The sequence below is a fragment of the Actinomadura harenae genome (genome assembly GCF_003696215.1).
GTDB lineage: Bacteria > Actinomycetota > Actinomycetes > Streptosporangiales > Streptosporangiaceae > Spirillospora > Spirillospora harenae.
In genome coordinates, this window is the sequence record NZ_RFFG01000023.1 from 55,800 (window position 1) to 103,653 (window position 47,854).

The window sequence follows — 47,854 nt, forward strand, 5'->3', positions numbered from 1 at the left end:
ACGTCCACGAGTCTGGTCCCTGGGGGGAACCAGCGCCCGAGGTTCTGCAACATGAGCAGGTTCGGCGTTCCGCCCCCGCCCTGCGACGAGCCGAACCACAGGCAGCCGGGGCAGCTCGCGGACGTGTTGGTCTGCGGACTCCAGTAGAACGAGCTGGCCGCCCCGCCCTTGACGAACTCCATCATCGCGGCCGTCAGCACCGCGCCCCTGTGCTCGTCCGACCAGCCCGAACCGTCCGGCTCGACGTACCATTCGGCCCACCACACGGGCAGTTTCGGATCCAGTCCGCGCAGCCATTTCGTGGTGTCGGAGAACTTGGCGAGCATCTGGAACTCGTCCACCTTGAGGCTCTTCTCCTGAGGCAGGGAAGAACCGTCCACCGCGAGGAAGTCCGCACCCGCCTTGTGCTTGGACCAGTACTCGACCGCGTCCAGGCCGCGCTGGTCCATGCTTCCCCACACGCCGTGCAGCTGCGAGGGCGGACCCGTGGATCTACCAGGGGCATCACTGTTGAGCACGATGTACGGGCCGCCGACCTTCAGATCGGGATTCACCTTCTTCAGTGCCGTGTACACCTTGTTGTAGAGCTTCGTGTACCCCTCGTAGTCCCACCGGTTCGCACCGTTGTTCCAGAAGCCTTTGAACTCGTTCCAGACGGCGTAGTACTTCACGTCCGGATAGCGCTGGGCGACCTTCGCGGCGAGATTCGCGAAATCATCGAAATGCTGCGGCTCGACGGCGTCCTCGAGGTGCGTCCAGTCGGTCTGGCCCTGCGCCCCGCCCTTCATCCAGTCCGGCGAGCAGCACAGCGTGATCACCGGGGTGCCCCTGGTCTTGCGGATCACGCTCATCCGGTGGTCGAGCGACGACCAGTTGTACTCGCCGGGACTCGGCTCCGGGTTGTCGAGACCCCACCCCATGATGGGCGTGACCTGCGGCATCGCCTGCCGCGAGAGATCACGGAGCGCCTGCGCCGGCCCCTGCTGCGCGTCGACCGTGATCTGCGTGTGGGTGAAGCCCCACGCGGGCCAGCCCTTCGGCGCGCCCGGCGCCACCCTGGCCGCCGCCCCCACCGCCCCCGCCGGGCCGGTCGGCCCGGGCCCGGCCCCTCCGGCCTGCCAGCCCATGGCCCAGAGCACCAGCGCCGCCGTCAGCATCCCCGCGATCGCCGCGAGGAGCGCGACCGGGATCAGGCTCCGGCGACGCCTCCGCCCATGCCTCCCATGCCGCCCCTGAAACGGCCCTCGTCCTCCCCGGAGTGGTGCGGCGTGATCGGGCTCTTCCGCCTCCTGGGCCCGCGACCGAACTTCCACGTGCGCCTCCCGTGATCGGCGTCATGCGCGCACGTCTGTTAGAACGCCGCGGACGGCGGCCGGGTTCGTCCCCGTCCTCCCCCGGGCCGTCATATCTGCCTAACCCCTGCGGGCCCTGCCCGGGAACCCGCACCCGTACGACCCGGCTGCGTCCCCTGCACGACCGGATCCCGTCAGCGCACGATCGGAGCGGCCCGTCTCACCCGCGCCGGACGGCGCCTCGGGCAAAGTCTCGGGCAAACCGCTGCGGGACGACCGGGAGGTGTGCGTCAGGAGAATGCGCCGGAGTGGACCCGATCCGGCGGAAGAACCACTCTGCGCGACCGCACGGACGACACGACTTCTCGTTGGGGTCGCGCCGATGTGTCATCCGTGCGGTCACGTCCTCCTGGCCCGGGAGGTGATGCCCACCCCACCGACCAGAGCTCCATTCCTGTGTCACCTGAGCGCCACAGGTCACTGTCGTCGCGGCCCGGGAAAGCCCGGCCCGCCCCCGAATCCGGGCCGGGCGCCGGTCCCCCGAGAGCCCGCCTCACCGCTCGCCGCCGCTCCGCCGGGCCTGCTCCGCCAGAAGCCCGCAGAGGCCGTCGGCGTCGTCGGAGGCCACGGTCATCGCATATCCGGCCTGGAGTTGGGCGTCGGTGAGATCCCCGTTGCGGGTCGCGTACCACCGCCCCGCGTCGCTGCGCCAGACGAGCCAGCCGGGGTACTCGCGCTCGATGGTCGTCTTCAGATCCTCGAAGTCGCCCATCAAGGTCGTCCTTTCCCCGGGGCGGCGGTTCTGTATACAAAAGTCTTACTCGGTCGAAGAGGTGTCAAGCTGTCCGTAAGTGGACCGTCCCCTCACGGACAGTGCCTAGGGAGGTGAGCCCGTGGCCGAACGCCCGGCCTACCTGCGCATCGCCGACACCATCCGCGACCAGATCCGCTCGGGCACGTATCCACCCGGATCCCGCCTGCCGACCATGCGGGATCTCGGCGACGAGTTCGGTGTCTCGGAGATCGTCGTCCGCCAGGCGTTCGCGCTCCTGCGCGGCGAGGGTCTGATCGAGTCGCGGCGCGGTGCCGGAACCATCGTCCGGCACACGCCCCCGGTCCGCCGCATCGCGATGGACCGCTACCTCCGGTTCGGCGCACCGAACCCCGGTGTGCCGCATCCTGGCGCGCCGCATCCTGGCGCGCCGCATCCCGGCGCACCGGATCCCGGCGCGACGGACCCCGGCCGCGACGCCCCGGCGCCGGCCACCACCTTCACCCACGACCAGCGGATCGGCTGGCAGGAGTACCGGCTCGACCGGGAGTTCACCCGCACCGAGGCCACCCCCGACCTCGCCGCCCTCTTCGAACTCCCCGTCGGCACCGAGCTGCTGCGCCGTCGATTCGTGTTCTACGCGCGCGGCGACCCCCAGCAGATCTCGGTCAACTACCTGCCCTGGGACCTGGTCGCCGAGACCCCCGTCTCCGACCCGGCGCGCGAGCCGTGGCCCGGAGGCACCCTCGCCCAGCTCGCCTACCTGGGCCACCCGCCCACCCGCGTGGAGGAGGCCGTCGGCGCGCGCATGCCCACCCCCGAGGAGGTCGAGACCCTCGGCATGGCCGCGGGCGTCCCCGTCTTCACCATCACCCGCCGCATGATCTCCGGCGCCCGCGTCCTGGAGGTCTGCCGCGACATCGTCATCCCGGCCGATCGCGCCGTCCTCGACTACGCCATCGACCTCACCCCCGACGTTCCCGACCCGGTTCCGGACGACCCGGACGTCCCCGACCTCCACCCGAACGGCCGCCGCGACACGCGCCGCAACCACCGCCGCCGCGGCCGCTAGCCCCTTCGCGGGAGCCGCGCGTCATTCCTTGAAGAGCCAGTCCTCGTCGTCGTCCTCACGGCGGCGAGGGCGGGGGAGGTCATGGACGGACGCGGCGGACGTCATGGGCGCCTGGTGACCGCCCGGCGGCGCGGACGCCTCTCTCGGGGCGTCGGGCGGCCGGGATGGTCGGTGGACGCGGCTCAGGGCCGCCAGGACGGCGCTGAGGAGGACGACGGCCAGGACGCCGCGGAACGGGCTCCAGGCGTCCGCCATGACCATGACCTGGGCGGTTCCGGCGATGACGGCGAACCCTCCGGCCGAGGCGACGACCGCGCGCCCCAGCGGGTCGAGGCCGGACAGCAGGAGCCACCACGCGGCGGCGGGCGCGGCGAACAGCAGGAGCGCGAGCGGCAGGCTCACGAGATCACCAGGAACCTCTCGACGATCACCGCGACGACACTGAGGAACAGCGGGACGGCGAGGACGGTCAGGGGGCGCAGCCGCCATGTCTCGCCCGGCGGCAGCCGCAGCCGCCGCAGCTCACGGGCGAACAGGACGCCGAGCAGCACCGGCAGGTAGATCAGGCCCGCGGGCGTCCACGGCGACGAGCGCAGGCCGAGCCCGGACGGCTTCGGCACCGGCGGGTTCGGCTCGGCAGGAGGGTTGCGCAGCCGGTACACGGCGGCGTCGCGGTCGGCGTAGACGGTCTCGATGCGCGGGTCGGCGGCGAGCGCGGCGCGCATCCGGGGCGCGAAGTCCGGGGCCAGGCCCGCGGTGAGGACCTGGAAGTCCTCGTGGCTGCGGGTCGTGACGAAGAACCCGCCGGGCCCCTGCTCGCGCAGCCGCTGGATGATCTCCGACAGGTCGGCCGGGTCGCTCCGGCTCGCGATCACCGGCGTGTAGTTGAACCGCTCGAAGTCCCGGTACGACCAGGGCATGACGGGCGTGCCGCCGACGAGGTCGGGATTGTCGGCGCTCATCCACACGACGCCGATCACGCCCTTGGTCTTCTGCGTCATGACGTCGAACGCGCGGACGTCGCTCGGCCGCACCTGCTCGTACTTCTCGTTGCCGTACCGGACGGTCAGGAACCCGCCGACCAGCAGCAACGCGAACACCGACGCCGCCGCCACGGCCGGCCAGTGGCGTCGCGGCCCCGTGCGCAGCCGTCCCAGCCTCACGCGCACGCGCGGGTCACGCACCCGCGGCGCGTCGAACGGCGCGGGGAAGAACAGGTACGCGACGAGCAGGCACGCCGCGGGCAGCATGAAGAAGTAGATGCGCAGCGCGATCTCGCCGCCGTAGTTCTGCAGCCCGAACGACGAGAACGGCACCAGCAGCAGGACGAGCGCCACCCGGTCGTCGATCCCGCGCGCGCGCCGGCGCAGCAGCCCGAGGACGGCCAGGCCGACGACGACGACCGCGATGATGATGCGCAGTTGCTGCACGTCGGCCGTCTGCGGGCTGGTCTGGCTGATCCGTCCGCCCGTGCTCTGCTGGACGTTCTGGAACACGTTGCCGAGCCCGCCGAACAGCTCGCCCTTACGGCTCGACCAGTATCCGACCGTCATGAAGCTGACCCAGGCCGCGTACACGACACCCGCTATGAACGGCAGCCCGCGCAGGCTGCACCGGCGCACCAGCACCAGGCCCGCGCACGAGGCGGTCATCAGGAACGGGGTCAGCTGATGAGCGGCCGTACCGATGAGGATCAGCAGGAACAGCAGACAGAGCAGAATCGTCCGGTCGCGAACGGACGCCTGTGGCGCGGGTAGTTCACCCGGATCCTTGGGACCGAACAGCCAGTTGTAGACCCGCCACAGGCCACCGGTGCGCTGCGCGGTCTCCGGCGAACGGCGGCGTCCGGGCCGTTGCGTCCTCTCGTCATGGTGACGGAACCAGTTCACGAGGATCGCGACGAAGTACAGGTAGAGCAGGTAGGCGAACGCCTGGGGGGAGAGGTAGTCCTGCCCGACCCAGTTGGCGGCGATGAACAACCAGGCCGCGAACCACTTCGCCCGCCACGTCGCCCTCAGAACGCGCAGGATCAGCATGTACGGGACGAGGTACATGAGGTCGGTGAGGGGCGGCGCCCACTTCAGGACGGGTGAGATGTCGTGCTGTCCGACGGCCTTCATGACGAACGCGACGAAGGCGAAGAACCCGGGCGTGCTGAACCGGGCGTCCAGATCCCAGCTGACGGTGTGGGTGCGTTCGATGTACTCGATGAACCCGGCCGTCTGCCACGCCGTCGGGAACCGCGCCTCGGGCTCCAGCGCCTGCGCCACGCCGTGCAGCGTCGCGACGAGCACCAGGATCTGCGCGACCAGCAGCACCCGGTGCGGCCGCGGCAGCGCCAGCGTCAGCATGAACGACAGGACGATCACCGCCGCGCCCGCGAGCGTCGCCCCCGGCAGCACGCTGATCAGCCCGAACCCGTTGGCCGCGCCCAGATCCACGTGCCGCAGCGGGGACCAGAACAGCGCGGTGCCGAACACCAGCAGCGCCGCCGCGGCGAGCGTCGCCCTCCGGTCGGCGACGTCGGAGGGACGCGGCAGCGGCCGGGCACGCTCTTCCGGTTCCTGGCGAACCGTCATGCTCAACTGATATCCCGCCCTCCGCCGGCGGGAAAGACACCCGCCGGCCCGACCGTCCCGCCCGTTTCGGGCCGGGAGGTGACCGTCCCCCGGATCGCGCGCATGAGGCCCGGCAGCACCAGGAACGCGACGACGGTGTTCACCGCCAGGATCGCCATCCCGATGACGCCCAGATGCCGCGGGTCGATCAGCGGGAACAGCAGCCCCAGCACCGCGAGGAACCGGACGGCCTGCAACGACGCGATCAGCCGGGTGCGGTTCTGGACCCGCAGGACGCCGATGTAGAGCTCGATCAGCGCCTTGGGGAGCACCGCCACCGCGAGGATCTGGAGCAGCGGCGCGCCGCGCGCCGCGTAGTCGTGCCCGAAGAACGCCAGCCCGAAGGGCGCGCCCACGACGACGATGACGACGATCGGCGGCAGCAGCGTCAGCGTCCGCCGCAGCGCCGCGCGCGCGGACGAGGCGAGCCGCTCGGTGTCGAACGCCCCCTCCACCGTCAGCGACATCGACAGCGTCAGCGCGAGCAGGTCGAGCATCATGCCGAGCGCCCACGCCATCTGGAAGTAGGCGTTGGCGTCCTCGGCCAGGTGCGCGGCCACGATGACCGGGATCAGGCTGATCGAGGCGTACTGGAACGCGCCGCCCAGGTACGCGCCGCCGAGGTAGCGCCAGATCTCCCGGTGGGTCGGGCGCGGGCCGCGGCCGAAGTTCTCCGCGCGATGCCGCGGGATCAGCCGTCCGAAGATCAGGTAGCCGACGGGCGCGAGCGCCACCAGCACCGGGAGGAACCAGGACAGCGTCACCCCGTCGGACGGGAACGCGCCCGCGACCGCGACCAGCAGCACCAGCTTGGCCAGCCCGAACGCCACGTTCACGACCGGCACCCAGCCCGCGTGCCGCAGGCCGGTGAACACGCCCTCCTGCTGGTTCCACAGGTTCCACGCGACCGCCATCACCAGGAACCACAGTGCCGAGCGTCCGTCGTGCAGATGCCGGAAGGACGGCCCCCACCACGACAGCGTCGCCAGGAATCCGAGCGCCAGCAGCGCCGCCGCGGCCGCGCCCGTCCCGTAACAGGCCAGCACGAGCGCGCGCGTGTGCCGGGCCGTCTGCGGGATGAACCTGATCAGCAGGAAGTTCAGCATCGTGACGCTGCCGACGAACATGATCGCCTGGATCACGGCCCAGTCGCGTCCCATGTCGTCCGGCGCGTACAGCTTGGCGCCGAGCGCCCAGTAGCCGAGCCCGAGCAACCCGGTCAGGCCGCCGTTCATCATCAGCGCGTAGGCGTTGCGGAACAGCGGATTCGACAGCTCCCGCCGAAGCCACCCGGAGGCGCCGCCGCCCGCCTCCAAGGACTGCTCGTCCTCGTCCGGCGGCGCGCCACCGGACGCGGCCCGGGCCCCACCCGCTCCTGTCACCACCGCTCCTCCACGCGGTTCTCGACGTTTCGGCCGGTCGGGGTGGTGAGCCGCGGGGAGGGCGCGGCGCGGCGGAGCGTGGAGCGGGTGCGGCGGAGGACGGCGTAGCCGCGGGTGAGTGCGTGGTCCTTGAGGAAGATCAGGGGGATGCCCCTCCCCTCGACGACGCGGGCGAACGTGCCGGGCCCGGTCGTCGCGCGGACGGTCAGCCGGGGGACGGCGAGCGGGTCGGCGGCCCCGGCCGCCATCCGGTTGGCGACCGCGCACGCCGTGTCGTACCCCGCGGAGCGCACCATCCGACGCACGCGCGCGCTGGAGTAGCCGAACGGATAGGCCATCGTCCGGATTCGCGTGCCGAGCCGTTCCTCCAGCAGGCCGCGGCTGCGCACGAGCTCCTCGCGCAGCGCGTGGTCGCCGAGCTGGTCGAGCTGCGGATGGCTGTGGCTGTGCCCGCCGATCTCGATGCCGTGGGCGGCGGCCTCGGCGACCTGCGCCCACGAGAGCATGCGGTCGAGCGGGCGTCCGGCGGCGTCGGCCCCCGCGTCCGCGAGCCATCCGGTGGTCACGAACACCGTCGCCGCGAACCCGTGCCGCTCCAGGATCGGGAGCGCGTTCTCATGGAAGTCGGCGTACCCGTCGTCGAACGTGATGACCACCGGTCGCTCCAGGTGTGCACGAGCGGACCCCTGCGCAGGGTCCGGCGCGTCTGTTCGAGCGGACTTCCGTGCGGCAGACCGCCCGGGCGCGGGGGAGGCGACGGCGGAGAAGGGGACGGGGGTGAAGCCGTGGGCGGCGAGGTGGGCCATCTGCTCGGCGAACGCGGCGACGGGCACCGAGAGACCGCGGGTCTCGGGCGTCGGGCGGTCGGTGACCGAGTGGTACATGAGGATCGGGACGGCGGGCTGGTCGGCGGTCACTGGGCGGGTTCCTCCCCGTTGGGACGGGCTGCCGCGCCGGGGGCGGCGCGCGTCGTGCGTCGTGCGGCGTACCTGCCGACGGCGTAGCCCCAGGCCGTCCACACGAGCCCGACCGTGATGGCGGACGCGCGGCCGAGCCCGGCGAGGTCACCGCGGCAGGTGTCGCCGAGGCCGCGCACGACGCCTCGGGGGAGGGTGCGGAGAGCGTGGGCGCGCTCGCTGGCGAGGCCGTCCTGCGTGCCCACGCTGCGGGTGACCAGGGCCTTCGACAGCCCTTCGGCGTAACAGCGTTCGCGGAAGTAGGGGAACCGGGCGCGTTCGGGCGGGACGCGGTGCCAGATGATCGCTTCGTCGTCGAGCAGCAGTTCGGATTCGGAGCTTCGTTGTCTCAGCCTGATGCAGAATTCGGTCTCCTCACAACCGAACGGCCTTCTGTGGACGCCGCGTCCGATCCCTGTTGCGAAGCCCCCGGCGATTGGGAACATCTCCCGTCTGAAAGAGGCGTTGCCGCCCATCAGGTTGCGCACAGGGCCCGGGTCCAGGCCGCGATAGGTGCAGCCCACCGTCCAGTCGAATTCCTCGGGAAACCAGCGCGGACGCGTTCCCGTGGACGTGGGGACAGGCTCGGCCACCAGTTCGGACGACGGCGTGGAGCCCGGCCACATGGGCAGCGTCATCCCGCCCACGCCCGCGACATAGGGATCCGCGTAGTGCCGTGAGAACGCGCGCAGCCATCCGGGTGCCGCCACGGCGTCGTCATCCAGGAAGGCGACGACATCTCCGTTCGCGACCGCGACCCCGGTGTTCTTGCCACCTGACAGGCCGCGTTCCTCACGGTTCTCCACCACGAGCACGTCCGGCAGGGATGCCTTGAGTCGCTCGTACAACGCGGGGTTGTGGTCGATGACGAGGACGATCTCCTCGGGGGCGAGCTCCTGCGCGCGCACGGACGCGACCGCCGCGTGCACGTCGTCCCAGCGCTTCTCCGTGAACGCGCAGATCACGACGGAGATGCGCGGCTTGCCCTTGAGCGGTTCCATCGGCGGACCGCCCTGAAGGGGGTTGGTCATCGGCTGCGCCCCCTCAACTTGGCGTACGTCTTGAGAACACGGTCGGCCCGCTTGTACAGGGCCGGATTGTCGAGGACGGCTCCACGCGCCTTGTTCAGCGGTGTGGCACGTATCCAGTGCACGCCCGCGCCCGCGGTGTTGCGCGCGACGCGTCCTTCGGCGATCGGTATCTCGCGGCCCTTGAAACCTTCCTTGAACTCCTTGCCGCCGCGTCCCATCGCGATTTCGGAGATGCCGTTCAGAGTGCAGCCCTCGGCCAGGTGCAGATGGCCGATCATGCCGGGCGAGTACTTGCCGAACCGGGTGTCGTAGGCGGGGAACCATCCCGCCATGACGCCTTCGCTGCGCAACCCGAAGTGCGCCGAGACGGGCTCGTCGCCCGCCCACAGGACGCTCAGCACGCCGAACCCGGTGCGGTGGAAGTGCTCCACCAGGGCGACGATCCACGCGCGCGCGAAGCGGTCGGTGCGTCCGGTCCGGTTGTACTGGTCGGATTTCCAGTCCATGAGGCGTTGCAGGTCTTCGGAATCGTCCGAGGCGAACACATAGCGGATTTCGCCGACGTCCCTGCCGAGCTTGCGTTCCTTGTAGCGGATCGTCTTGTGCGTCTTGGGCGCGGACCGCCGCATCTCCTCATCGAAAGCGGCGAACCCGGCTCCGAGGTCCATGACGGGTTCGACACGGCGGACGGTGTGGTGCGGAGCGAAGGTGCCCTGTGCGGCGAGCAGATGGTCGAAGTCCCACACCGCGAGACCGCACGCGCGCAGCAACGCGCGCGCGTCGAGGGTGAGACCCGGCGGCGCGATCAGACCCTGAAGGTCGGTGAGGCCGAAGCCGACCGGGTGACCGATCCCCAGGGGACCGCGCTCGAACGGGAAGAACGCCACGATCTCCCCGGCGTCCTCGACGACGCCCACGAGGACGTCCACCCGGCCTGGGCCCCCGCGGCGGAACCGGCCGACGCCGAGGGTGAACTCGGGCGCGAGGAAGGGGTTGGCCAGGTCGGGGTCGGACGACTGGAGCGCCCGCCACCGCCCGATCTCGGCGGCGCCGAGATCGGACGGGCGGACGACGGAGACCTTCACTCGGTCCCCGTCCGGCTCAGCGCGGCGGCCCGCCAGGACAGGCGCAGGCGGTCCGGCGCGTCCTCGGCGGCGGCGCCGGGCGCGGCCTGGGGAACCGATGCCGTGAGCGCTCCGGGGGACAGGTGCTCGGCCACCGGCAGCGGCGCCCCCGCGCCCGCGCCCGAGGTCGAGGCGTCGAGCGGGCCGGCGAACCGGAGCCGCACCATCGTGCGCAGGACGCGCCACCCGTCGCGCCAGGTGTTGAGGTTGGACACCCCGAACCGGCGCTCGGTCTCGTGGCTGGCGATCTCCGCGATGCGCAGGCCCGCGCGGACGGCGTTGACGCACATCTCGGTCTCGATCTCGAAACCGGTGGAGCGCAGCCCCAGCAGGTCGACCGCGTCCCGGTGCACGGCGACGTAGCCGTAGCACAGGTCGGTCCAGTGCTGGCGGTAGAGCCTGTTGGCGAGCCAGGTGAGCGCGCGGTTGCCGAGGCGGCGGAGCCCGGTCAGGTCGTCCGATCCGCCCCCGCAGCCATAGCGCGTGCCCTTGACGAACTGGTATCCGCGGCGGAGCAGGGCCAGGAAGGCGCCGAACTCCTCGGGGTCCATGCTGCCGTCGGCGTCCAGCATGATGATCATGTCGCAGGTCGCGGCGGCGAGCCCCTCGCGCATGGCGGCGCCCTTCCCCCGGGGCGGCTGCGAGATGAGGCGGACGACGGGGTGCGGGCCCGGGACCAGCGAGTCCTGCGCGTAGGCGGCGGCGAGCTCGCGCGTGCCGTCGGAGGACTCGCCGTCGACGATGACGATCTCGTCCAGCTCCTCGTTCGCGTACAGCCGGGGGAGGAGCCACTCGAGGTTCTCGCGCTCGTTGAGCGTGGGGACGACGGCCGTGACGGTGCGCCATCGGCGGCCGTGTTCGGTGAGGTTCACGAGGTTGTCGCTATGGGCTCCGGCGGCCGTTCTCGGCACGCCGCCGGCGTGGGCCGTGCGATTGGAGGATGACATGGAGACCCCGTAAGTAGTTGACGTCCTGACCCGTTTAGATGCCAGGTTCGCCCATCATGTTTGGAGGATCCGCCCGAGCACTCGTTTAAGTTGCGCAGGATCGCCTACGCACCTGGTACGGCTCCGGCAGGTAAGGGCATCATCACGGATTGCTGCGCCGGACAAATGGCGGTAAAGCCGCCGTACCAGCACATGTGACCTGGCCGGATGTGGCCATTGCGATCAGTGTCACAGGTCAATAAAGATCGCTGCGGGCGTTCTTCCGCGCTCATTCGGCCTCGGAATGTCTTCCCTTCCAGGATGTCCGCATCGATTCCAGGAATAGCCTGGGAGAAGCCTGTGAACAGTCTGGGAGATCATTCCGTGAGATGTGCGAGTGATCTCAGGGGAACGGGAAGCCACGAGGGGCGATTGGCGGCCTCGTAACGCACTTCGTAGACGGCCTTGTCGAACTCCAGCGCCCGCAGCAGCGTCGTGTGGGCGGCCGGATCCGGGCCTCCCGCCGACGCGTACCCGCGACAGAACGCCGCCCTGGTCCGCTCCGCCCACGCACGCGCGCGCCGCTCCAGCCCCTGTTCCGCCGCGGCGGGGGTGGACGGCTCGGACGTGTGCGGGAACCTCGCCGCGTACTCGAACGAGCGCAGCATGCCCGCGACGTCCCGCAGGGGATGCGACGGCTCCCGGCGCTCGTGCGCGCTGCGCGCCGGCTCACCCTCGAAGTCCAGGAGCACCCAGCCCGCGCCGGTGCGCATCACCTGGCCCAGGTGATAGTCCCCATGGACGCGCTGCACGGGCAGTGGGCGACTCCACTCGGCCAGGGGCGCGAACGCCGCGCTGATCACTTTCACGTAGGGCTCGATCTCCGGGACGGTCGCGCGCACCCGGTCGAGTTGACCGTGCATCCGTGCGGCCATCGCGCGCACGCGTTCCGGCGGCAACTCGGCTCGGCCGAACGCCCTGGCGAGGTCCCGGTGGACGGTCGCCGTCGCCTCTCCCAACCGCTCGGCCTCTGCCGCGAAGTCACCACCGGCGGCCGCCGCGAACTCACCCACTGCCGCCGCGGCGTCCGCCTGCCGCGGTTGTGCGAACCAGTCACGGACGCTGGCGACGGCGAGTTCCCAGCCGTCCACCCCCGCGCGCAGGTACTCCGACAAGAGAGCCAGCGTCGTGACGCCCTTGCCGCCCGTTCTCAGCTCCACCCACCCGTACACGCCTGGGACGTGGGCGCAGCCGCACTTGGCCAGTGCCAGGTTCATCTCGAGATCGAGGTTCACGCCAGGGGAGAGCTTCCGGAACAGCTTGCAGATGTAGGCGTCCCCGAAGATGAGCGAGGTGTTGCTCTGTTCGGCCGTGCTCACCGCGGGCAGGAGGCCGGTGTCCAGCTCCGCTCCCGGGACGTGCCGGAACCGGAGCGGCCCTATGACCGCCTCGTCCGCCATGTGGGTGAGCAGGCAGCGCGCCAGTTCCGGATCGTGGACGGCGTCGAAGGCGTGTGCCGCGTCCTTGTAGGTTCCGGTCCCGCCTCGTGTGCCCGCGTCCAGGGCGAGCCATCCGAGCTCGCCCGGCCGCATCCTTTCCGGAAGGCTCCGCCGCAGGCCCAACAGGAGCTGGTACTGGTCGGGCCTTCCGTCCTGCCGGACGTCCAGGACCAGGTGATGCAGGCCGGGATCGCCGGAGAGCAGCGTGGTGACCGCTCCGATGCCGATCTCGCGGATCGGACGGTCCTTCCCCGCGAACCACCGTTGCGTGGGGAGCCAGTCGGCGAGGAGGTCGACCAGTGAGGGGACGGAGGGGCGCACGTCACATCACCTCTGGCGTGTGCGGGGGAGGGAGCAGGAACCAGTAGAAGCCGTGCCCGGGAAGCGTCAGCAGGTAGGGAAGCTCACCGATCGCGGGGAAGCGCACACCGCCCATGCACTCGATGGGGGTGGACCCCTGGAACCGCCGCAGGTCGAGCTCCACCGGCTGGGGGAACCGCGACAGGTTGTTCACGCAGAGGACGGTGTCCATGCCGCCCCAGTGGTTCGCCTCCCCGTTGGGGATCTCACGCACGAACGCCAGAACGCTCGGATTGGACCCGGACAGCTCCACGAACGTGCCCACGCCGAACACCGGGTGCCGCCGCCGGATCTCGATCATCTTGCGGGTCCAGTTGAGCAGCGAACCGGGGTTGTCGCGCTGCGCCTCGGTGTTGACGGCCTGGTAGCCGTAGATGGGGTCCATGATGAGCGGCAGGTACATGCGCGCGGGGTCGCAGCGGGAGAAACCGGCGTTCCGGTCCGGCGTCCACTGCATGGGCGTGCGCACGGCGTCCCTGTCGCCGAGCCAGATGTTGTCGCCCATGCCGATCTCGTCGCCGTAGTACAGGACGGGTGAGCCGGGCAGGGAAAGCAGGAGCGCGGTGAACAGTTCCAGCTGGTCGCGGTCGTTCTCGAGGAGCGGGGCCAGGCGCCTGCGGATCCCGATGTTCGCCTTCATGCGCGGGTCCTTGGCGTACTCCGCGTACATGTAGTCGCGCTCCTCGTCGGTGACCATCTCCAGGGTCAGCTCGTCGTGGTTGCGCAGGAAGATGCCCCACTGGCAGTTCTCGGGGATCTTCGGGGTCTGCGCCATGATCTCGGAGATGGGATAGCGCTGCTCGCGGCGCACGGCCATGAAGATGCGCGGCATCACCGGGAAGTGGAACGCCATGTGGCACTCGTCCCCGCCCACACCCGGGTCGCCGAAGTACTCCACGACGTCTCCCGGCCACTGGTTGGCCTCCGCCAGCAGCACCCGGTCGGGGTAGAGGCGGTCGACCTCCGCGCGCACGCGCTTGAGGTAGGAGTGGGTCTCCGGCAGGTTCTCGCAGTTCGTCCCCTCACGCGCGTACAGGTAGGGGACGGCGTCGAGCCGGAAGCCGTCGATGCCGAGGTCCAGCCAGAAACGCAGGACCTCGAGCATGGCCTCCTGGACGGCCGGGTTGTCGTAGTTCAGATCCGGCTGGTGCGAGAAGAAGCGGTGCCAGTAGTACTGCCCGCGCACGGGGTCGTACGCCCAGTTGGACGTCTCGGTGTCCACGAAGATGACGCGGGCGTCCTGGTACCGGTCGTCCCGGTCGGACCACATGTAGAAGTCGCCGAACGGGCCGTCCGGGTCGGACCGCGACGCCTGGAACCACGGGTGCTGGTCGCTGGTGTGGTTCATGACGAGGTCCGCGACGACGCGGATGCCTCGCGCGTGCGCGGCCTCCACCAGCTCGACGAAGTCGCCCAGCTCCCCGAACTCGGGGAGGATCCGGGTGTAGTCGGCGATGTCGTAGCCGCCGTCCCGCAGCGGGGACTGGTAGATCGGCAGCAGCCAGACGCAGTCGACGCCGAGCCACTGCAGGTGGTCGAGTTTGTCCACCAGGCCGCGCAGGTCGCCGTACCCGTCGTGGTTGGAGTCGGCGAAGCCGCGCACCGACACCTCGTAGAAGACGGCGGTCTTGAACCAGTGCGGGTCGCGCGGCGTGTCGGGATCGAACGCGTCCGGGACGGGTTCGCCCGGCGCCGCTGAGAGGCCCTCTGACAGGCTCTCGGCGATCGGGCGGGACTCGGGGAGGGGGTCGGGCGGCGGTGCGTCCGGCGAGCCGTACGGGGCGTCACGGAAGGTGCCGTCGGCGTCGCGTGGGGTGGTGTCGACGCCGAGGGAGGTGTCGTGGGGGATTCGGCGGGGAATGTCGTGCGGGGCGTGCGCCGCCTCGCGGGGTGCTTCGCTCAACTCTGGCCTCTCCGGAGGGTCAGAACGTGGGCCGGTCGGACGTGAGGGTCGAGTCGCACGTAGTTGGCCTGCCGCCAGGTGTGGGACTCGCCGGACAGCTCGTCGGTCACGACGAACTCCTCGTCCGTGGCGAGGCCCAGCGCGGGCAGGTCCAGGTGGACGGTCGCCTCGCGGACCATGTGCGGGTTGAGGTTCACCACGGCCAGCACGACGTCGTCGCGAAGTCTCTTGGAGAACGCGACGAACTCGGGCCGGTCCACGTGGTGGAAGCGGAGGTTTCGGATCCGGTGCAGGGCGGGGTGGGCGCGCCGGAAGGCGTTGAGCGCCGAGATGAGGGGCGCGATGCTCCGCCCCTCCCTCTCGGCCGTCTCCCAGTCGCGAGGCCGGTACTGGTACTTCTCCGAGTCGCGGTACTCCTCACTGCCGGGACGGACGGGAACGTTCTCGATGAGCTCGTAGCCGGAGTAGACCCCCCACGCGGGCGCGAGCAGGGCGGCCAGGACCGCCCGGATCTCGAACGCCGGACGCCCGCCGTGGACGAGGTACTCGTTGAGGATGTCCGGGGTGTTCACAAAGGCGTTGGGCCGCATGTGGCCCGCCGCGTCACCCGCGAGCTCCTGGAAGTACTCCTGCAACTCCTGCTGGGAGTTCTTCCAGGTGAAGTATGTGTACGACTGGTGGAACCCCACCTTCGCCAGCGTGTGCATCATCGCCGGACGGGTGAACGCCTCCGCCAGGAACAGCACGTCCGGATCGGTCGCGGCGACGTCCGCCAGGAGCCGCTCCCAGAAGGGGACGGGCTTGGTGTGCGGGTTGTCCACGCGGAAGATGCGCACACCCTGATCCATCCAGTGCCGGACGATGCGGAGCACCTCGGCGTGGATGCCCTCGGGGTCGTTGTCGAAGTTGAGCGGGTAGATGTCCTGGTACTTCTTGGGCGGGTTCTCGGCGTAGGCGATCGTCCCGTCCGCGCGCGTGGTGAACCACTCCGGATGGCCGGTCACCCACGGATGGTCCGGAGAGCACTGCAACGCCAGGTCGAGGGCGACCTCCATGCCGAGGTCGCGCGTGTGGTCCACGAAGGCGCGGAAGTCCTCCAACGTGCCCAGCTCCGGATGGACGGCGTCGTGCCCGCCCTCGTCGGAGCCGATCGCCCAAGGCGAGCCCGGATCGTAGGGGCCGGCTTCAAGCGTGTTGTTGGGCCCTTTGCGGAAGGTCCGGCCGATGGGGTGGATCGGCGGCAGGTACACCACGTCGAAGCCCATCTCGGCGATGGCGGGCAGCCGTTTCATGGCCGTGCGGAACGTTCCCGACATCGGGCCACGGCGTCCCATGGGGTCGAACGACGCGCCTTCTGAGCGGGGGAAGAGCTCGTACCAGGCCCCGTACAGCGCGCGCTCACGATGCACGGCCAAGGGGAACCACTCGGTCGTGGTCAGCAGGTCGCGCAGCGGGTGGTTCTCCTCGATCTCGATGATCTCCGGTGCCGCAGCCGCCATCAGGCGATCGCCGACGGGAACCGTGCGGTCTTCGAGGGTCGCCGCCAGACGCGTGAGGGCGGACCGCTTGCCCGCGGGCACCTGCTTGGCGGCACGGGAGAACAGGCGCGCGCCCTCGCGGAACATGAGCTCCACGTCCTGCCCACGGGGGATCTTGATGTCGGCGTCGTGGCGCCAGTGCGCGATCGGATCGCCCCATGCTTCGACGCGGTAGTGCCAGCGGCCCTCGGATGTGGGCGTGACATCGGCCGCATATCGGTCCAGCCCTTGGCCGACCTCGTGCATGCGCGCGGTCTGCGCCGCCTCCCCGTCGGGTGCGCGGAGGACGACGGCGCAGCCGAGCATCTCGTGGCCCTCGCGGAACACCGTGGCCTTGACTTCGACCGTCTCGCCTACGACGGCCTTGGCGGGCCACCGTCCACCGTCCACGAGGGGGGCGACGTCGAGAATTGGAATCCGCCCGATCGTCATCAAACAGTGCATCGAGGACGTTCCGGACTCGACTCGCATGCGGCATCCCCTACCCGGTCGCAGTAGCCAAAACCGTCCATGCCCGTCATCGGCCGGATGTCGCCGCCGGGGCCGCAGACCTTTCCGCCACATTCGGCTACCCCCGCTGGCCGGGGTCGGACGCGGGCGAACTCCCGCACCGCACGGCTCGTCCTCCCAGGTGTGCCGCACCTGCCGCATCACGTCCCGATCGAGGTCGTCCGCGCGCTGACGCTCTGGACGGTCCTGGCCCTCGGTGCGGCCTGCGCGTGGCGTCCGCTCGTCCGCAGGAACGGCTGGGCCCCGCTGCCCACGCTCGCCCTCCTGATGTGGACGTCCCTGATCCTCGCCATGACCGTCCCCATGACGTTCGAGCCCGGTGTGGGGGATCGGCTCTCGCTGTGCATGTCGCACCCGGTCGCCCATGCCGCCTGGTCCGTGCGGACGTTCGGGGACCGTGGCCTGGAGGACGTCATGAACGTGGCCCTCTGGGCACCGTCCGGAGCACTCTCCGTTGTCGCGACAAGGCGTTCCGTCCTCGCACCGACGTCCCTGTCGTTGACGTTCGTCCTTGTCGAGTTCCTGCAGACACTCGACCCCGGACGTGAATGCGACCCGGGCGACATGGTCTACAACTCGACAGGGCTCGCCATCGGCGCGATCGGGGCCGTTGTGGCGCTGCGTGTTGTCAGGGCCGTTCGCGTCCCGCGATGACGGCGCGTGCTGACGGGTGAGGGTCTTGTTCTGCGGCTCGCGCGCGCATGTGGCAGCGCCTAGCGTGGCCGTGCGTGAAGGCAATCCGTCGATTCACCGTACGTACCGTCCTTCCAGAACCCCTCCGCCCGCTCGAAGAACTGGTCCTCAACCTCCGCTGGTCATGGCACCACGAGACCCTGGACCTGTTCCACGATGTCGACCCCACGCTGTGGGACGAGGTCCGGCAGGACCCCGTCAGGCTGCTGGGCGAGGTCGACCCCGAGCGCCTGGAGCTGCTGGCGCGCGACCGCCGCTTCCTGCGCCGCCTGCACGACACCGCCGACGACCTGCGCGACTACCTGAACGAACCGCGCTGGTACCAGTCACTCGCCGACGGGCCACGCGCCGTCGCCTACTTCTCGCCCGAGTACGGAATCACCGCCGCCCTCCCGCAGTACTCCGGTGGCCTCGGCATCCTGGCCGGGGACCACCTCAAAACCGCCAGTGACATGGGCGTGCCCATCATCGGCGTCGGGCTGCTCTACAGACATGGCTACTTCTCCCAGTCGCTCTCACCCGACGGATGGCAACTGGAGCGATACCCGCCGATCGACCCGAACGGTCTACCGCTGACCCTCCTCCGGGACGAGAACGCCGATCCAGTAGGGATCTCCATAGGGCTGCCCCAGGGGCGTGACCTGCACGCGCAGGTCTGGCTCGCCCGTGTAGGACGCGTCCCGCAACTGCTCCTCGATTCGGACGTCGAAGTCAACGACCAACCCGCACGCGACATCACCGACCGCCTCTATGGCGGAGGCGGCGACCACCGTCTGCTGCAAGAGATGCTGCTGGGCATCGGCGGCGTCCGAGCGATTCGCGCCTACTGCCGCATCAGCGGCCATGCGGAACCCGAGGTCTTCCATACGAACGAGGGCCATGCGGGTTTCCTCGGCCTGGAACGCATCCGCGAGCTGATCTCCGACGAAGGGCTCGGTTTCGACGAAGCCCTGGAGGCGACACGTGCGGGGACGGTGTTCACCACGCACACGCCCGTCCCGGCGGGAATCGACCGCTTCCCCAGAGAACTCGTCCGAAGGTACTTCGGCGGGGCCAACGAGGACCACGACGTTCCCGTGGAACGCATCCTGGAACTCGGAGCCGAGGACTATCCCGACGGCGATCCCACGGTCTTCAACATGGCCGTCATGGGGATGCGCCTCGCACAGCGCGTCAACGGTGTCTCCACTCTGCACGGCGAGGTCAGCCGGGAGATGTTCGGTGGGCTGTGGGGCGGATTCGACAGGGCCGAAGTGCCCATCGGGTCCATCACGAACGGCGTCCACGCAGGCACATGGGTCGGACGCGAAATCCTCGAACTCGCCTCCCGCGAAGTGCCCTCCGTGGTGGAGGCAGGCCAGGGCTGGGAGAAAGTGCGTGACGTCTCAGAACGTGAGATGTGGCGGGTTCGGCGCGTCTTGCGCGAACGGCTTGTGCAGAGCGCGCGGACCAGGCTGGGTGAGTCGTGGCGCACGCGTGGTGCCGGCGAGGCCGAAACCGCCTGGATCGACGAGGCGCTCGACCCCGACGTCCTGACCATCGGGTTCGCGCGGCGCGTCCCGTCCTACAAGCGGCTCACGCTCATGATGCGCGACCCGGAACGGTTGCGCGCGATCCTGCTCGACCCGGACCGTCCCGTGCAGATCGTCATCGCGGGCAAGGCCCACCCGGCGGACGAGGGCGGCAAACGCCTCATCCAGGCCATCGTCCGGTTCGCGGACGCCGAGGACGTCCGGCACCGCGTCGTCTTCCTCCCGGACTACGACATCGCCCTCGGCCGGCTGCTCGTCCAGGGCTGCGACGTGTGGCTGAACACCCCGCTGAGGCCCCTGGAGGCGTGCGGGACGTCCGGGATGAAGGCCGCCCTCAACGGGGCGCTCAACCTGTCCGTGCGGGACGGCTGGTGGGACGAGTGGCACGACGGCCAGAACGGCTGGGCGATCCCGTCCGCCGACGGACTGGCCGGTCCGGACCGCCGCGACGCCCTGGAGGCCGCCGCCCTCTACGAACTTCTCGAGGACCACGTCTCGGCGATGTTCTACGACCGCGACGCGTCCGGTCTGCCCAGGCGATGGCTGGAAATGGTCAAGCACACCATCGCGACCCTCGGCCCCAAGGTCCTCGCCACACGGATGCTCCGCGACTACGTCACCGAGTGCTACACGCCTGCCGCCTCGTCCGCGCGCGCGATGGGCGCCGACGGATACGCGGGCGCACGATCGCTCGCCGCGTGGAAACAGCGAATCCGCAAAGCGTGGCCGGGCGTCGCCGTCGAACACGTCGAAACCCAGGGAGAGGAGAGCCCGCACGTAGGGACGCGCCTACCCGTCCGTGTGGTCGTGGACCTGGGCGGACTGGAACCGTCCGACGTCACCGTGGAGGTCGCCCACGGACGGGTGGACGAGACCGACGCCATCGCCGAACCGTCCTACCTGGAGCTGACCCGCCCTGAACCCGCCGGTGACGGACGGCTTCGCTATGCCGGGGAGGTGCCACTCGTGCGCAGCGGCGCGTTCGGGTACAGCGTCCGCGTCGTCCCACGTCATGAGATGCTCGCCGACCGAGCGGAAATGGGCCTGGTGGCGGTGCCACCGCCACCCCACGGCATGACCAACGGCGACCTTCGCTGAGAACCTCGACGGCCATCCCCTGAGAGTCTCGAAACCCAGGGCCCGGCAAGCTGGTCAGACGCGAAACGGGCGCGGCCACGATGGCCGCGCCCGTTCGGACGAACCCTTAGGCGTCGTCCTCGTCCGGGATGGGGTCGGGCATGCGCCAGGTCGTCACCAGTAGGGGCAACACCCACACCGTGACCACCAGGGCTACAAAGGTGACCACCACGGCGGCGGACGGCGAGTGGTCGCCCTCGGAGGTCATCCCCAACTCGATCAGAAGCATCGTGGCGAACAACAGGAGCAGGGTCAGGCGGTGCGACGTGGAGTGCGCGCGCAGCTTCTCCATGGCCTGACGCTCGTCCAGCAGGTGGTCGGGCAAACGGGTCGTGCCGCGCGTGACCACGAACATCCGCCCCAGCACCAGGGCACCGAGGACAAGCCCGATTCCGTCGCACGCGAACGTCACATACATGGCGGCGTCACTGGGAGCCAGCGCCCAGCAGACGACAGCGCTCGCATAGAACAAGGCCAGGCAGACGATGCTCGTGTACACGAGGCCACGCCGCCCGCTCTGAGTCGCATAGCGGCTCGGCACGTCGGCCTGGAAGGCCGCCAACAGCTTTTCCTCGCGCTTGGTGTGGACGGTCGTCATTTGCTGTCTCCCTGCGAAGTCGTGCTGCCGATGAGCGGGAACGGCTTCAGTGAGAAGACCACCTCCACCGGCACCTGGAAGTGCTCGGCGATCTGGAGTGCCAGGTGCAGGCTGGGGCTGTACTCGCCCCGCTCCAGGTATCCGACCGTCTGGTAGTGCACGCCGAGCGCGGTCGCGAGCTCGCGCCGGGACACGCCCCGCTCCGCCCGCAGCACCGCGATGCGGTTGTGCACGAGCTCCTTGTCCTTGTCTGTCGGCACCGACCCTCGCCTTCTCTTCTCACCGTAGGTCTCTAACTGTTGATAGTAGTTGTACTACATCTGATCAAAGGGGCGCAATAAGATGTTCGACGCCTGCTGTCACCCGGCCCGCGAGGCGCGGCTTGCGGGGACGATCAAGATCGGCTTGGCTCGTCGTGCCGGAACCCAGGGACGAGAAGCGAGGTGCGGGCGGATGAAGGTGTTCGTCTCCGTCGACATGGAGGGCATCACCGGGCTCACCGACCCCGAGGAGATGCGCGCGGGCGGCCGCGGCTACGAGCGCGGCTGCGAGCTGATGACCGCCGACGCCAACGCCGTCATCACCGCCGCCTTCGACGCCGGGGCCGACAAGGTCGTCGTGGCCGACGCCCACGGCAACGGCAAGAACCTGCGCGTCGACCTCATCGACGAGCGCTGCACCCTCGTCCGCGGCCCCTACAAGCCCATGCGCATGGCCGAAGGGCTCGGCGACTGGTGCGACGTCGCCATGTACGTCGGCTACCACGCCCGCGCGGGCACACCCCGCGGCGTCCTGAACCACACCTGGATGGGACGCGAGATCCAGAACGTCACCTTCAACGGCGAGGTCGCGGGCGAGATCCGGCTGATGGCCGCCTACGCGTCCAGCCTCGGCGTCCCGGTCGGCCTGGTCACCGGCGACGTCGCCGCCTGCGCCGAGGCGCGCGAGGTGCTCGGCGAGGTCGCCACCGTGGCGGTGAAGAAGGGCAGCGACCGGTACGCCGCCGAGCTCGTCCCGCCGGCCCGCGCCCACCGCATGATCAACGAGGCCGCGCGCGCCGTCCTGGCCTCACCCGACCGCTGGCGGCGGCACGACGTCGAACCGCCCTACACGCTCGGCGTCGAGTGGAGCTCCACCTCCATCGCCCAGTCGTGCGCGGTCGTCCCGGGCGTCCGCCTCACCGGCCCGCGCACCACCGAGTTCACCACCGAGGACTTCCAGGAGGTCGTCGGCCTCCTGGGCGTCTGGTCCACCGTCGCGGGCGAGGTCGGCTGCACCGGCCGCCACTACGGCTGACCAGGCCCGCCCCCTGGCGGCAAGGACGCCGGTCCGTGCCGCCATCAGGGCTGACATGGACCGTCCGTCCGGCTACTCGGTGCTGAAGGGCGTCGCCGCCAGCGCCTCGTAGGCGGGCTGGAGGACGTCGGTGAGGGCCCGGCGGCGGACCTTCACCGGCGGCGGCTCCACCACGTGCAGCAGGAACCCCGGCGGGACGGACGGGACCGCCGGACGCTCGCGCAGCCGCGCCAGGCCCGTCGGCGGCGTCCAGAACCCCTCGGCGGTCAGCGGCTCGTCCTCGACCGCGAACGCGTCCGGCGCGTCCCGCGCGGGAGCGCGGCGCAGGGCGGTGAGAAGCCGGTCGCGGGTGCGGCCGTTCCAGGCGAGGATCAGGAACGGGTCGTCGTCGAAGGACTCGGCGAGCAGGTACAGGACGGCCGCGGCGTGCTTGCACGGATCGCCCCAGTCCGGGCAGGAGCACATCAGGTGCAGGTCGGCCGCGGACTCGGGGAACAGCGACAGGCCGAGACCGGCGAAGACGTCCTCGATCTCGGGCGGCATCTCCCCGGCGAGCAGCCGCGCCCGGAACACCGCGCGGGACGCGAGCTCGGCCTCCACCCGCGCCCAGTCGGCGTCGTCGATCGCGTCGATGCCGAGCGCCACCTCGTACGGCTCGGCCACCGACCCCTGGACGCGCGCCGTCACCTCGTACGCCTCGACGCGCAGGTCGACGACCTGCCCCTTGCGCGCGTACGAGCGCCCGCGCTGCAGCCGCCCGGTGTCGGCGAACGACTCGACCAGGTCGATGAAACGGCGGGACCACCACTGCGACCCGATGGACCCGCGCCGGGTCCGCGCGCGCAGGCCGTCCTCGACCTCGATGGGGGCGCCGTACTCCGGCATCAGTCGCTCACCGCCTCGGGGGACAGCCGCAGGACGTCGCGCAGGTCGGCGACCGACAGCTCGGTGAGCCAGTCCTCGCCGGTGCCGACGATGGACTCGGCCAGGGCCTTCTTGCGCTCGATCATCTCGTCCACCCGCTCCTCCATCGTCCCGACGCAGACGAACTTGCGGACCTGCACGTTCTTGGTCTGGCCGATGCGGAACGCGCGGTCGGTCGCCTGGTCCTCGACGGCGGGGTTCCACCAGCGGTCGACGTGCACGACATGGTTGGCGGCGGTCAGCGTGAGCCCGGTGCCGGCCGCCTTCAGCGACAACAGGAACACCGACGGCTCGGGATCGCTCTGGAAATGCTGGACCAGGTCGTCCCGCCCCTGCTTGGACGTTCCGCCGTGCAGCCACAGGACGGGCCGTTCGAGCCGCGACGCCAGGTACGGCTGGAGCATCGACCCGAACTCGGCGTACTGGGTGAACACCAGGACCTTCTCGCCCTGCTCGACCACCTCGGCGCAGATCTCCTCCAGCCGCTCGAGCTTCCCGGACCGGCCGGGCAGGCGCGAGCCGTCCTTGAGGAGCTGCGCCGGATGGTTGCAGACCTGTTTGAGCTTGGCCATCGTCGCCAGCACCAGCCCGCGCCGCTGCTTCTCGTCGGCCTCCGCGATCTGCTCGAGCATGTCGTCGAGCGTCGCCTGGTAGAGGGACGCCTGCTCGGGCGTGAGGTTGCAGTAGACCTTGATCTCCTGCTTCTCCGGCAGGTCGGAGATGATCGACTTGTCGGTCTTCAGGCGGCGCAGGATGAACGGCTGCGTCGCGCGCTTGAGCGCCGCGGCCGCCCGCTCGTCGCCGTCCCGCTCGATCGGCACGGCGAACCGCTCCCGGAACGCCGCGCGCGGCCCGAGCAGCCCCGGGTTGGCGAACTCCATGATCGACCACAGCTCGGTCAGGTGGTTCTCCACGGGCGTCCCGGTCAGGGCGAGCCTCGTGCGCGCGGGAATGCCCCGCACCGCCCGCGCCTGCCGCGTGCCGCTGTTCTTCAGCGCCTGCGCCTCGTCGCACACCACACGCCGCCACGGGACCTCGGCCAGCATCTCCGCGTCCCGCGCGGCCGTGCCGTACGTGGTCAGCACCAGATCGGCCTGCGAGGCCGCGCGCACGAGTTCCTCATCCCGATGCCGTCCGGTTCCGTGGTGCACGTAGACCCTGAGCTTCGGCGTGAACTTCGCCGCCTCCCGCTGCCAGTTCCCCACCAACGACATCGGCCCGACCAACAACGTCGGCCCATCCGCCTCTCGCCCCGAAGCCCGCTCCCAGGCCAGCAGGGCCAGCGTCTGCGCGGTCTTTCCAAGGCCCATCGAATCGGCGAGGATGCCGCCGAGGCCGATGCTCTCGATGAAGGTGAGCCAGGCCAGGCCGCGTTCCTGGAAGGGGCGGAGGGCGCCGTTGAAGCCTTCGGGGGTCGTGACGGGGGCGAGGCGGCGGTCGGCGGCGCCGGAGAGGAGATCGCCGAAGGTGCCGTCGGCGTCGACGGCGGCCAGGGGGAGGGCGTCTTCACCGGCGTGGATGACGGCGCGCATCGCCGCGGCGGCGGGCATCGTGCCCGTGCGGGGGTTGCGGAGGAAGTCGAGCGCGGCCTCGAGCTGCTCCTCGTCGAGCTCGACCCACTGGCCGCGGAGGCGGACGAGCGGCGCCTTGAGACGGGCGAGCTCCTCGAGTTCGTGCTCGTCGATCGTCTCGTCGCCGAGGGCCAGGTCCCACCGGAAGTCGACCATGCCCTGGAGGTCGAAACCCGAGCTCGTGGCGGCGCCCGAGCCCTCGCCCTCCTGGGAGCGGGTGGTGAGCTTCATGCCGAGCTTGGCCTTGCCCGCCCACTGCGGCAGCAGGACGCCGAAGCCGGCGGCGGCGAGCATGGGGGCGGCCTGCTTCAGGAAGCGGAACGCTCCGGCCGTGTCGAGCTCGGCCTCGCAGGGGACGGGGCCGTTCAGGGCCGCGGCCATGTCGGGGAAGAGCCGCAGGGCCCGTCCGAGACCGGTGAGGAGGGTCTCCTCGGCGTCGGGGAGGAAGGTGGCGTCGCCCGTCCAGACGAGCGCGGCGGGCACGTAGAGGCTCAGGTCCTCGGTGCCCTGCAAGGCGAACTCGACCCGCCAGGGCGGCGAGGACGGCTCCTCCGGGACGTCCTCCACGTTCTCTTCGGGGACGTCTTCGGTGGTCGGTTCGTAGAGGCGGAAGCAGACGCGGAGCGGCCCGGACGGGCGGTGCGCGGCGGTGTACCAGGCGTCCAGCTCGGTGATGAGGTCGCCGGGGTCGTCGCGGGGCTCGCGGGCGACCAGCGGGGACGGGCCGGTGAGCGCCTCGACCCAGCGTTCCGCCAGGGGGAGCCGGTCGGGGGCCTTGCCCTTGCGCGAGGGGAGAAGCGGGTGGGGCACGACCCCGCGGACGGCCGTGTCGACCATGCCGGACAGGGCCTCGCGCAGCACCTCGGCCGCCGGGCGGCCGCCCTCGGCGGCACGGCACGCGGCGGGCATCGCGCGCGCGAGGTCGCCGAACCGGACGGGGTCGTCGACCACCGGACGCCAGCGCGCGACGAGGTCGCCGTCCTCGCGGAGCAGGGCGGGCAGGACGTGGCCGCGCTCGGCGAGCCGGGCGGCCTCGTCCGCGAGCAGGCACAGGAACCGCAGGTCGGTGCCGGGGACGACGTCGCCGCTGTGCTCGGCGGCCTGGAGCAGCGCCATCGCCGGGAACGGCTCCAGGACGAGCGCGGGGACCCGCCAGGACCGCAGCTCGGGCGGCCCGTCGAACGGCTCGGGGCCGAGCTCGGCGGACGGCTGCGGATGATCACCGTGGGTGGGCAGCGCCATCGCCAGCTCGACCCGCATCGCGCCCGTGACCAGCGGTTCGTAGGACGTGCCGGAGAAGTCGCGGGTCGCGAACGGGTGCGCGTCGCCGGCGGGCTCGTGCGGACCGCTCCGCTCGGCCCACAGGCACAGCGCCCCGCCGTGCCACGTGCCGTGCGCGACCAGCATGCCGATCTTCCCCCAGCCTTCCCGAACCCATGAAGACCACCGAAGCTACCAGCGGCGGGGGACACCTGGCCCACCGCCGCCGACCTGTGGATAACCCTGAGAGATTAGGCTCGGGACGTTGGTCACCGAGGCGGTCATGGAGGCGTTTGTGGGCGAGTTCGTGCGTGTCGAATCCGAGGACGGCGTGGCGACGATCCGGCTGGACCGGCCGAAGATGAACGCCCTCAACGCGCAGATGCAGCGCGAGCTGATCGAGGCCGCGCGGCAGGTGGGCGAGGACGACGGGACCGCCGCGGTCGTCCTGTACGGCGGGGAGCGGGTGTTCGCGGCCGGGGCCGACATCATGGAGATGGCGCCGCTCTCGTACGCGCAGATGTCGGGCGGCCCGTCCCGGCTCCTCCAGGACTTCACCCGGGAGCTCGCGGCGATCCCGAAGCCGGTCGTCGCGGCGATCACCGGGTACGCGCTCGGCGGCGGCCTGGAGGTGGCGCTGACCGCCGACTTCCGTGTCGCGGGCGAGGGCGCGAAGGTGGGACAGCCGGAGATCCAGCTCGGCATCATCCCGGGCGCGGGCGGGACGCAGCGGCTCGCCCGGCTGGTCGGCCCGGCCAAGGCGAAGCAGCTGATCTTCTCCGGACGCCACGTGCGCGCGGACGAGGCGCTGGCCATGGGCCTGGTCGACCGCGTCGTTCCCGACGACCAGGTCTACGAGGAGGCCAGGACCTGGGCCAAGTCCTTTGTGGGCGGGCCTGCGCTGGCGTTGCGCGCCGCGAAGCAGGCGATCGACTCGGGTCTTGAGGTCGACCTGGAGACGGGGCTGGAGATCGAGCGGAACCGGTTCTCCGCGCTGTTCGCCACGGAGGACCAGAACAACGGCATGAAGAGCTTTATGGAAGAGGGCCCGGGCAAGGCCAAGTTCACCGGCCGATAGGCAGAACGCGCTGGCGGCTCACGGCCTATGGGTCGCTGACCCCGAACACTGGCAGCGGCCACCAGATAGCGGGATGGACCGCGTAGGCCGCGGCGACGAGCAGCCCTATGGCGACGACAGGCAGAAGCAGCCTCAGCCATAGGGCTGCTGACGCGTTGTAGCGGCATCGCAGTGCGACGACGGTCGCGGCCAGGACACCCAAGGCGATCTCGGCCGCGCGTTCCGACGCGGGGGTCAGCCGGGTCAGCGCGAAGATGGCGGCGTAGACGCCCGCCCCGGCCATGGTCAGCGACCCCAGGCGGATGAGCACTTCCAGCGGGACGGCGATGAGGGCGGCGATACCGGCGCGGAACCGGGCGGCGCGTCCGCCTCGTGCGCTCGTGATGCGGAGCCGCATCCGCCGCAGGGCCCGGCGCGCGTACACGGCGAAGAACCAGAGCAGGCAGGCGAACGACGTCAGGATCGGTACGGCGAGTGCCGTTCCCGGTAGGACGGCCAGCATGAGCGCGCCGAGCGCCCCGCGCACTCTCCGCGGCCGCGTTCCGGCCTGACGGCGTGTTCCTTCGCCTTTCGCGCCCTTGTCGCCCTGCCCTGGCTTGTCCGGCTCCTGCGCGTGTGATGCCTCGGCCTCCTGCGCGCGCGTGTCCTCGTCGGCCGCCTCGTCCGAGGCCGCGGACGAGGCCTCCTCCGGGACGGCAGGCGGCCGGGGCGGAACCGGGATGACCTCCGTAGGCGCTTCCTGCGGAGCGGGACGCAGCAGAGGCAGCAGTTCGATCGCCGTAGGACGATCCGCAGGGTCCACCGAGAGGGCGGCCCGGACGGCGGGGAGCAGATCGCGCGGGACGCCTGCCAGGTCCGCGCGCCCGCGCAGGATCCGGGAGCAGATCGCCGCCGCCGGGCCGGATCCGAAGGGCGGGCGCCCGGTCGCCGCGTGCACGACGGACGCGCCCCAGGAGAAGATGTCGGACGCCGGCGTGGCGCGTTCGCCGTCCAGGACCTCGGGGGCGAGGTAGCCGGGGGTGCCGATGGCGGTGCCCGTCTGCGTGAGGCGGGTCGCGTCCAGGACGTGCGCGAGGCCGAAGTCGATGACGACGGGGTCGCCGTCCACGAGCATGACGTTGCCGGGTTTGAGGTCGCGGTGGACCACGCCGCCCTCGTGGATCGCCACGAGGGAGCGCGCCAGCCCGCGCGCGCACCTGCGGAGGGCGGCCCCGCGCAGCGGCCCGCGCTCGCGCAGGACCTCGTCCAGCGTCCGGCCCTGGACGTAGCGGGTGACGATGTAGGGGCGGTGGGCGGTGAAGTCGGCGTCCAGGAGTTCGGCGACGAACGGGCCGCGCACCCGGCGCATGGTGGCGACCTCGCGTTCGAGCCGTTTGCGGGCGACCTCGTCGCGCGCGACGGCGGGGTGCAGGACCTTCACGGCCACGGCCCGGCCGTGCTCGTCCAGCGCGAGGCTGACCTCGCCCATCCCGCCGACGCCGAGCTCTTCGAGCACCCGGTAGGGGCCGATCCGATCTTCCGTTCGCACTGGGACACCCGTCGCGCTCGTGGACTGCGGTGCATGATCGTATGGGGTTTGCCCCGAGATGTCCCTGAGGCGCGACCAATGGGCATCGGTCGAATCGCCGCCCGGCGTTCCGGAGGCATGTCCGGCGGACTTGTCCGAGGTGAAGCGTGTCCCCGCGCGCGGGGGAGCGGCTAGCATCACCCGCCATGCGGCAGGCGTTCAGAACCGCCCTCGTCACGGGCGCTTCCAGTGGGATCGGCGAGAGTTTCGCGCGCGAGCTCGCCGCGCGCGGCGCGGACCTGGTGATCGTCGCCCGCCGTGTCGACCGGCTGGACGCGCTCGCGCGCGAGCTGGTCGAGCGGTACCGGGTCGCGGTCGAGGTGATCGCCGCCGACCTCACCGATCCGGACGACCGGGACGAGGTCGAGCGCAGGCTCCGCCACGACCCCGTGGAGCTGCTGGTCAACAACGCCGGGTACGGCGCGTTCGGGCCGTTCGCCGAGTCGCCCCTGGGCGAACAGCTCCGCGAGATCGACCTGAACGTGAACGCGCTCGTCCGGCTGACCCACGCCGTTCTGCCCGGGATGCTCGCGCGCGGACGAGGCGGAGTGCTGAACGTCTCGTCCATGTCGGGGTTCGCGCCGTCTCCCGGTAGCGCGACCTATGGCGCGACGAAGGCGTACGTGGCGTCCTTCTCGGAGAGCCTGCACGCGGAGGTCGTCGGACGGGGCGTCCACGTCACCGCTCTCTGTCCGGGCTTCACGCGCACGGACGAGACCCACGAGCCGAATCCGCTCTGGCTGCGTAGGGACGACGTCGCGCGCGCGGGGCTGGACGCCGTCGAACTGGGACGCGCCCTCTGCGTCCCCGGCCTCCAGTACAAGGCGGCGATGCCCGCCCTCAAGATGCTGCCCCGGCCGCTTCTGCGCGCCGCGGCGAGTCGCCTATGGAAACAGGCCGCTGACTCCCAGTAACCACCGGCCGGGGCCGGTTCGCTGGCTCCGGCCCGAGTTTCATCACTTCCGACAAGTTTTTCGCCGTGCTCCTTGTGACGAGAGTGCCTTGACGGGAGCCGGACGCGCTCGCGACGATCGAACCTACGCTTTCGTAGGTTTGCCGATCGCCCCTGGTGACCGGCGACCCCGGCCGCGCCCCCGTGGCGCCGCGCCGCCCGAATCCGGTGCCGCGCGGCCACCCGGCCGCCCTCCGTCCAGCGAAGAGGAACCGCATGACCGTGACGCCCGAGTCCAAGGACCAGATCCAGCTCCTCATCGAGCTCGAGCCGGTCGTCGAGAACGAGCTCAACCGGCACCTCGGGGTGGCCAAGGAGTGGTTCCCGCACCAGTACATCCCGTGGAGCCAGGGCCGCGACTACGACGGCCCGCTCGGCGGCGAGGGCTGGGAGCCCGGCGACTCCAAGATCACCGAAGAGGCGCGCGAGTCGCTCATCGTCAACCTCCTCACCGAGGACAACCTGCCGGGCTACCACCAGGCCATCGCCGACGTGTTCGGCCGGGACGGCGCGTGGGGCACGTGGGTCAACCGCTGGACGGCCGAGGAGAACCGGCACGGGATCGTCCTGCGCGACTACCTCTCGGTGACGCGCGCCGTCGACCCGATCGCGCTGGAACGCGCCCGCATGAAGCACATGGAGATCGGCTACGCGGCCGACCATGGCGACTCTTTCCTGCACGGTGTGGCATACGTCTCGTTCCAGGAGCTCGCCACCCGCGTCTCGCACCGCAACACCGGCAGGGCGTCCGGCGACCCGATCTGCGACCAGATGCTCGCGCGCGTGGCCGCGGACGAGAACCTGCACATGGTCTTCTACCGGAACCTGCTCGGCGCGGCGTTCGACCTCGCGCCCGACGAGACCATGCGGGCCGTCACCGACGTCGTGAAGGGCTTCCAGATGCCCGGCCACAGCATCGACGGCTTCCTGCGCAAGTCCGTGATCATCGCCAACGCGGGCATCTACGACCTGCGCCTGCACCACGACGACGTCCTCGTCCCGGTGCTGCGCAAGTGGGGCGTCTTCGACCGCACCGACCTGACCGGCGACGGTGAGAAGGCGCGCGAGGAGCTGGCGGACTTCATGGCGGAGCTGAACGGCTCCGCCACCAAGTTCGAGACGCGCCGCGAGGAGCGCCGTGCCCGTAAGGCGGCTCGTAACGCCTGAGTGGCTTAACGCGAGAACGCCTGAGTGGCTTAACGCGAGAACGCCTGAGTGGCTTAACGCGAGAACGCCTGAGTGGCTTAACGCCAGAACGCCTGAGTGGCTTAAACGCGAGAACGCCTGAGCGGCTGAGCGCCTGGTACCGCCTGAGCGCCTCCCGTCCGAGCCGCGACCCGGTTTCCCAGGAACGACCCTGGCGGAAGCGGCGTCAAAGGAGGTATGGGGACGCATCGGCGGCTGGGCGATTATCGGTTGCTGAACGAGATCGGGCGCGGGGGGACCGCGGTCGTCCATCTCGCCTTGGACGCGGCGGGACGCGAGGTCGCGGTCAAGGAGCTGCGGGCGGAGTTCGCGCCCGACGCCGAGGCGCGGCGGAGGCTGGCGCGGGAGATGACCGCCCAGCGGAGGGTGGACAGCCCGTACGTCGCGCCACTGCTCGGCGGCCGGATCGAGAGCGACCGGCCGCACCTGGCCATGGGCTACGTGCCGGGCACGCCGCTCGGCGACCTCGTGGACGCGTACGGGCCGCTGCCTCGTGCGCGCGTGCCGAGGTTCGCCCGGACGCTGGCGCTCGCCCTGGCGGCCGTCCACGACGCGGGGGTGCTGCACCGGGACGTGGCGCCGGGCAACGTGATGGTGCTCGGCGACCGTCCGACGCTGATCGACTTCGGTATCGCGCACGAGCCGGGGGCCGACCACGTCCTGTACACGGCGGAGCGCCCGCAGCGCAGGCGGCGCATGGTCGCGGGCACTCCGGCGTACCTGGCGCCCGAGCTGATCGAGGGCGGGAACGCGGGGACGGCCTCGGACGTCTTCGCCTGGGGGGCCACGGTCGCGTACGCGGCGACGGGGCGTTCGCCGTTCGGCAAGGGGTCGCTGCACGCGGTGTGCTTCCGCATCCTGCGTGGGATGGCCGACCTGGACGGACTCGCCGGTCCGCTGGCCGGTCCGGTCCGCCAGGCGCTCTCGCGCGACCCCGCGGACCGTCCGTCGGCGCGCTGGCTGGCCGGGGCGCTGGCCGAGTGGGGAGGCGATTTCGCGGTTTCCGCGAACTCCGCGGCCCGCGCGGCCGTCGCATGATCGTGAGGTTCGGGCCGAGGGACGGGGAGGGACGCCGGGCATGGCGGAAATCGGACGGCCCGGTGCCGGGCGCGGGCGGGCACGGTCGGCGAAGGTAGGGTTTCGGAAACGATGAAGGGGGTTGTCACGTCCGGGGACAGCGTCGACCAGTCGATCGGCCATTACCGCGTCCTTGCGACTCTCGGGGAGGGCGGCATGGGGGTCGTCTACCTCGGTGTCGCTCCCGACGGGCGCGAGGTGGCGATCAAGGTGCTGCGCCCGGCGGTCGCGGGCGACGCCACGGCCCGCCGCCGGCTGGCCCGCGAGACCGACTCCATGCGCCGCGTGCGCAGCGCCAACGTGGCCGAGATCCTCGACGCGGACGTGACCGCCGAGCGGCCCTACATCGTCACCCAGTACGTCCCGGGCCGGACGCTCGAGGAGGTCGTCGAGGAGGAGGGGCCGCTCGGCGGGAGCGCCCTGCAGCGCCTCGCGGCCGGCCTCGCCGAGGCCCTGTCGGCGATCCACGACGCGGGGATCATCCACCGCGACCTCAAGCCCGCGAACGTCATGCTGATGGACGGCGAGCCGATCGTCATCGACTTCGGCATCGCGCAGGCCGCCGACGCGACCCGCCTGACCGCGACCGGCATGGTGATCGGCACGCCCGGCTACCTGGCCCCGGAGATCATCGAGGGCGAGGACGCCGGGCCGCCGTCGGACGTGCACGCCTGGGCGGGCACCGTGGGCTACGCCGCGACCGGGCGGCCGCCGTTCGGCTCCGGCACCTTCGAGTCGATCTTCTACAAGATCATGCAGGGCCGTCCGGACCTGGACGGCGTGCCCGAGGCGCTGATGCCGGTGCTGCGCGCCGCGATGGCCCGCAACCCCGCCGAGCGGCCCGAGGCGGCCAGGCTGACCGGCCTGGTCCAGCGGATCAACATCGACGCGAAGGCCGCCGACCAGACCCGCGTCGACGACCCGCCCCTCCTCGACGACGCGACCCGGATCGACGACCAGCTCCGCACCCGCCCCGACCACGGTGTGCCGCTGGTGCCGCCCTCCCTCGCCGACCCGGAGACCGTGCAGGACGCGCCGTCCCCCTACGAGCCCGAGACGGTGCAGGACGCGGCGAGCCCGATGGGCGCGCCCGTCGCCGACCAGGAGACCCTCCGCGACACGCCTCCGCCGATGCCCGCGCCCGTCGCGGTGCAGCAGCCGAAGGACTTCGTCGGGATGCTGCCGCCGGCCGCGCCCCCGCCCGTCCCGCCGCCCGCGCCGGGCCCGTACGACCGTCCGGCCCGCGCGGGTTATCCGCAGGCGGGGCAGGGGCGTCCGCCCGCGCGCCCGAACCAGCAGCAGAACTGGCCGCCGCCCGGCGATCTCCGCCGAGGCGAGCAGCCGCCGCAGCCGTACGACCCGTACCGGCAGCAGGTCCAGCAGCGTCCCGACCAGCGGCCCGGCGGGCACCAGGCGGACCAGCAGCAGCCCGACCAGCAGCGGCGTCCTGAGCGGCAGCGGCCGGAGAAGCCGCGCCCCGACCCGCAGGAGAAGCGCGAGCACCCGAAGCCGTACGGCTGGTACCGGGTGCTCAGCCTGCTCGTGCTCGGCGCGCTGGTCGCGTTCGCGAACATCGCTCCGCTGCTCGCGGTCGCCGTGACGATCGTCGGGGTCCTCATGCTGCGCGCGGGCGACAAGGCCGCGAAGGGCATGGAGGGCCGCCGCACCCGGCGCGGCCCGCGCTCGGGCGACGCGGTCGGCGCGGCCTTCCGCACGCCGCTGCACTTGCCCGGCGCGGTGATGACGACGGCGCTGCTCTCGGGGCTGGCCGTGTTCGCGGGGGCGATCGTGCTCGGCGTGTTCATGTTCGCCTACCCGAGCATGTCCGCGTCCAAGGCGGTGGCCTACGCGTCCATGATCGTGATCGGCCTGCTGGCCCTCGCTCCGGGCAGCGGCGCGCCGCGCCGCCAGCTCGCGCGCGTGTGGGGGGCGCTGCTCCCGCGCGCGGAGGCGGCCCTCGCGGGCGTCCTGGTCCTCGGGATCTTCACGGCCGTGCTGGCCGTCCTGTCCCAGAAGCAGCCGCCCGACACGACTCCGCTGGACGGCATGAGCAACAGCCTGAACGACATTCGCGGGCGCGTGGAGGACCTCCTGCGCGGCCGCATCCCGTTCATCGGCTGACCCGCCGGGGCCGTGACGGCCCCGGCGCGGACCGCCGAACGGGCGGACGATCGGCCACGGACCGTGGCCGGGTGAACGCGGGACGCGTCCGGGACCTCCGGCGCCTTCCGCACGGGTGAGAAAACGGTGTGCGCATGAGACGTCGGCGGGGCCCCGCGCCCGATAGGGTGCCGGGTCCATGAGCGGCGAGACGAGCCACCAGGAGCACATCGGTCCGTACCGGCTGCTGTCCCGGCTGGACTGGCCGTCCGGCGTGGTGCACCGGGCGGCGGACGCGTCCGGTCGTGACGTGGCGATCCGGATGCTGCCTCCGGGCGCGGACCTGGACGTCGCGCGCATGCGCGCGGTGCTCAGCCCCTACGTGGTGGACGTGCTCGACGGCGATCCCGGTGCCCGTCCGCCGTACGTCGTGTCGCGGCTCGTGCCGGGACGTCCGCTGGCCGAGACCGTCGCCGGGGACGGCCCGCTCCGCGGCGCCACGCTCCGGTCCCTGGCCGTCGCGCTCGCCAAGGCCGTCGCGGCGATCCACCGCGCCGGGCTCGGGCACGGCTCGCTCGGCCCGCGCAGCGTCCTGGTCGTGGACGGCGCGCCGGTCGTGGTCGACTTCGGCCTGGTCGCCGACCCCGAGGGTCCGGCGGGGGACGTCCGGGCGTGGGCCGAGACCGTCCTGTTCGCCGCGACCGGCCGCGAGGGCGCGTCCCTGGAGGCCCCCGGCGTCCCGGACGCCCTGCGCGGCCTCCTGCGCGCCGCCACCACGATGGACCTGTCGGCGCGTCCGAACGCGGAGGAGCTGGTCGCCGCCGCGTCCGCGCTGGATCTGGGCCCGGCCCCGGAGGTGCCCGCTCCGGCGCCCTATCCCGAGGCCCCGGCCACCGGGGGCTTCCCTGCCGTGATGTCCGGGACCGGCGGTTATGCCATGCCCACGCTGGAAGGCACAGGCGGGTTTCCCACCCCCACGCTGGAGGGCACGGGCGGGTTTCCCATGCCCACGCTGGAGGGCACGGGCGGTTTCGCCGTACCGGCGATGGACACGGGCGGATTCCCGATGCCCGCCCCCATCGGCACAGGTGGATTCCCTGGGCCTGCGGCGACGCCCGACGTGGCCACTGCCGCCCCGCCGCGCGCGTACGAGAACGACGCCGCGGTCGGCAGCGGACGGCATGCGGGAACCGCGGACGTCCATGAGCTCGCCGTCGTGCGCGGTTGGGCGCGCCTGCTCGCCGTGCTGGTGATCGTGATCGCGGGCTGTGTCGCGGTCATGATGCCGGTGGTGGGTCTGACGGTGTCCGCGCTGGCGGTCACGTTGCTGCGCCTCACACGCGCACGCGGGGCGTTCGGACGCGTCGAGGCCCTCGGCCGGACGATCCTGTCCCTGCCCTACGCGGCCGTGTTCGCGGTCGGGGTCCCGCTCATGGTCGTGGGAGTCGCCGCGGTGGGCCTCGAGTTGTCGACCCTCGGCGCGAGCGCGCTGGGCGCCGGGGCGGGCACGATCGCCCTCTGGACGGCCCCGGGCGCGGGCGGCGCGCGGCGGGCGCTGGAGAGCGCGTTCGAGCCGCTGGCGTGGCGTCCGGGGACGGTCGCGGTGGCGGGCCTGGTGCTCGGCGTCCTGACGCTCGCGGGGCTGGTCGCGGCGATGTCGTTCACGCCCAGTTTCGCGCCGCTGTACGGCCTGCAGAGCTCGCTGGAGGCCACGCTCTCCCGGTTCCAGAACTCGCTGCGCTGACGTCCGCCCGGACGAAGGCACGGATGGTGTTCTCCTACGTGGGGTAGGTCTCACGCGCCGGGTTTCGCACAGCCCCTACTGACCGGTAACATCTGGAACGTACGGTCCAACCGGGGACCCGGGGCCGAAACACGTTCGGGTCTTTGGCAGGCTGTCAGGTGCGCTGCCGCGAGGCGGCGCACGAGCACGCGTCGACCCGGCCCACGGGAGGCGTCCTTATGTCCGCTTACCCCAGCGGCCAACTGAGTGCAGGGAGGTCGGCCACCGGCCATGAACATCGTCGTCTGCGTCAAGCAGGTTCCCGACACGGAGAGCCCGCGCAAGCTGAAGTCCGATGACAGCACCCTCGACCGCGCTGCGGCGGACGGTGTCATCAACGAGCTCGATGAGTACGCGATCGAAGAGGCGCTGCGCATCAAGGAGGCCCAGGGCGGCGAGGTGACCGTCCTGACCATGGGTCCCGGCAAGGCGACCGAGTCGATCCGCAAGGCCCTCGCCATGGGCGCCGACAAGGCCGTCCACCTGACGGACGACGCCCTCGCCGGCTCCGACGCCTTCCAGACCTCCTACGCCATGCAGCAGGTTCTCGGCCGCACCGGCTTCGACCTGGTGATCCTCGGCTCGGAGTCCACCGACGCGCGCACCGGCATGCTCGCCGCGATGCTCGCCGAGCGGCTGGGCGTCCCGCAGCTGTCGCTGGCCAACAAGGTCGACATCGACGGTTCGGCGATCAGGATCCAGCGCCAGACCGACTACGGGCACGACAAGGTCGAGGCGACCCTGCCGGCCGTGGTCAGCGTCGTCGAGAAGATCAACGAGCCGCGCTACCCGTCCTTCAAGGGCATCATGGCGGCCAAGAAGAAGCCGGTCGAGACGCTGGGCGTCGCGGACGCGGGCATCGACGCCGGCCAGGTCGGCCTCGCCAACGCCTCGACCGAGGTCGTGGACTTCGCCGAGGCCCCGGCGCGCGCGCAGGGCCAGATCGTCACCGACGAGGGCGACGGCGGCGTGAAGATCGCCGAGTTCCTCGCCTCGAAGAAGTTCGTCTGAGCGGGGAAGGGGACCCTAAGCAATGAGTGAGATCCTGGTCCTCGTCGACCACGTCGACGGTGACGTCAAGAAGGTCACCCTTGAACTGCTCACGCTCGCCAACCGCCTCGGCGACGCCGCGGCGGTATGGGTGGGCCCGGGCTACGAGGGCGCCAAGGACAAGCTGGCCGAGTTCGGCGCGAAGAAGGTCTACCAGGCCGCCGACGAGGAGCTGACCTCCTACGTCGTCGCGCCGAAGGCCGCGCTGCTCGCCAAGCTCGTCCAGGACAAGGCCCCGGCCGCGGTGCTCGTCGCCGCCACCGCCGAGGGCAAGGAGGTCGCGGGCCGCCTCGCGATCAAGATCGGCTCCGGCGCGCTCACCGACGTCGTGGACGTCACCGACGGCTTCGTCGGCGAGCACTCCATCTTCGGCGGCGGCATCATCGCCCACGCCAAGGTGAGGACCGGCACCCCGGTCATCGCCGTCCGGCCGAACTCCGTCGCGCCCGAGGCCGCCCCGGCGTCCCCGGCCGAGGAGCAGGTGTCGGTCGAGCTGACCGCCGCCGACAAGGCTGCCAAGGTCGTCGAGAAGGTCGTCGAGGAGAAGGGCGAGCGCCCCGACCTCACCGAGGCCGCGATCGTGGTCTCCGGTGGCCGCGGCGTCGGCTCCGGCGAGAACTTCTCGATCATCGAGGCGCTGGCCGACACCCTCGGCGGAGCGGTCGGCGCGTCCCGCGCCGCGACCGACGCCGGCTGGTACCCGCACCAGTTCCAGGTCGGCCAGACCGGCAAGACGGTGTCGCCGCAGCTGTACATCGCGATCGGCATCTCCGGCGCGATCCAGCACCGGGCCGGCATGCAGACGTCCAAGACGATCATCGCGATCAACAAGGACGCCGAGGCCCCGATCTTCGAGCTGGTCGACTACGGCGTGGTCGGCGACCTGTTCCAGGTCGCCCCGCAGCTGACCGAGGAGATCAGCAAGCGCAAGTAGGCGCGTGCGCGTGACGCCCCGGCCGGGTTCGCCCGGCCGGGGCGTTCGGTGTTCCAGGGCGGGTCCGCGCCCGGCTCAGGGCGTGGGCCGCACGGACGTCACCGGATACGGGACGGCCGCCATGACCTGCGGTTTCAGGAGACTGGCGACCTCGCCGTACGGGACGTCCGCGCCCCGGTTCCCGCACGCGCCCGAATAGCCGAGCGCGGCGCCCTGGTAGGACACCCGGATCCCGGACGGGGTGAGCGCGACCGCGACCTCGCCGCTGGTCAGCTGCCTGGCGGTGATGCCGGGCCCGGCGGGCTCGCGGGGGCACCAGCGATGCCCCGGCAGGTGCGCGAGAACCTTCGGGGACAGCGCGGACGACAGCGCGGGCGACGGCGTCCTGAACAGGTCGACCGGACGCGCGTACGCCGTCCCGGTGTCGAGGTCGACGGTGACCGCCCGCGCCTGGTCCCAGCCCGTCCCGACCTGCCCCTGGACGTCGACGTCGTACCGGACGCTGAGCAGCTTCGGCACGCGCAGCAGGATCGTCGGGCGGACCGTCCCGGTGTAGGCGCCCGGCTGCCCGCCGAGGAGGGACCTCACCTCCGTCCAGCGCTGGTCGAGCGGGGCGCGCAGGGCGGCGTTCAGCGTCGTGTCGACCGCCGGGTCCTTGTGCCCGGAGACGGTCACGACCTGGCCGTCCACCGCCCACGTCCCGCCTGCGGGCAGCGCCGACCGCGGCTCGCTCAGCGCGGCCAGGCGGATGGCGATCGGGGCGGGCGGCGGGGGCTTCCTCTTGCCGGGATGCGACGTGACGTACACCGCCGCGCCGCCACCGGCCACGACCACGGCCGCCCCGGCGACGGCCCGCCACGCACTCGACGAACACGCAGGTCGCGGCGTACACGTCGGTCGCGGGGGAGGCGGGCTCGGCGCGCCACTGCTCGGGCGCCATGTAGACCGGCGTGCCGGACGGCCCGGACGCGCCCGCGTCCACCGCGATCCCGAAGTCGATCAGCTTGCTCAGCCCGTCCGCGCGGACGACGACGTTCGCGGGCTTGTAGTCGCGGTGCACGATCCCGTTCTCGTGGGCCGCCGCGAGGCCGAGCAGGGACCCCTTGAGCAGCGCGAGCGCGCCCTCGGGCGGCAGCGCGCCGCGCTCGGCCAGCAGGGCGCGCAGCGACGCGCCGTCCACCGCCTCCATGACGATCGCCACCCCGCCGTCCGCCTCGACCAGGCCGAACAGCTGCGCGACATACGGGCTGCGGAGGCGGCTCAGCAGCTCGGCCTCCTGCCGGAACGTCTCCCGGAACCGCGCGTCGGCGGTGTGCCGGGCCGACAGGTACTTGATCGCGGCGGGGCGTCCGGTGCCGTCGTGCCGGGCCAGCACCACCCGCCCCTGCCCGCCCTCGCCCAGGACCTTCAGCTCGGTGTAGCCGGGTACCCGCCAGGCGTCCATGCCCGTCCCCTCGCCGGTGATGATCTGGTCCGAGCGTTTATAGCGAAAGAGGGGGATCGCCGGCTCGGACGATCCCCCTCTGACGGGTGGTGCGGCTCAGGCCGCCGCTCAGGCGGTCACGGGCTGCGGCTCGCCGTTCGGGCGCGGCACGGAGACCCCGACCGGCTCACCGGTGGGCTCGCCGGTCTCGGCGGCGCCCTCGGCGGGAGCCTCCTCGACCCGGGTCGAGCCGATCTCGCCCGCCCCCAGCGGGACGAACCGGGACCCGACCGCGATGACCAGGGCCAGCAGGACGACGGCGCCGACGCCGATCCGCAGCGACGTCGCGTCCGCGAGGAACCCGACGACGACCGGGCCGAGCAGCAGGCCGCCGTAGCCCATTGCCCCGGCCTGGGCGACCGCGGCGGCGGGCTGCCCGGGCGCGGACGTCCCGGCGAGGGACATCGAGATCGGCACGACCGTGGCGACCACGAGCCCGGACAGGAAGAACCCGATGATCGCGACCGTGGTGCTCGGCGCGGTGACGACGACGGTCATCGCGGCCGCGGTGCCGATCCCGGCGGCGGTCAGCAGGTTCCGGGTGCCGATCCACATCCGCAGGTGGTCCCCGCCGACCCGGCCGATCAGCATGGCCACCTGGAACATCGGGTAGCCGAGCGCCGCGACGGCCTGCGTCGCGCCGAGCTCGCCGTGCAGCAGCAGGCCGCTCCAGTCGGCGATCGAGCCCTCGGTCATGAACCCGATGAACGCCAGCAGGCCGACGAGGTAGACCGCGATCGGCAGCTTGGCGCGGCGGCGCCCGCCGGTCGCGGCGGACGCGGCGCGGGGGGCCGGACGGTCGGCCAGGTAGGTCGGGCCGAGCAGCAGCGCGAGCGGCAGCGCGGCGACCGCGACGGCGAGGACGGTGGCGCTGAAGCCGAGCCCGGCGTGCGCGGTGCCGAACCCGATCAGCCCGCCGCTCATCGCGCCCACGCACCAGCCCGCGTGCATGGACGACAGGATCGGCCGCTTGTACTCGTGCTCGACCACGCTGGCCTGCGCGTTCATGGCGATGTCGGTGATCCCGAAGCTCATCCCGAACACCGCGACGGCCGCGATCAGCACGCCGTAGGTCGGGGCGAACGCGACACCGACGTAGGACACCGCGGTCAGCGGCAGCGCGACGCGCAGCACGGCGCGGCTGCCGGCCCGTCCCATGACGGACCGCAGGCCCTGCATCGCGACGAGCGCGCCGAGACCCCAGACGAGGACCACGACGCCGATCTCGCCCTCGCTCGTCCCGAACTTGCTCGCGAGTGCGGGCATGCGTGACGTCCACACACCACAGAGCAGTCCTGCCAGGGCGAAGGTCAGGAACGTGCCTGTGCGAGCGCGCAGCAGCATGGTTCACCTCTTTCTCGTCTGGTCGGGGCAAGGGCCCGGGGGGTCTCAGGTCGTACCGGGGCGTGCGGGAACGCTCCAAAGCCCATGGGGGCACCCGGAGGTTCGGCGGCGTGCGCCGGAGTCGGTGGTTTGTCGTGCGAGGTGGGTCGTGCGAAGTGGGTCGTGCGTGGTGGTGCGAGGAGGGTGGTGCGTGGTCGTGCGTGGGTCGTGCCGGGTGGACGAGGCGTGGGGCGGCCCGGCGTCAGCCGGAGGCCAGGGCCAGCAGCCGGTCCTTCAGCGCCGCGAGTCGCGTCTCGTCATACAACCCGGGCGAGTGGCTCAGTACTTCCCAGAGGCCCTCGGCGGCGAGCCGGACGACCATGCCCGCGGCCGGATCCGGATCCTCGCCACAGGGACGCTTGTGCCAGCGGCCCATGGCCTCGTTCAGCGGCTCGGCGAGCTCCGGATCGGTGGCGGCGGCCGTGATGGCCGACCATCGTCGGTGCGCCCGGGCCTCCCCGGTGAGGATCTCGAACGTCGCCAGGACGTAGGCGCGGGTGTAGGACCCCGGCTCTCCTGTGTCGAACGACGCGATCAGCTCGTCGAATTCCGCGATGACCCGGGCGACCAGCGCCCGGACCAGGGCTTCCTTGGTGGGGAAGTGGTAGAGCAGCCCACCCTTGCTGACGCCGGCGCGCTCGGCGACGGCGTTCAGGGTCAACGCGCGTCCGCCGTGCTCGGAGAGCACGGCCTCGGCGGCGTCGAGGAGGGCTTCTTTCTTCATGGCTTCTTTACTGTACCGACCGGACGGTTAAGGGGGCAAACTCAAGATCTTCCGTAAAAATCACATCGAGAGCGTAAATATTCCGCTGTGACCACCGTCACCCCGCAGGTTCCACGGAGTAGGAGACGGGTGTCCGGGCCGGGACGGGAACCGGCCGGAGCGCGGATAACCTGGGGCGCGTGGTGACCTATCTGGACCATGCGGCGACGACCCCCATGCTGCCCGAGGCGATCGCGGCGATGACGGCCGAGCTGGGCGAGCTCGGCAACCCCTCGTCCCTGCACGCCGCGGGACGCCGGGCCCGCCGGGTGGTGGAGGAGTCCCGCGAGATCCTCGCCGAGGCGTTCGGCGCCCGGCCGAGCGAGGTGGTGTTCACCTCGGGCGGCACCGAGGCCGACAACCTCGCCGTGAAGGGCCTCTACTGGGCCCGCCGTGCCGCCGACCCGGCCCGCACCCGGGTGCTCGCCGGGGCGGTCGAGCACCATGCCGTCCTCGACACCGTCCAGTGGCTCGCGGACCACGAGGGCGCGAAGGTCGAGTGGATCCCGTGCGACGGGCTCGGCCGGGTCCACCCGGAGACGCTCGCCGAGATGATCGGCACCGGCGACGACGTCGCGCTGGTCACGGTGATGTGGGCGAACAACGAGGTCGGGACCGTCCAGCCGGTCGCCGAACTGGCCGCGGTCGCGCGCGGGCACGGCGTCCCGTTCCACACCGACGCCGTCCAGGCCGCCGGGCACCTGCCCGTCGACTTCGGGGCGTCCGGCGCGCACGCGCTCACCCTGTCCGGGCACAAGATCGGCGGGCCGCTCGGCATCGGCGCGCTGCTGCTCGGCAAGCCCGGAAGGTCCGGCGGGGTCGACCCCACCGCGGTCCTGCACGGCGGCGGGCAGGAGCGGGACGTCCGGTCCGGCACCCTCGACACGCCCGCCATCGCCGGGTTCGCCGCCGCGGCCCGGCTCGCCGCCGGGCACCGCGCGGACGAGGCCGCCCGGCTCACCGGGCTCCGCGACCGGCTGATCGCCGCCGTGCTCGACGCCGTCCCGGACGCCGTCCTCAACGGCGACCCGGTCGACCGGCTGCCCGGCAACGCGCACTTCTCGTTCCCCGGCTGCGAGGGCGACGCGCTGCTCATGCTCCTGGACGCGCGCGGCATCGCCTGCTCGACCGGATCGGCCTGCTCGGCGGGCGTCGCGCAGCCCAGCCACGTCCTGCTCGCGATGGGCGCGACGCCCGAACGCGCCCGCGGATCCCTCCGCTTCACCCTCGGCCACACCTCCACCGGCGCCGACGTGGACGCCCTGGCCGAGGCCCTCCCCGCCGTCGTCGAACGCGCCCGCCGCGCCGGCCTCAGCTGATGCCCCAGGGCGATCGTGGGCGGTCCGCCAGGTAGTCGTGGACGGGCACGGCGCCCGCGAGCGTCACGTCGGTCAGCACGTGCGACGCCGAGACGATCTCCAGGACGGGCAGGTCGGCCAGCGGCGCCATCGCGTGCTCGAACAGCTGGAGCCGCGCCGGCCCCCGCCACGCCTGCTTGACCGTCACGTCGGTGGCCTCCGTCCGGACGAGGTCGCAGGCGCGCGGCCCGGACGCCCCGGGCACGGTCCTGACCGCGAACGTCGGGACGGTGATCCGGTCGCGGGCCTCACCGGTGTTCATCGGCGCGTACTCGTACGGCATCGTCGCGGTCGCGACCCGCTGGGCGCCGTGGTCGAGGGTGCCGATCAGCGTGCCCTCCTCGACGAGCAGCCGGGGCGTGCCGACGGTCCGGGGGAACGCCGACGGCTCGCGTCCGGCGACGACCGCCCCGACGCTGTACACGGGGTCCAGGTACATGGCGTGCAGGTACTCGCCGTCCTCCCCGCCGAACCGGACCGCGACCACCTGCGCCGCCTCGGTGCAGGGGCCGAAGCCCTCGACGTCGCCCATGTGGGTGATCTCGAACCGGACGAGCGGCTCGACGATCTCCAGTGGCTCCGGGACGGCGGCGCGGAGCGCGTCCGGATCGCTGCGGTAGACGATGTTGAGGTACTCGCGGTCGGCGAACCGGGTGGCGCGCAGCGGGTACGGCTGGGCGGTGAGCGGCGGGGCGGCGAGCGGTGGGACAGGGCGACGCAGCAGGTCTTCCGGCTTCATGGGCACTCCTCGAACGGGGCCGCGTTCGAACCGGGCGGCGCCTGCCGCCGGCCCGTCCCCACGGACACGAAACGTCACACGAGTGCCACTAGCCGCTCCCTCTACATGTTCCGCCGGAGCGGCTCGTGAAAACGCGGCGCGCACCGGTGGGTGCGCGCCGCGTAGGGCCGGAAGAGCCTAAGGCTGGAAGGGGGCCAGCGCCCGCCAGCCCGGGTCGGGCGTGGACGCGACCTTCGCCTTGCCCTCCGACCATCCGGCGGTGAGCTGGTCGAGCTCGGCGAGAACGCCCGAGTCGGGGTCGGCGTACAGGTGGAAGACGCGCAGGCCGTCCCCGGTCTGCCGGACGACCAGGACGGCGTCCTGAAGCGCGTCGATCTTCTTCTCGATGGCGCGCAGCGCGGACGCGGACGGCTCGACGGGCAGCCGGTCCGGGTTGGCGTGCTGGTACGGGACCGACACCTCGACGTGGAGGTCGGCGAGCGGGTGGTCCTGCCGGTGCACGGGGAACCGGATGCCGAACTGCGCGGGGTGCCCGCGCGGCGTCCGGCCCTCGCCGGACAGCCAGGTCGGCTCGCGGAAGTCCTCGACGATCTGCTCGACGACGGCGGGCAGCACCGCCGGGGGCAGCGCGTCCACCGGCTCCTCGGACGAGATCGTCACCTCGCCGATCCAGCGCGCCACGTCGTCCTCGCCGAGCGCCCAGTGCAGCACGTGGAACGCGACCGCGACCTGGTGCTCGTCGGACACGAACAGGAAGTCGGGGTGGTAGGCGGTGATGTCGACCCGGCCGCGGAACTGGTCGGCGCGCATCCCGAACCGGACGTACTCCAGGTCGAAGTCGTGGTCGCCGAGCTGCAGCTCCTGGCCGAGCATCTCCGGGTCGGCCGGACGCGCCGGATGGAAGTCCCAGCCGTGCGCCGCGTCCCCCTGCGGCGCCGCGCGGTACCAGCGCTCGGCGAGCCCGCGCAGCTCCGGGTCGCCGCCCCCGGACACCGTCAGCGACGGCGCCCGGCCCTCCATGCCGCCGATCTCCCACTGGAGGTCGGCGCTGATGCGCGCGACCCGGCGGGACAGCTCCTCCATGATCTGCGCGGACAGCCCGGCGGGGACCTCCTGCTCGGCGTCCCCCTCGGGCGTCCCCTCCGCGAGGAGCTCCTCGGGCGTGTCGGGCACCGCCGACAGCGACCCCTCGACGTCCGGGCGCGCCTGCGCCCACCACTCCCAGAACTCGCTGATCGCCGGGCTCACGGCGGACGGCGTCTCACGCGGTCGGCGGAAGATTCCCACCAGTCGTCTCTTCCTGTCTCGGATCGCATGGCAGGGCCCGGAAGGGCCCGCTCCGCAAACCCTACGCGAGCCCCCGCCCGTCTCGTCATCCGTGCCCGCCCGCCCCGCCGCGCTCGAAGCCCCGCCCGCCGTGACTCCGCGTGAGCGAACTTCTGCGGCCTGATGCTTCCCGCGCGCGCCCGGGTCCCTCTACGCTCGCGCCACTTCACTGGAGGGGTTCATGGACGACTACATCGCCGAGGTCCGGCGCCGCATGGAAGCCGACGGCTGCGCGCTGAGCGACGAGTACGTCGGGCAGTGCACGGCCCTGGTCGGCTACCGCTCGAACTGGCGGATGCTGAACAAGCTGCACCTGGTCACCACGGTCACGCGGGTGCCGAACGCGAGCCCCGAGGTCGTCGACCGGTTCGTCCAGGCGAGCGTCGGCCTGGCCAAGCAGCGGTACGGCCAGATGCGCGGCGTGCAGTCCGGCGTCCTGACGCTCCCGGCGCTCGTCGCCGACACCGTGGACGAGGAGACCCGGCTCCTGGTGTCCCGGCCGTACCGCCTCAAGCTCGGCGGCTTCGCCGCGCTCGCGCGTCCCGTGGTGGTCGACCTCCAGAGCGGTGAGGCCCTCGCGTTCCGCGGCTTCCGCCTGTGGGGGGCCGCGTTCCACTCCTACATCCGCGGCAAGGTGAACCTCTACTTCCCGCCCGCGTCCGGCCCGTCCAGCTGACTTCTCACGGCACCCGGATCGAGTCGATGAGGGTGTTGACGTCCGGCCAGAGGCGCTTGTGCGTGTCGGGGACGTCGACGTAGAGGAACGAGGGCCGGGGGCGTCCGGCGTCGAGGACGACGACCGCGGCGAGGTCCGTCTTCGCCCGGAGCCCCTGCTTGCTGAACCGGATCTCACGGACGACCACCCAGCCCAGGTTGCCGTTGACGTTCAAGGGCTGGGACGCGACGTCGCGGCCGTGGGCGGTGACGCTGCCGAAACCGACCCTCTGGCGGTAGTCCTGCATGTTCTCCGCGAGGGCGCGCAACCGGTCCCTGCCCGTGGCGTTCGCCATGAGGTCGTCACTGACCAGGCCCGAGGCGATGGACGCCTCCCACTTGACCTCGGTTTCGAACGACTGCTTCCGGGTGAATCCCTGCACCGTCGGATCGACGACGCGGCTGTTTCCCCAGGACCCGCCGAACGACATGTAGGACAGGCGCGCGTCGCGGTCCTTGACCTGTCCCGCGCGGGGCGACCCTCGCCCCGGGTACCGCTTGACGGGGACCGTCCGGGTCAGCCGGACCTCGCCCGGACGCGTTCCGCCGGCCTGCTCCGGGACCTTGGCCCCCTCGACCGTGGGGTCGGTCGGGCGGACGTCCGCGCAGTGGGCGGCGTCGTACTGCGACGTCCGCTGGCTGATCACGCGTTCACCGATCAGCACGGTGCAGGTGATCAGCCCGGGGCCGTTCTCGGGCCGGTTCAGGGCCTTGACCGACAGCCTGCCGTCCTGCCGCATCCGGAGCGTCCGGCGGACCGGGAGGGCGGCGGCGGTCAGCGTCGTCCCGTCCGCCGAGTCCGTCACCTGGAAGGACACGTCCGCGGTCCGGCGCTCTCCGGTGACCACGATGTTCACGTCGACCTGCTCCGTGCCGGACGACCGGGGCCCGTCCTGCTCCGAGGCGCCTCCGGGCAGCACGGCCCAGATGCCGAGCCCGATCTGTGCCACCAGCAACAGGACACCGAGCGAGGCCAGGCCCTTCGGGAACCGCTCCAGGGGCGTCCGGCGCCGCGCGTTCCGCATGCTCATGTCGGTGCTCCTCAGACCTGCTCGCCGAACCGCGGTGCGGCCTCTCGTGCCTTGCGGAGCCGGTCGTGCAGCGCCTCGTCGGCGGCCCGGTCCGCCAGGTCGCCGACCTCACCGCCCTCGCCGATCCCCTCGATCTCGTCGACCGGCGGATCGTCCGGGTCGGCGCGGACGAGCCTGACGCGCGCGCCTGCGCCGATCTCCGCCTGCGCCTGCGGCTGGCCCTTCTGCCGCCTGCGGTAGGCCGCGTCGGCGGAGCGGACCTGGTCGGCGTACCGTTCCAGGGCCTCGATCCGCCGCCTGAGCGCGTCCACCGATTCCTTGAGGACGAGTCGCTGCCTCGCGACCGGCTCCGGGAGTTCCCCGACGGGTCCTCCCGCGCCGGCCGTGGCCTTCAGCTCCCGCCCGATCCGGGACAGTTCGGCGAGCTCCTGGGCGATCTCCCACTCCTGCCGCGACAACGCGGCGGTGTACGCGGCGTCGTCGAGCAGGCCGGCGGCGTTCACGTCCGACTCCAGGACGGCCGCGACGGCGTTCTGCGCCCGCCGCATCAGGCGGCGTGGCGAGATGCCGAACCAACTGCGCAGGCTTCCGCTGAAGTCGTCGTCCATGTAGTAGCGGCCGTGGTGGATGCGGGCGAGGTCGGGCTGCTTGTCCCGGTCCCGGGAGGAGACCAGCAGACCCACGAAGGAGAGGACTTGCAGGGCCGTTCCCGCCAGCAGGAACGTCCAGAAGCCGTTGAACCACCACACGGCCGCGAGTCCGAGTTGCGCCACCGCGCCGACGGCCACTCCGGCGGCTGTCCGGTTCAGCAGGTTGGGGAACGCCAGGATCGGCATGAACCCGCAGAGGGTCGCCACCGGCAGGGGCGGGGCCAGGTCCGCCCCGGACGCCGGTCGGCCCACACGACGCCCGGAGGGGACCTTCCGGCTCGCCGGAACCAAGGTCTCGGGCGCGCTCAGCAGGGCTTCGCGCATCTCGGGCGACAGATCCGGATCCAGCACCGGCCGCACCGACTTCTTCACGTCGTCCAACCGTCCCCCTGGTGATCACGGTCAGGAGGATCGTGGCAGGCGGGAACCGCCCTTGAACAGTGCTGATTCGGACAATTACGCCCAATCCCCTGGTTCGTCGCGCTCCGTAGGGTCGGACGGGGGGAGGGGACGGGCGTTCCGGTGGGGCGTCCGGGTCACTAGTGCGCTGACCGGAAATGATCACCGGGTTGGGTGACACGCCGTCGGGCTTGCCGGGTTCGGGCGGGTTCTGTGTCCAGACTCGATCCCGTCGGGATCGAGTCTGGGGAGGTGGCGGGTGGCGGA

38 protein-coding genes and 1 pseudogene (1 of these 39 running past the window's edge) are annotated in these 47,854 nt (G+C 71.7%); 14 read left to right on the forward strand and 25 right to left on the reverse strand.

All coding sequences use genetic code 11. The features are described from left to right. On the reverse strand, positions 1-1,157 hold the 5' portion of the coding sequence (locus EBO15_RS15185) for a GH39 family glycosyl hydrolase (protein ID WP_122195034.1). The gene continues 145 nt to the left of window position 1, outside the view; only the first 1,157 of its 1,302 coding nucleotides appear in the window; it begins with the start codon at positions 1,155-1,157; its stop codon lies off the left edge, out of view. A 688-nt stretch (positions 1,158-1,845) separates the two neighbouring features. Continuing rightward, a complete protein-coding gene (locus tag EBO15_RS15190) occupies positions 1,846-2,064 on the reverse strand; it encodes a hypothetical protein (RefSeq protein ID WP_122195035.1) in 219 nt (72 codons plus the stop codon). A gap of 121 nt (positions 2,065-2,185) precedes the next feature. On the opposite strand from EBO15_RS15190, the gene EBO15_RS15195 reads away from it, so the two are divergent. Beyond that, positions 2,186-3,136, forward strand: coding sequence for a GntR family transcriptional regulator (locus EBO15_RS15195; protein WP_122195036.1), 951 nt, complete (start codon positions 2,186-2,188; stop codon positions 3,134-3,136). Positions 3,137-3,157: 21 nt separating this feature from the next. Here EBO15_RS15195 and EBO15_RS15200 read toward each other — a convergent pair whose 3' ends face one another. The 10 genes from EBO15_RS15200 to EBO15_RS15245 form a co-directional block, all read right to left on the reverse strand. Then, the gene (locus EBO15_RS15200; protein ID WP_122195037.1) at positions 3,158-3,538 is read right to left on the reverse strand and encodes a hypothetical protein; all 381 of its coding nucleotides are present in this window, start codon (positions 3,536-3,538) and stop codon (positions 3,158-3,160) included. After that, positions 3,535-5,715 (reverse strand): hypothetical protein, encoded by a 2,181-nt coding sequence (locus EBO15_RS15205; protein WP_122195038.1) that lies wholly within the window; start codon positions 5,713-5,715, stop codon positions 3,535-3,537. The genes EBO15_RS15200 and EBO15_RS15205 overlap by 4 nt, the downstream gene beginning before the upstream one ends. A gap of 2 nt (positions 5,716-5,717) precedes the next feature. Beyond that, complete coding sequence (locus EBO15_RS15210) at positions 5,718-7,136, reverse strand: lipopolysaccharide biosynthesis protein (protein WP_147481508.1); 1,419 nt, start codon at positions 7,134-7,136, stop codon at positions 5,718-5,720. Beyond that, entirely contained in the window at positions 7,133-8,053 is a 921-nt protein-coding gene (locus EBO15_RS15215) for a polysaccharide deacetylase family protein (protein ID WP_233616202.1), read from the reverse strand. Before EBO15_RS15215 ends, EBO15_RS15210 begins: the two co-directional genes overlap by 4 nt. Then, positions 8,050-9,123 carry a glycosyltransferase family 2 protein gene (locus EBO15_RS15220; RefSeq protein ID WP_233616203.1) on the reverse strand — a complete coding sequence of 358 codons (1,074 nt, stop codon included), beginning with the start codon at positions 9,121-9,123 and terminating at the stop codon, positions 8,050-8,052. The genes EBO15_RS15215 and EBO15_RS15220 overlap by 4 nt, the downstream gene beginning before the upstream one ends. Continuing rightward, positions 9,120-10,208, reverse strand: a complete 1,089-nt coding sequence (locus EBO15_RS15225; protein WP_122195040.1) for a GNAT family N-acetyltransferase — start codon at positions 10,206-10,208, stop codon at positions 9,120-9,122. Before EBO15_RS15225 ends, EBO15_RS15220 begins: the two co-directional genes overlap by 4 nt. Continuing rightward, positions 10,205-11,119 carry a glycosyltransferase family 2 protein gene (locus EBO15_RS15230; RefSeq protein WP_233616204.1) on the reverse strand — a complete coding sequence of 305 codons (915 nt, stop codon included), beginning with the start codon at positions 11,117-11,119 and terminating at the stop codon, positions 10,205-10,207. The genes EBO15_RS15225 and EBO15_RS15230 overlap by 4 nt, the downstream gene beginning before the upstream one ends. A gap of 431 nt (positions 11,120-11,550) precedes the next feature. Then, positions 11,551-12,993, reverse strand: a complete 1,443-nt coding sequence (locus EBO15_RS15235; RefSeq protein ID WP_122195042.1) for a maltokinase N-terminal cap-like domain-containing protein — start codon at positions 12,991-12,993, stop codon at positions 11,551-11,553. Between the two features lies 1 nt (position 12,994). Then, positions 12,995-14,746, reverse strand: a complete 1,752-nt coding sequence (treS, locus tag EBO15_RS15240) for a maltose alpha-D-glucosyltransferase (protein ID WP_122195076.1) — start codon at positions 14,744-14,746, stop codon at positions 12,995-12,997. A gap of 185 nt (positions 14,747-14,931) precedes the next feature. Next, positions 14,932-16,905, reverse strand: coding sequence for an alpha-1,4-glucan--maltose-1-phosphate maltosyltransferase (locus tag EBO15_RS15245; protein WP_199744547.1), 1,974 nt, complete (start codon positions 16,903-16,905; stop codon positions 14,932-14,934). 201 nt (positions 16,906-17,106) lie between these two features. On the opposite strand from EBO15_RS15245, the gene EBO15_RS15250 reads away from it, so the two are divergent. Both EBO15_RS15250 and glgP read left to right on the forward strand, forming a co-directional pair. Beyond that, on the forward strand, positions 17,107-17,637 hold the full coding sequence (locus EBO15_RS15250; RefSeq protein ID WP_122195044.1) for a VanZ family protein: 531 nt from the start codon (positions 17,107-17,109) through the stop codon (positions 17,635-17,637). 74 nt (positions 17,638-17,711) lie between these two features. Further along, a complete protein-coding gene (glgP, locus tag EBO15_RS15255) occupies positions 17,712-20,306 on the forward strand; it encodes an alpha-glucan family phosphorylase (protein ID WP_122195077.1) in 2,595 nt (864 codons plus the stop codon). A gap of 106 nt (positions 20,307-20,412) precedes the next feature. On the opposite strand, the gene EBO15_RS15260 is transcribed toward glgP, so the two are convergent. Both EBO15_RS15260 and EBO15_RS15265 read right to left on the reverse strand, forming a co-directional pair. Beyond that, positions 20,413-20,943 (reverse strand): hypothetical protein, encoded by a 531-nt coding sequence (locus tag EBO15_RS15260; protein ID WP_122195045.1) that lies wholly within the window; start codon positions 20,941-20,943, stop codon positions 20,413-20,415. Further along, positions 20,940-21,203, reverse strand: a complete 264-nt coding sequence (locus EBO15_RS15265; protein ID WP_122195046.1) for a helix-turn-helix transcriptional regulator — start codon at positions 21,201-21,203, stop codon at positions 20,940-20,942. Before EBO15_RS15265 ends, EBO15_RS15260 begins: the two co-directional genes overlap by 4 nt. 193 nt (positions 21,204-21,396) lie before the next feature. Between EBO15_RS15265 and EBO15_RS15270 the strand changes: the two genes are divergently transcribed. Beyond that, the gene (locus tag EBO15_RS15270) at positions 21,397-22,239 is read left to right on the forward strand and encodes a M55 family metallopeptidase (RefSeq protein ID WP_122195047.1); all 843 of its coding nucleotides are present in this window, start codon (positions 21,397-21,399) and stop codon (positions 22,237-22,239) included. 72 nt (positions 22,240-22,311) lie between these two features. On the opposite strand, the gene EBO15_RS15275 is transcribed toward EBO15_RS15270, so the two are convergent. Both EBO15_RS15275 and EBO15_RS15280 read right to left on the reverse strand, forming a co-directional pair. Beyond that, the gene (locus EBO15_RS15275) at positions 22,312-23,124 is read right to left on the reverse strand and encodes an SWIM zinc finger family protein (RefSeq protein WP_122195048.1); all 813 of its coding nucleotides are present in this window, start codon (positions 23,122-23,124) and stop codon (positions 22,312-22,314) included. Next, positions 23,124-26,141: a DEAD/DEAH box helicase gene (locus EBO15_RS15280; protein ID WP_122195049.1), complete on the reverse strand. Its 3,018-nt coding sequence runs from the start codon at positions 26,139-26,141 to the stop codon at positions 23,124-23,126. Before EBO15_RS15280 ends, EBO15_RS15275 begins: the two co-directional genes overlap by 1 nt. A gap of 148 nt (positions 26,142-26,289) precedes the next feature. Here EBO15_RS15280 and EBO15_RS15285 point away from each other — a divergent pair, with 148 nt between their 5' ends. After that, complete coding sequence (locus tag EBO15_RS15285) at positions 26,290-27,072, forward strand: enoyl-CoA hydratase/isomerase family protein (protein WP_122195078.1); 783 nt, start codon at positions 26,290-26,292, stop codon at positions 27,070-27,072. 25 nt (positions 27,073-27,097) lie between these two features. Here the strand turns inward: EBO15_RS15285 and EBO15_RS15290 are convergent, their stop codons facing one another. Beyond that, positions 27,098-28,600 carry a serine/threonine-protein kinase gene (locus tag EBO15_RS15290; protein WP_158628240.1) on the reverse strand — a complete coding sequence of 501 codons (1,503 nt, stop codon included), beginning with the start codon at positions 28,598-28,600 and terminating at the stop codon, positions 27,098-27,100. Positions 28,601-28,785: 185 nt separating this feature from the next. Here EBO15_RS15290 and EBO15_RS15295 point away from each other — a divergent pair, with 185 nt between their 5' ends. From EBO15_RS15295 to EBO15_RS15325, 7 genes are all read left to right on the forward strand, one after another. Beyond that, positions 28,786-29,553, forward strand: coding sequence for an SDR family NAD(P)-dependent oxidoreductase (locus EBO15_RS15295; RefSeq protein ID WP_122195051.1), 768 nt, complete (start codon positions 28,786-28,788; stop codon positions 29,551-29,553). A gap of 254 nt (positions 29,554-29,807) precedes the next feature. After that, positions 29,808-30,758 (forward strand): acyl-ACP desaturase, encoded by a 951-nt coding sequence (locus EBO15_RS15300; protein ID WP_122195052.1) that lies wholly within the window; start codon positions 29,808-29,810, stop codon positions 30,756-30,758. Between the two features lie 216 nt (positions 30,759-30,974). Beyond that, positions 30,975-31,835, forward strand: a complete 861-nt coding sequence (locus tag EBO15_RS15305) for a serine/threonine-protein kinase (RefSeq protein WP_122195053.1) — start codon at positions 30,975-30,977, stop codon at positions 31,833-31,835. Positions 31,836-31,946: 111 nt separating this feature from the next. Continuing rightward, positions 31,947-33,995 (forward strand): serine/threonine-protein kinase, encoded by a 2,049-nt coding sequence (locus tag EBO15_RS15310; RefSeq protein WP_122195054.1) that lies wholly within the window; start codon positions 31,947-31,949, stop codon positions 33,993-33,995. Between the two features lie 178 nt (positions 33,996-34,173). Further along, the gene (locus tag EBO15_RS15315) at positions 34,174-35,718 is read left to right on the forward strand and encodes a serine/threonine-protein kinase (RefSeq protein ID WP_122195055.1); all 1,545 of its coding nucleotides are present in this window, start codon (positions 34,174-34,176) and stop codon (positions 35,716-35,718) included. Positions 35,719-35,988: 270 nt separating this feature from the next. Continuing rightward, positions 35,989-36,768: an electron transfer flavoprotein subunit beta/FixA family protein gene (locus tag EBO15_RS15320; RefSeq protein WP_122195056.1), complete on the forward strand. Its 780-nt coding sequence runs from the start codon at positions 35,989-35,991 to the stop codon at positions 36,766-36,768. Between the two features lie 22 nt (positions 36,769-36,790). Further along, entirely contained in the window at positions 36,791-37,741 is a 951-nt protein-coding gene (locus tag EBO15_RS15325; protein ID WP_122195057.1) for an electron transfer flavoprotein subunit alpha/FixB family protein, read from the forward strand. Between the two features lie 75 nt (positions 37,742-37,816). Here the strand turns inward: EBO15_RS15325 and EBO15_RS46020 are convergent, their stop codons facing one another. The 4 genes and pseudogenes from EBO15_RS46020 to EBO15_RS15340 form a co-directional block, all read right to left on the reverse strand. Further along, entirely contained in the window at positions 37,817-38,575 is a 759-nt protein-coding gene (locus EBO15_RS46020; protein ID WP_233616206.1) for a hypothetical protein, read from the reverse strand. A gap of 25 nt (positions 38,576-38,600) precedes the next feature. Then, a pseudogene (locus EBO15_RS46025) lies at positions 38,601-39,185 on the reverse strand (serine/threonine-protein kinase); the annotation flags it as partial. Positions 39,186-39,293: 108 nt separating this feature from the next. Next, complete coding sequence (locus tag EBO15_RS15335; protein ID WP_122195058.1) at positions 39,294-40,568, reverse strand: MFS transporter; 1,275 nt, start codon at positions 40,566-40,568, stop codon at positions 39,294-39,296. Positions 40,569-40,809: 241 nt separating this feature from the next. Further along, complete coding sequence (locus tag EBO15_RS15340) at positions 40,810-41,331, reverse strand: TetR/AcrR family transcriptional regulator (RefSeq protein WP_122195059.1); 522 nt, start codon at positions 41,329-41,331, stop codon at positions 40,810-40,812. A gap of 182 nt (positions 41,332-41,513) precedes the next feature. Between EBO15_RS15340 and EBO15_RS15345 the strand changes: the two genes are divergently transcribed. Beyond that, positions 41,514-42,689, forward strand: a complete 1,176-nt coding sequence (locus EBO15_RS15345; protein ID WP_122195080.1) for a cysteine desulfurase family protein — start codon at positions 41,514-41,516, stop codon at positions 42,687-42,689. Here the strand turns inward: EBO15_RS15345 and EBO15_RS15350 are convergent. Together EBO15_RS15350 and EBO15_RS15355 are read right to left on the reverse strand one after the other, a co-directional pair. Further along, on the reverse strand, positions 42,682-43,467 hold the full coding sequence (locus tag EBO15_RS15350; protein ID WP_122195060.1) for an acetoacetate decarboxylase: 786 nt from the start codon (positions 43,465-43,467) through the stop codon (positions 42,682-42,684). The genes EBO15_RS15345 and EBO15_RS15350 overlap by 8 nt on opposite strands. 177 nt (positions 43,468-43,644) lie before the next feature. After that, positions 43,645-44,715: a DUF695 domain-containing protein gene (locus EBO15_RS15355; RefSeq protein WP_233616205.1), complete on the reverse strand. Its 1,071-nt coding sequence runs from the start codon at positions 44,713-44,715 to the stop codon at positions 43,645-43,647. Positions 44,716-44,974: 259 nt separating this feature from the next. Between EBO15_RS15355 and EBO15_RS15360 the strand changes: the two genes are divergently transcribed. Then, complete coding sequence (locus EBO15_RS15360; RefSeq protein WP_122195062.1) at positions 44,975-45,469, forward strand: hypothetical protein; 495 nt, start codon at positions 44,975-44,977, stop codon at positions 45,467-45,469. 4 nt (positions 45,470-45,473) lie between these two features. Here EBO15_RS15360 and EBO15_RS15365 read toward each other — a convergent pair whose 3' ends face one another. Both EBO15_RS15365 and EBO15_RS15370 read right to left on the reverse strand, forming a co-directional pair. Next, on the reverse strand, positions 45,474-46,538 hold the full coding sequence (locus EBO15_RS15365; protein ID WP_122195063.1) for a hypothetical protein: 1,065 nt from the start codon (positions 46,536-46,538) through the stop codon (positions 45,474-45,476). Between the two features lie 11 nt (positions 46,539-46,549). Continuing rightward, on the reverse strand, positions 46,550-47,569 hold the full coding sequence (locus EBO15_RS15370) for a hypothetical protein (protein WP_122195064.1): 1,020 nt from the start codon (positions 47,567-47,569) through the stop codon (positions 46,550-46,552). Between the last annotated feature and the right edge of the window lie 285 nt (positions 47,570-47,854).

Bases quoted from the DNA above. Each gene is read 5' to 3' on its own strand.
- EBO15_RS15300 (WP_122195052.1), top strand. From the start codon at position 29,808: ATGACCGTGACGCCCGAGTCCAAGGACCAGATCCAGCTCCTCATCGAG.
- EBO15_RS15270 (WP_122195047.1), top strand. From the start codon at position 21,397: ATGAAGGTGTTCGTCTCCGTCGACATGGAGGGCATCACCGGGCTCACC.
- EBO15_RS15325 (WP_122195057.1), top strand. From the start codon at position 36,791: ATGAGTGAGATCCTGGTCCTCGTCGACCACGTCGACGGTGACGTCAAG.
- EBO15_RS15305 (WP_122195053.1), top strand. From the start codon at position 30,975: ATGGGGACGCATCGGCGGCTGGGCGATTATCGGTTGCTGAACGAGATC.
- EBO15_RS15315 (WP_122195055.1), top strand. From the start codon at position 34,174: ATGAGCGGCGAGACGAGCCACCAGGAGCACATCGGTCCGTACCGGCTG.
- EBO15_RS15220 (WP_233616203.1), bottom strand. From the start codon at position 9,123: ATGACCAACCCCCTTCAGGGCGGTCCGCCGATGGAACCGCTCAAGGGC.
- EBO15_RS15365 (WP_122195063.1), bottom strand. From the start codon at position 46,538: ATGAGCATGCGGAACGCGCGGCGCCGGACGCCCCTGGAGCGGTTCCCG.
- EBO15_RS15260 (WP_122195045.1), bottom strand. From the start codon at position 20,943: ATGACGACCGTCCACACCAAGCGCGAGGAAAAGCTGTTGGCGGCCTTC.
- EBO15_RS15295 (WP_122195051.1), top strand. From the start codon at position 28,786: ATGCGGCAGGCGTTCAGAACCGCCCTCGTCACGGGCGCTTCCAGTGGG.
- EBO15_RS15360 (WP_122195062.1), top strand. From the start codon at position 44,975: ATGGACGACTACATCGCCGAGGTCCGGCGCCGCATGGAAGCCGACGGC.
- EBO15_RS15205 (WP_122195038.1), bottom strand. From the start codon at position 5,715: ATGACGGTTCGCCAGGAACCGGAAGAGCGTGCCCGGCCGCTGCCGCGT.
- EBO15_RS15245 (WP_199744547.1), bottom strand. From the start codon at position 16,905: ATGACGATCGGGCGGATTCCAATTCTCGACGTCGCCCCCCTCGTGGAC.
- EBO15_RS15320 (WP_122195056.1), top strand. From the start codon at position 35,989: ATGAACATCGTCGTCTGCGTCAAGCAGGTTCCCGACACGGAGAGCCCG.
- EBO15_RS15340 (WP_122195059.1), bottom strand. From the start codon at position 41,331: ATGAAGAAAGAAGCCCTCCTCGACGCCGCCGAGGCCGTGCTCTCCGAG.
- EBO15_RS15350 (WP_122195060.1), bottom strand. From the start codon at position 43,467: ATGAAGCCGGAAGACCTGCTGCGTCGCCCTGTCCCACCGCTCGCCGCC.
- EBO15_RS15190 (WP_122195035.1), bottom strand. From the start codon at position 2,064: ATGGGCGACTTCGAGGATCTGAAGACGACCATCGAGCGCGAGTACCCC.
- EBO15_RS15310 (WP_122195054.1), top strand. From the start codon at position 31,947: ATGAAGGGGGTTGTCACGTCCGGGGACAGCGTCGACCAGTCGATCGGC.
- EBO15_RS15275 (WP_122195048.1), bottom strand. From the start codon at position 23,124: ATGCCGGAGTACGGCGCCCCCATCGAGGTCGAGGACGGCCTGCGCGCG.
- EBO15_RS15335 (WP_122195058.1), bottom strand. From the start codon at position 40,568: ATGCTGCTGCGCGCTCGCACAGGCACGTTCCTGACCTTCGCCCTGGCA.
- EBO15_RS15280 (WP_122195049.1), bottom strand. From the start codon at position 26,141: ATGCTGGTCGCGCACGGCACGTGGCACGGCGGGGCGCTGTGCCTGTGG.